Here is a 44,902-nt window from a genome sequence, read left to right on the forward strand (position 1 = left end):
GCACGCCACATCATACCTTGTGTAATACCGGCAATCCACATAGAAGTGAAATACAATACAACACCTAGAGTTTGAATCCAGAATTGAGTATTCATCAATGATTTAGAATAAATCTCACGTTTGAATACACGCGGAGCCATATGGAACAATGCAGCCATGATCATGAATGCAACCCATCCAAGAACACCGTCATGTACGTGACCGACGATCCAGTCAGTAAAGTGAGCCAATGCATTGACCGATTTGATCGCTTGGATCGGACCTTCAAGAGTTGAGAACATATAGAATGTAGAAGCCAAGATCATGAATTTGATCAATGGACTTGCAGCAACTTGTTGCCATTCACCCTTCATGGTCAAAAGCATATTGATCGCAGAACCCCATGATGGGAGAATCAATACAACAGAGAATACAGAACCCATAGTTTGCATCCAGTCAGGTACAGTAGAGAACAACAAGTGGTGTCCGCCGGCCCAAAGGTATACAAACATCAATCCCCAGAACGCAAGCAAAGAGAGTTTATATGAATAAACAGCTTGACCAGACTCTTTTGGAAGGAAGTAATAGATCATCGCAACGATAGGTACTGTGAATCCGAACGCAACCGCGTTGTGTCCATACCACCATTGTACCAACGCATCATTTGTACCTGAGTACATTGAAACAGAGTGATACCATGCACCGATTCCGCCTGATGCGAAATACGTTGGAATTTCCATATTGTTAAATAGATACAACATTGCAATACCCAAGAAAGTAGCAATGTAATACCAAATAGAGATATACAATGATTTTTCACGGCGGATACCGATCAAACCGAATATTGACATACCCCAAATAACCCAAACCACAACAACTGCGATATCGATAGGCCATTCGAATTCAGCATATTCTTTTGATGTTGTAATCCCCAACAACAATGAAACTACAACTGCAACAACTACTAATAAGTAGAGTCCAAAATGTAATTTACCGAGGAACATCAAGAATTTTGATTCAGCCATCGATACTTTTAATACACGTTGACCAACATAATACCATGTTGCCCAGATACCGCTAAGGGTAAATCCAAAAATTACTGCATCGGTGTGCAACGGACGAAGACGGCTGAAGTTAGTGTATTCCGCCAATCCTGATCCCGCAATTGTATTGACTGCAGGAAATGCCATTTCCCACGCCAAAATAACGCCGACAAGCATCCCGACGATTCCGAGTAACACCGTTGTAAGCATAAACATCTTCGCAACCGTGTAATCATACTCCAATGGACGATTCTCCATTTACGACCTCCTTAAAGATTCAAAGCATAAGAGCCTATTAGGGCACCTCTGACTTCGCAAAACTGTGAAATCAAAGATGCCCTTAACACTTTTGTAACAAAAGTAGGCTATTAGACACTCTAATAATAGCAATACGAGCTTTTAATCAATCTTAAATTTTTAAATGTTTTTCGCTATATGAAAACTTAACGAGATATTTAAGTTTATTTACAGAAATAGGGGTAAAAAAGTAACACTGAGCGATAAATTTATCGTCAATTTACCCTCTGGGAATCCCAAAGAGTTTTGTTAGCGTTGAAGAAGTTGAAGAAATTCGTTGAAGATGTATCGGCTCTCTTTAGGACCCGGGCTGGATTCAGGGTGATGCTGAACCGAGAAAACATGTCCACTGTTATAGCGCAGCCCTTCGATCGTATTGTCGAAAAGATTTACATGCGTTACTTCAGCAATCTCGCGTACCGATTCAGGAACATTATAATTATGATTTTGTGCCGTAATCTCTACCATTCCAGTTTTAACATTTTTCACAGGATGGTTTCCGCCGTGATGACCGAATTTTAGTTTGTGGGTATCATATCCGTGGGCAATACTTAAAAGCTGATGTCCCAAACAAATCCCGAACAACGGTATTTTGCGTGCAATGAGTTTTTTGATCTCATCTTGCTCTCGTTTTAGAACCAATGGATCTCCCGGCCCGTTTGAAAGAAAAACACCGTCGATCTCTTTAGCATCATAACGGCCGATAAGCTCGTCTGCACTGAATGAGTTCGGCAAAACTTCGACTTCCAATCCAGCTTCCGTCAATTCATTTAAGATATTGCGTTTGACACCGAAATCGATTGCCGCAATTTTAGCTTTTGGTGCCGGAGCATCGTTATAACGGAAATTAAAAGGATCATAAATTCCATTGGTATGAATATAGGCACTTTTCGTACTTACTTCTTCAATATAGTTAATCTCTTCAATACGAGGCGAACTTTCAAGCAGTTTTTTGAGTTCTTCTTTGTCACTCACTTGTGTCGAAGCAATCATCATCATTGCCCCTTCAGTTCGGAGCATTTTAGTAATATAGCGGGTATCGATGTCACAAATCCCGATGATTCCGTGTTTTTCTAAAAAAGTGTGTAATGCTTCTTGTCCTCGAAAATTGGAAAATTCACGTTGATATTGACGGACAATGACTCCTTTACAATGCGCACTGGAGCTCTCCATATCTTCTTCATTGACACCGACATTTCCGATCTCAGGCATGGTAAACGTCACGAATTGCCCAGCATACGAAGGATCGGTGATAATCTCTTGATAGCCGCTCATAGAGGTATTAAAAACGATTTCGCCTACGGCTGTTGTATCTGCACCGAAACTTTTGGCACTTAGATACGTCCCGTTTTCGAGATAAATCCAAACATCACGCATTACGCCATCCCCCGTCTAACCAATTCATCTTTATAGAGTTTTTCATATACGATCTCATACTCATCCGTTCCCGGAATAAGATCACGTTTGTAGCTTTTAAGTTTTTGATATACTGCGGATTCAATCTCGCTTGAATCGGCGATAGATCCGGTGATCGCATCATAAATGATATTTTTGATACGATTTTCGCTGACATCGTAATTAATCAAATCTTCTTCGTACAATTCATTCAGAATTTGATGTGCAATGTCTGAGTAGCGGTCTTCATACGAAAGGACGACTCCGTATTCCGGCGCTAATTTCTTTTTGATCATAAAAAAGAGTTGTCGCTCATCGGCTAGATAAAAATCGATCTGTTCTTCGTTGGCGTTGACGATCTCTTTGACTTTTTCTTCCAAAGCGATCTCTTTTTTAATGTTGGCAGCCAACACTTTTTCGGCCTCTTTAGCAGTGCTTTCAAGCCCTTTGGTCATAGTAACCAAACCGCTGCGGCTAAGATCGACGGCGATTCGTGTCGCGATGTGGGGTACGTGTGTCAGTGAAACCTTCATTGCCAGCCCTGGAGTGAAATTTTTTGCATTTTACTCTAAAACACCTCTCAAATCGCTTAGAGATACAAATATATGGAACTGATCTGACTCAGTATGAGGCAAGCTTTAGTGCCATAGCGGCAAGCGTAGCCAAAGGGATTTTATTCCTTTGGCGTTCTATTTGATGGCTTCGGGAACTTTTCGCAGTTTATTGGTAATGTCCGATCCTTTTTTCGGATCCATTTTCGCCAATATCTGGCCTACGCCTTTACTATTGAGTGTTGTTAATATCGCAGCCGCATCATCAGCCGACATTTCAGAGAGGATCAATGCCGCTGCAGCAGGTTTCATTTTGGCATAAGCCTGCGAAACTTTATCGGCTTTGAGCTGTTTCATCTCGTCCAACACTTTCTTGTTCTCATCCAGCATTTTTTTAATGGACGCTTCTCTTGTTTTGATTTCATTCAGTTTTTGATCGACTTTCGTATCTTTTCCCTGGACCAATGCCTCTTTTTTACGTAAAAGTTCTTCTGTTGCTTTTTTCAAGGTATCGAGGGATTGGCGTTGTTCATCCAAACGCTCCAGCTGTACCAGAAGTTCATTTTTACGATCTTCAAAAATTTTGGTACATTCATACGATTTTGTACTCTCAGCCCCTTGAAGCCAAACTATGCCTAGCATAAACAGCAATATAAATTTCATAAAACCTCTCTTTTATAGATCATAGTTCCTATTTCATCGAGCATTTTTGCCTCTTGATCTTTGAGCATTTTAATTTGGGCATTCATCTCCTGAACTTCCAGATATTTGAACTTTTCATACTCCATCATCGCCGCTTTGAAATGTTCCCGCATCTGCTGCTGTTTCAGCTGTGCAGCCTCTAGCGCTTGCTGACATTGTTCAATACTTAGATGTTGCGCGTGTATCATAGCGGTTGCTTGGGAAAATTCGCTCACCGTACCTTCCGTCGGGAGTGTCATATGCGAGAGATATTCATAGGCTCGGTTTAATTTATCAGAAGCGGATGAGAGGGCATTATTAGCTCCGATAAGGGCACGTTCGGCATTGTCTAAACTCTTTTTTTTGAGTTTAACCAAAGGCTCGTAACGCGACTTTCCCATAACGGCTCCTCAATAATGATTATAATGTAATCGTGTCGTTTCGATCCGGTGATGTTGAAATCATACCAATTTTAGTTTGTGTTAACTCTTCGATTGCACGAAGATATTCTTGTGCAGTAGCCGGAAGATCTTCAAAACGACGAACTCCCTCGGTTTTATCCCAGCCAGAGAATGTTTTATAGACCGGTTTTACCCCTTCAAGATCAAGCGGCATATAATCGATCACTTCGCTGTTTACTTCATAGGCTACACACACTTTCACTTCATCAAAACCGTCAAGTACGTCCAGTTTCATAATAGAAAGATCATCGCACCCGTTGAGGCGGCTCGCATAACGACATGCTACGGCATCAAACCATCCGCATCGGCGCGGGCGTCCGGTCGTTGTACCGAATTCATGTCCCTGCTTACGGAGACGCTCGCCGATTTCACCGTGATCTTCCGTCGGGAACGGTCCGTTACCGACACGGGTGCAGTACGCTTTTACAATCCCCGTTACTTTTCCGATATCTTTCGGATTTACACCGAGACCGGTACACGCACCCGCTGAAATTGTTGATGAACTGGTAACATACGGATAGGTCCCGTGATCGATGTCAAGCATCGTCCCCTGTGCCCCTTCGAGAAGAATTTTCTTCTCATCATCCATCAAATCCCATGCCATTTTCGTCGTATTGGCCAAAAACGGAACCAAGGCTTCCGCAAATACGTTCAACTCTTTGACCAACTCCTCACGAGACGGCAAAGCAATTTCCAACGCTTCAAAAATCGCTTTGTTTTGAACAAAATATTCCATGACACGGCTTGTCAATGTTTCAACGTCACGCAATTCACCAAGGCGGAATCCGGCACGTGCGATTTTTTCACTATAAGCCGGCCCGATGCCCCGGCCTGTTGTACCGATTGCCTTTTCGCCTCGGAGTTTCTCTTTGGCTTGATCAATCAACGTATGAAACGTCAAAATCATATGTGCCGATTCACTGACAAACAAACGCCCAAGGAGATTGTCAAACTGCTTCATCTCTTTGATAAGTGCTTCGGGGGAGACAACAACACCGTTGCCGATGATATTGATCGCTTTAGGGTTTAAAATTCCGGATGGAATTAGGTGCAATGCATGCGTTTTTCCATCAACAACGATGGTGTGACCTGCATTGTGTCCCCCTTGATATCGGGCAACACAATCATATTTTTGCGCGAGCAAATCAACAATTTTACCTTTTCCTTCATCACCCCATTGAATCCCTACGATTAAATCCGCTTTCATTTCTAAAATTCCTTACGTAATTTTTATTTTACACGCGAATGGAATGCAATCCCATTCTCTACGCTTGCCGCTGTGGCACTGAAGCTTGCCTCGTTCGAGGCAGACAACTCCATCCTTTATGTGTGTAATGCGTCGATTAACGCATCGGTGTAAATGGCGAATCCGACCGAAACGGTCTCATCACTTTTATAACGTCCGCCCATGGCGTACATTTCGTTCCCTTCGATTACGCGGAAAAAGAGCTCATCATAATAGAGCATTTTAGCGTAATAAAGGGGAGCTATAACGACATTCGGATATTCCAGCCCTACACAAAGCTCTTTAATCTTGATCAATTCCGGTTTAATCGTCTCAGGAACAATTGCGGCAACCTCATCGATTTCATGGACATGCTGCATATAGACCAAACGTGTTAGCCAGTCGATTTTCAACGATAAAAACTTCTCGATATTGACATGCCGAAAATCGTCTAAATGCAATCCCAACATCTCAGAAAGGATACGGGGAATATTGATATTTGAAATTTGCAATAACGGAGCAATTTCCAATTCATTTAAAATCCGTGTCGCTTGCGTAAGTGCGTGTGAGAGATTCGGCTCATCAATAATCTCAACACCGATCTGATACTGCTCTTCGGCAGGATAGCGGTATACCGGCTGAATATAGAACCATTTTTTATGTTCGGTATTTCCGCCGAGACGTTTATTGACAATGCGCACTACATCGATTGTCGAATCGGCACGGAGGCTGATCGGATGGTTTTCGCTGTCATTGACACGGATAAGCTCACGCTGATCGCACACGCTCATATGCTGATGATACGAAAACAGCGGAGTTAAAATCTCTTCAAACCCGGCTTCATTCAACAAAGTACTCGCTTTGGTTTCGATAATACGCTTCGTTTTCGCCGCTCCGGCAAAATAGAGCTTGGAACCTTCCGGAATTTCGTGTTCAAATACCATAATATCAGAGTCCGAAATAGACGGTATTAAACACGCGGTTTGCGGTTCCGTCATAAGCACGTCGACCCATTTTTGCCAAGGCCAATTCCACACTGTTAGCTGCCCAACATGCCTCATACGGAGCAATAAGCCCCATATGGTTGATACGGAAAATCGAATCTTTGATATGGTCTTGCCCGCCGGCCACATTCACATCGAATTCTTTAAGGGTTGAACGGATTTTTTTCGCTTCGGCGTCCCCTACCGTCGTCATCGAGTCAGCAGGAGCTGTCGGATAGATAGAGAGGCCTATCGCTTTCATCGCTTCGCGGGTTGCACGAGCACGACGAGCGGTATCCGCATACAATTTCTCCAGCCCACCTTCGGCTTTGATGCGGTTTAAGACAGATTCCAACCCGATCGTGATCGTCGTTGCCGCTGTCCATGCCGTCGTATTTTTACGCTGATTTTTGATCTCGGTTGCGAGGTTAAAGTAATACCCTTTGCCGCTTCCGATTTTCTCAATCGCCGCATTCGATAGACCCATAATCGCGAGCCCCGGAGGAAGCATTAACGCTTTTTGGCTTCCTGAAATCAAACAGTCGATATTCGTTACGTCGATTTTCTCGACACCGACCGCCGTGATACCGTCTGCAATGACCATAATAGACGGGTTGTGTGCTTTTACCGCCGCTGCAATCGCTTCGACACTGTGACGCAATCCGCCTGCACTTTCGCAGATTTGAATTGCGAGTGCATCCACATCCGGGTTTGCACGAAGCGCTTCCATGACTTCCTCAACGGTAGCGGGAGTATCCCATTCGTGCTTAATCTCAACGTTGGCAATCCCGTGAGCCACGGCAATCTTACCGAAACGCTCACCGAATTTTCCGGAATTAATTGAGAGGAGTTTGGAGTGTGCGAGATTGATCACAGCCCCTTCCATTGCACCGGTGCCCGATGAAGCAAGCATTAATACCTCATCCATTCCCAAAAGTTCAAACAACAATGTGCGAGTTCGCTCAAAAATTGCCTCAAATTCGGGAGTTCGGTGGTGTAGCGTTTCACCTGCCATAGCAATACGTACCGACTCAGGTACTGGGGTAGGTCCGGGTGTAAAAAGTAGCATTAAAAAATTCCTTGATGGAAAGTGTCACAAATCCGCGAATTTTACCCTAGTTGAGGTTAGGGGAGGTTTAAGACACTTTCCTATGATACAATTGCGCCAAAAAGAAAGTGGTTAACATGACTTTGTTTGATTCGTTAATTTTAGGTGCTCTTGAAGGGGTAACCGAATTTTTACCTATCTCCTCGACCGGGCACCTGATTTTAGCTTCTCAGTTATTAGGATTACAGCAAACCGCCGCACACAAAGCATTCGAAGTTTCGATTCAGTTAGGAAGTATTTTAGCCGTACTCTTTTTATATGCACAAAGACTTTTGCAGGACAAAACACTCTGGTTTAAAATCGCCATCGCCTTTCTTCCGACCGGAGCACTCGGTTTTTTATTTTATAAACACATCAAAGCACTTTTTGGCGTCGAAACGGTCAGTATCATGCTTGTAGCCGGTGGAGTCGTCTTTCTTATAATCGAGTATTTCCGACGTGATAAAGCGATCGATGAAGGAAAAGATTTGAGTGAACTGACGGTCAAAGAAGCATTTACAATTGGATTTTTCCAAAGTTTTTCGATGGTTCCAGGAACCAGCCGTTCGGGTGCAACCCTCATTGGCGGATTGTTTATGGGATTAAACCGTAAAAGTGCTGCGGAGTTCTCATTTCTATTAGCAATACCGACTATGTTTATCGCTACCGCCTATGATCTGTTCAAACATCGTAACGAACTCGTCGTTGATGATTGGACTATGCTTATCATTGCATTTGTTACCGCATTCATCTTTGCCTTTGCAACCGTCAAAGCGTTTGTCGGTTTTGTCAGCCGCCATACGTTCGTTCCGTTTGCGATTTACCGAATCATCGTAGGGGTTATATTCTTTTATATGGTTACGGAACTACCGGCTTAAGAACGCAATGATTTGATCTGATCGATCAAAATTTTTGCCAGTTCCAGCGCTTTGGAACGGTGGGAAAGACCTTTTTTGACATCGTTGCCCAACTCTCCGAGCGTCTGTTCAAACCCGGCAGGGATAAAAATCGGATCGTATCCGAAACCGTTTTCGCCGCGCAGCTCGGTAATGACATTTCCATGCATCCATCCGTGTACGCAACTCTCCCCCTCACGAGACACCACTGCGATTGCCGCCGTATAGTGAGCAGGTGTAGTATCTAGCCCTTTTTCCTTTAGTGCTTCGACAAGTTTTAAAAGATTATCCCGATCATTTGCACCCTCTCCGGCGTAACGGGCACTGTATATACCCGGAGCACCCTCTAGCACATCCACACTGATACCGCTGTCATCTGCCATTACTATCGCCTCAGGATCACCCAACGCGGCATACACTGCGCGGGCTTTGATCAGCGCATTTTCTTTGAACGTGTCGCCGTCTTCAACGATCTCAAATCCTTCGATCAGATCGGTATACGGAAAAACTTCCCGATCGTGAAGCAGCTCGATGATCTCACGAACTTTCCCCTTATTTGACGTTGCCAAGACGATTTTCATTTCATTCCTTACAGTAGACTTTATCCATCGGTGTTTACCCGATGTTTCATCTAAGGGTGTAATATAATACTGAAAATTTTAACGTATCTAAGGTTGCACGGTGTTTAAAACGGTTCTCCCACTCTCAGCGATTCTGTCGCTCCGCTTTTTCGGTCTCTTTTTAGTTCTTCCGGTCCTTTCTGCCTATGCACTCAGTCTCGAAGGCGCTACCCCGCTTCTCATCGGAGTTATTGTCGGGGGCTATGCGTTGACGCAAGCGATCTTTCAAGTACCTTTCGGTGTACTCAGTGATAAAATCGGCCGTAAACCGACACTGTTACTCGGTCTCGTCATTTTCTTGGTCGGTTCTATCATCTGTGCGGTAAGTACCGATATCTACACGCTTATGATTGGACGTTTTTTACAGGGTGCCGGTGCAATCGGTGCGGTTATCCCTGCTATGATCAGTGATTTGGTCACCGAAGAGAAACGGGGACATGCGATGGCGCTCATGGGAGGAACCATTGCGATCAGTTTTGCTGCGGCAATGGCTTTGGGACCGGTTCTTGCCGCTGGATTCGGATTCTCTTCACTGTTTTGGATCGCGGGAGTTTTGTCGATTTTATCGATGATCGTCCTCTTTACCAACGTTCCGACCCCTCCGCGTATCCGTCATATCTACCATTCGGCAACAACAACCAAAGATATCCTAAAAGACCCGAATCTCCTCAGTATGATTATCACCAACGGGATGCAAAAAGGGCTCATGACCGTTTCGTTCGTCCTAATCCCTATCTTTCTGACCAAACCCGAATATGGCTTTTTATGGGATAAAAAAGATCTTTGGCAGGCATTTATGCCGGCTATGGTTATGGGGCTATTGGCCATGGGGCCTGCTGCCGTTTTCGGAGAAAAATATAATAAACCGCGTGAAATCTTTCTGATTTCCATCGTCCTATTCATCCTTTCCTTTACCCTGATGGGCTTTGCGAACAAAGGATGGGAGTTTATTATAGGGGTTGTGAGCTTTTTCATGGCATTTAATATGATGGAGCCGTTGGTTCAATCCATGATCTCCAAATATGCCAAAGTCCACCAAAAAGGTGCGGCACTCGGTATCGCCAACGGATTCGCCTATTTTATGACATTTATCGGCGGTGCTGCGGCAGGTATCGCACTGCAATACTCAAGCCGTGAAGCGTTTACCATCGCCTTGCTCGTCATTACTACATTATGGCTGTTATGGACGTTCAAAATGCAAAATCCTCATCGATATTCGCATCTGTATATCTCTATGGATCATGTGGATATGGAAAAACTCAATAATCTGGAACATGAGCATATTGCGGAGTGGTTTATCAATGAGACCGAAAATATCGTCGCAGTCAAATACCGCAAATCGCTAATAGAAGAAGAGGCAATTAAAGCGAAAATTGTCAAATAAGCTAATAGTCTGTCATCCTCCAGCGGGATGACATTATCTCCAATCCTTTTCCTCCCTCTTTCAACACATCAAAGGATATAATACTCTTTTCACAAACGGAGCAAAATTATGATCAATAATATGGCCTATTTCGGAGTCGGTTTAATTACATTGATGTTTATCATTTTCGTGATGAACCGAAAAAATAAATCCATTCAAGAATTAGCTCCAAGTATTTTAATCACCACCGGTATTTTTTTTACATTCGTAGGGATCGCTATCGGATTAATCCATTTCAATGCGGATAATGTAGATAAGAGTTTACCCACACTGCTAAACGGGATAAAAACTGCATTTTGGGCATCTGCCACAGGTGTTTTGTTTGCTTTGATAATCAAACTTCTGGATATTTTCGATTTAACGCAGCACAATGATTCCGCCCAGATTGAGGGAATGAGTATCGATGATATCGTCACCTATCAGGCCAAACAAACCGAAGTGCTGGTGGAGATACTCCAAAGTATCAAAAATATGCACACCTCGATCACCGCTCAGGATGAATCTTCCCTTGTGAGCCAAATCACATTATTGAGAAATGAATCAAACCAACAAAGCAACGCATTGCGCCAAGAATTTCGGAATTTTGCTGAAACCATGGCGGAAAACAATTCAAAAGTATTTATCGAAGCACTCAAGGATGTTATCAAAGATTTCAACGACAAAATCACTGAACAGTTTGGGGATAACTTTAAACAGCTGAATCAAGCGGTCGAAAAAACCGTCATCTGGCAGGAAAACTACAGAAATCAAATGACCCAATCCATCGAGACAATGACCCTCATAACAGCTATGTTGGAATCTCAAGCCCATGATTACAGTGTAGTCGTTTCCAACAGTGCCGAATTCGAAGGGCATGTATCGGCGATGGCGCGTTCACTGGAAGAGATAACGTTTCAGAGAGAACATCTCCAAAGCCTTATTCAATCCCTCGTGAACTTTTTGGAGTCCGCATCGGATTCTCTCCCGCTGATCGGACAAAAAGTTGACGATATGACGGAACGTTTGGTCAAAGGGATGAATGAAGCTACCGAAGAAGTTCAAAAACAAGTCACTCTTCTCGATAATGAGCTGGAAATTGCTCTTAAAAGATCATTGGAAGGGTTGGGTCAGCAATTAGCCTCTCTCTCAAACAAATTTGTACAGGACTACACGCCTCTGACCGATAAATTGCGAGAAGTGGTCGCGTTGGCTTCCAAACAACGATGATCGGGTTTACAGTATGAACAATACCCTGCTACCGCGAAAAAAACACCACAGCAAAGAAGATTACTGGATCAGTTTAAGCGATATGATGACCTCGCTGATGATGCTCTTTTTGCTGATCTCCGTTATCTATATGATTAAGGTTCAAGACAGTGTTAAAGTTCCCCAAATCTATAAAGAGACAACCCAAGGGCTTAATCATGCCCTCAAAAAAGAGTTTGATCAAGACCTAAACAAATGGGGTGCTGTCATCGATAAAGATTTAACCGTCCGCTTTCAACAGCCTGATATACTGTTTGCTACCGGGTCATCTGTTCTGACACCAAGATTTAAAGAGATTTTGGATGAATTTTTCACCCGCTATTTGAAAATCATGATGTCCAAACAATTTATCAATAATATCGAAGAGATTCGGATTGAGGGATATACATCCTCTATTTGGGAGGGAGAAAGTGATCGTGAAAAAGCCTATTTTAAAAACATGACTCTTTCCCAAGAACGAACGAGAGCTACACTAGAATACATCATGACCTCCGATAAAATCAATCTGAGCGATGATCAAAAAGAGTGGCTGATGAAATATTTTAGCGCTATCGGGTTTTCTTCAGGTCATCCTCTAAGCAGCAGCGGAAGATGCGTAATCGATGGGGAAAGTGAAGATTGTCGGCTATCTCAGAGGGTAGAGTTTCGAGTCCGCACCAACATTGAGCGCAAAGTCGCTGATATTGTAGAAAAATAATGAATCTCACCGATTTTTTGGAGTTTAAACCGCTTGAAAGTCTCCGAAGTGAAATGAAAGCGCCTTTGGTAAAACCAATCTTTATCCACTCTTTTCAAAATCCAATCATCACTCATAAAAGCGATAGACTAGAGCTCAAATCGCTCAATGAGCTGACAATACATCCCGATGGTACATTGCTGTACAACAACAGTCGGGTTCTTTTGTATATCGTCGATTACAGTTTAACCAATATCTATGATAACCCAATTGTCTCTGAGTTTCATATCAGTTCATGTCCAACACTACAAGAGCTCATTACCAGAGGACGTCGGCTAAGATATTTTGTCACATCCGGAGACGATGAGCTATTTTTAGTTGATCAAATGTTTGAAAGTACCAATCAAATAACACTCGTCCAAAAACTAAGCGTTTGCAAACATTGTCTGGCATTTCTTAATTGGTCGCAATACGAGGATGTAGATGAGATTACTAAACAAAATATATTTAAAAGTTTTACCGTACTTTCATTTTTTGAAAAATATCCGAGAGAGCTTTAATCAGTTTATAGCTTTATCACCCGGACAAGTGTACCCGCTTCCAAATCTCCGTCCTCTTCACCACAGATCATGAGTCCCGCATTTCCGAGCAGATTGGTCAAAATCGCAGAGCTTCCCGTCTTTTTCCCATCGAAATCAACATAGTAACGCCCGTCTTCGAAATTTAGATTACACGCTGTAAATTCACTTTTATTGGAACGTTTGGAAAAAGGGACTTTGAGTATCGCCTCAATAGGTTCATACGGATTCTCACGCCCCATCATTCGTGCAATCAACGGCGCCGCATACAGGATAAAGGTGACAGCGGAAGAATACGCGAAGCCCGGCAAAGAGACGATAAACTTCTCTCCCCGCTGTGCTACCATGACATGCTGACCGGGTTTGATATTGACCCCTTTGAAAATGACCTCGGCACCAAGTTTAGGGACGATATGTTTTACAAAATCATAATCCCCGACACTCACTCCGCCTGTACTGACAACAATATCACTTGCGTGCATTGCCGCTTCAAACCGTTCCATAATGGCATGTTTGTCATCCCCGACGATGCCCATCTGGACGCTCTCTGCCCCCAATGAATCGACCAGCGCTTGCAGCGTATAACTGTTGGAACTTCGGATTTGCCCCGCATGACGAGCCGTTTCTCCGATATCGAGGATCTCGCTTCCTGTCGCGATAATTGCAACACGGGGGCGCTGAGCCACACGTATCATCACCCGATTGACACCGGCCAACACACCGATCTGTGCGAATCCGAGCTGCGTTCCTTTAGGGATCAGGACTTCTCCTTCGCGATAGCTCTCTCCGACCGGACGGACGGCAAAACCGGAGGGAACCTCTTTTTCGATGATGATTTTGTTCCCCTCTACCCGAACGTTTTCGATAGGGATAAGAGTATCGGCACCCTGCGGCATCAATGAGCCGGTAAAGGTTTTTATGCACATTCCGCTCGTCACTCCGGCAACGCTGTCGGCTCCGGCAGGATTATCTCCGAATATCTCCAATGAATCAAATTGTTCTAAATCGCTGTGGACTATGGCATAACCGTCCATGGACGAAGTCGGATGGGTCGGATAATCTTCATCAGCAATAATGTCTTCAGCCAAAATCCGTCCCAAAGAAGCCGTTAAAAAGACCTGCTCATTTCGCTCTTGTCCCATACTTAAAAGACTGATCATATTTCGGGAAGTCTCGTATGAAATCATGCATTGCCCCCTAATATCCCGGCACCGCTGATCGGAGTCGAACGATCACGCGCATAGATACGTTCTCCGTTTTTCAGATCGTACTTCCAGATCGGGGCGGAAGCTTTAAAATCTTCGACAAATTTCTCAATCGTCTCCAAAGCAACACGCCGTTTCGGAGAAAACACCGCGGCGATATAGCTCGATTCATGTACCAGTACATCGCCCCGGCTGTGCGCCATTTTCAGTTTTGCCCCCAATGGTGCCGCTTTTGCTTCCCATGCCTGAAACCATGCATTTAGAATCGGTTCATACACATCGAAACTGAGCCCGTCAATCCCGTCTTCTTCCCGCACCGTTCCGATAAACGGGATATACGCACCGTAGTTGTAATCGGCTTCTTCACTGTACCATCGGGTTATGATTTCCGGAACGTTAAGCGCTCCGTCATAGAGTTCTAACATACTCATCCGCCGCATACCGGAGGAAGCAATGATACTTTATCCCCTGATTTCAGAGGAGTATCGAGGGTTGCGACAAGGGTATCATTGACCGCTACCGCACAGTTTTCAAGCCATTGCGCCATTTCCGTATCTTGTTTCAATACCTCAGCGACATCACGTAAAGATGCCGCTTCCAACGTTAACTGAGCCTTTTGAATCGGTCCTAAGAATTCGATTGTCACCATGACAATTCCCCTTATTGGGTAGTTATATTGGTCTAAATTATAGCGAAAGAGAACTAACAGTGCCTTGTCAGGGATCAATTAGTATAATACCTATCTTATTTTATAAGAGGAGATAGTTTGATTTTCGGAAAAATAGATTTTTTAAATCTCCTCCCCTTTCATGTTTTTATCAAACGCTATGCCCGTACTACACGTTTTCACCAAAGCCTCCATTATCACAAGGGTGTCCCCTCGGCTCTGAACCGTGAGTTCGCCATGCGTCGGATCGATGCGGCATTTGTCTCCAGTATTACCGCACAAAACTGCCGCCATTTCGGAGTCGGAATTGTTGCCCAGCGAGAAGTTCTCAGCGTACTGTCACTCCCCAATGCCGATAAAGACGACAGCGATTCGGCAACGTCCAATCTCCTTGCTCGTATACTTGATATCCACGGAGAGATATTGATCGGGGACAAAGCGCTGCGCTTTTACTACAGCGGCGGCGACCATATCGATTTGGGAGGGACATGGTATGAGCAAACAGGGCTGCCGTTTGTTTTTGCTCTTCTCTCGACGCACAACCACACCGATGAACTTCACCGACTTAGCCGTGCATTTGTCTCAAAAAAGGTCAAAATCCCTTATTATATATTGAAGAAAGCCTCTCTGCAAAGCGGACTTACTCCGGTACAAATCATTCATTATCTAAAATATATCAGTTATAAAGTGGGTGTGAAAGAAATGAAGGGGTATAAACGGTTTGTAAGAGAGGCAAAAAAGAGAGGGATAAACCCCTCTTTGAAAGATATCCGATATTAATGCGCTAAAAGTGCTTCGATACGCGCCAATGTCTCTTCTACTCCGATAATCGCCATAACGCTATCAAGTGCCGGACCTGAGAGTTTCCCCATAAGGGCGATTCTCAGCGGTTGTCCGATTTTCCCGAATCCGATTTCAAGTTTGGTTACCACCTCTTCCATCACATGATGATAATCGCTTGGAAGATGGAGCTCGGATGCATTTTTAAGTGCTTTCGCAAAGCTTTCCAATATCGCTTTACTCTCTTCTTTGTACCCTTTTTTGAGTGCCGCTTCATCAAACGTTTCAGGACGGGTCAACATCTCGGTAATCAAAGCCGCCATTTCCACAAGCGTTTTTGCACGCTCTTTTATCGCGTCGAGGATGATTTCGCGTTTATCATGACTGATCAACACAACGCCGTGAAATTCGAGAAGCTCACACAATTTCTCATTCGGTGTATTTTTGATGTAATGACTGTTAAGCCAGTCAAGTTTCTCGACGTTATACACTGATGCGGAACGGTTGATATCGCTCGGATCGAATAGTTCCAGCATCTCTTTCATCGAGAATATCTCTTGATCTCCGTGGCTCCAGCCCAGACGGACCAAGAAATTGAGAAGCGCTTCAGGGGTATATCCAAGTGTTTTATACGCCATGACATCGGTTGCACCGTCACGTTTGGAAAGTTTTTTACCTTCGTGATTGTGGATCATCGGTACATGGAAAAATTTCGGAATTGGAAATCCGAGTGCTTGATACACAACGATTTGTTTTGGAGTATTGGAGAGATGATCGTCTCCCCGGATGACATCCGTAACTCCCATCAATGCATCATCAACCGCAACTACGAAGTTATACGTCGGTGTACCGTCGGCACGGGCAATGATAAAATCATCCAGGATGTCGGCGACGTTGAAAACAACGTCTCCTTTCACCCCGTCATGTACCGTGATGGAGCCTTCCAGCGGCGCTTTGATACGGATGACCGCTTCGCGTCCCTCAGGCGGAGTCCCTGTAAAATCGCGATATCGATTATCGTATTTCGGACGTTCTTTTCGAGCTGTCTGTTCTTCACGAAGCGCTTCGAGTTCCTCTTTGGACATATAACATTTGTATGCTTTTCCCGCATCGAGCAGTTTTTGGGCATACTCCTGATAAATCGGCAAACGGTTCGATTGGTATTCAATCACTCCGTCATGTTCCAGTCCGACCCATTTGAATGCTTCGACAATCGCTAGAGCTGCGGCTTCATCGTTACGGCTGAAGTCGGTATCTTCGATTCGGAGTAAAAAATTTCCGCCGTTACGACGCGCCCAAAGATAACTCAGCAGCGCAGTACGCAAACCGCCGATATGTAAATACCCCGTCGGGCTTGGGGCAAATCTGGTAACTACCATGTTCTAAATCCTTTTTGGATGCAATTGCGCAATTTTAGTTAAGGCTATGTTAAAAGCGGGTAAAATAGGAGACTTTTACAAGGAGCTTCGATGCGATCGCTAACCCTTTCTGCTTTATTGGCCACATTCTTATGGAGCGCCCCTATCGGGGGTGTCGCCGTATTAGTCAAAAACAGTCCTATTACCCTCTATGAAGTCCAGCAGGAGATGAAACAAAGCGGAACCGATGCACAAACCAGTTCCGATACGCTGATCCGTAAAAAGCTGGAACAACTCGAAGCAGAAGAGAAAAAGATTACCGTCACTTCTGCTGAAGTGCAAGAAGAGCTTGAACGAATGGCCGCTCAAAACAAGCTGACCGTCGATCAATTAATCAGCGCGATGCAAAATGTCCGCGGATTAAACGAAAAAGATCTCAGAGCCAGAGTCGAAGAAAATATCAAAGGGCAAAAACTGTACAGTGCCATCGCCTTTTCTAAAATGGCACAGCCTACCGCTGATGAAGAAGCCGAGTACTATCAGCTCCATTTGGATGAGTTTTCACGACCTGAGAGCTTTGATGTCACCACATACGTAGCAGCCTCACAAGAAGCCCTGTCGGAAAAAATAGCGGACCCGATGCGCAATGTCCAGAATATCAAATCGAAAGAGGAAAATATCCCGTACAAGGGAATCAACCCTCAACTCGCACAGATTCTCAACAAAATCCCTAATGGAAGCTTCGGCCCGATCCTCCCTAACGGTAAAAACGGTTTTATGAGCTTCTATATGCGAGATAAACAAAACGTCGTCACCGAAAATCTAGACTCGGTGCGACCGCAGATTGATAATTCGATCATGGGGGACAAACGCAATCAAGTGTTAAACGATTATTTCACCCGCTTACGCCTCAGTGCCGATATTAAAGTCCTTCGCCTTCCTCAATAAAGAGGAAGAAGGAAGCTACTCTCAGGATTTAACTTTCTTCTTTATCTCTTCTATCTTACCATCTCTGATAAAACAACAAAAAGTTCTTTACTCGCCGCTTCCGCCGCTTTAAAACTTGCGATAATCTCTTTATCATTTGCAACCGAATCTTTTTTCAACAATTCCATCGCTTTTCGAATTTCATCATGCACTTTTTTATGCGGTTCTAACAGTTTCCCGTAAGAAGGCGATTTTTCAAAGACGGTTTTTCCATCACCGTGTTCGTACCAGTGTCCAAGGGCACAGGCATGATGATCGCTAAATGTGCTTCGCTGCTCCGTTTTTCCCTCAAATCCGGCTTCATACGCACGTGCTTTAAATATCATATGATCTATTTTTGCCATATTGGTAAAAATTTCATGGCTGATTGATTGGCTGTCTTCTTTTATTTTTTCAACATTACCGATCAGCTGTGCCATAACGTGCTTGAATTCATCCAATCGGCGAGTCGAATCGACGGCGTATTCTTCAACCCGCTCACTGTTTTCCAGCATACCCACTGAATTTTGTTTCAATACACTGATGTTAGCTTCCACTTCACTCGTCGCTTTCTGCGTCCGTTCCGCCAGTTTGCGTACTTCGTCGGCTACCACGGCAAATCCGCGCCCGTGCTCTCCGGCCCGTGCCGCTTCAATAGCCGCATTGAGAGCCAAAAGGTTCGTTTGATCCGAGATATCTTTAATCAGCGTGATAACATTCGAAATTTCGCTCACATTGTGATTGAGCTGTTCCGAGTTGCTGCGGGAGTCGTTAATCATTTCGGTGATATTGGTCATACTGCTCATGATTTCATCTGTTTGTACATTCACCTGATCGACAACTTTCCCCGTTTCAGCATTTAGATCATTCACTTGATGGAGGTTTTGAATATTACTTTCAAGAGAATTACGTAAATTCCCCGCATTATCAATTGTTCCTCCGATCATTCCATGAGCAAGTGCCAAAGAAATTTCGTTTTTACGATTTTGTTCTTCTGTTTTTGCTTTGGCAGATGATGCTTCTACGGCTTTTTCCTGTGCTTCGAGAGCAATTTTTTCGACCTTGCCGATAAAGATATTAAAACTGTGTGCCGCTTTTCCGATTTCATCTGTGGATGAGATCTGAAGGCGTTTGCTCAAATCAGCATCACCGCTTGCCAATTCTTGTGCAATATGATCAAGATTTTTAATAGGTTCAGTCACTGCGCGACGTACTATTATGATCAACAAAACCAAAATAATAATATCCATAGCAGACATAATCACAACTTGTCGTAACAGTGAATTTTCCGACTGGCTGATCATACCTTCAACCGCATCCAGTTTTTCGCCGACAAAGGCATACCCTACCACGACATTCGAATAATCCTTAATCGCAATAGGGGTAACAAAATAATCTTCAGTTTTAAATGACCCTTTTTGAGGGTCAAATTGAGCTGAGCCCAACTCTTTCAAAAACCCTTTATCGATCGTATCCTCTTTAAGAGCCAATATATACTTCTCACCGACTTTAGGAGCATCTTTTAACTCTTTTGCGACATCCAAATATTTATTGTCGACAGCTACAATCAGATCTGACCCGTAATTTTGTTTCATATCTTTTACAATCGAGTTAAGACCCTGCATAAACTCGACAGAACCTAAATATTCATTCCCTGAGATAATCGGGGCAATCCCTCTGAGTTCCAAACCTGCAACTCCCATTTCAATCGCGACAAGAGGTTTTCGTGTCTCTTTTACAGCAACGATGGTTTTGCGAAAGCCTGAAAGATCATCACCGAATTTTTCAGGTTTCCAGACCCGAATAAAACTGTGCACATTTTTATCATGCACGTGAATTTTAATATTGCCGAATTTGGTATTCTCTTTGTACTCTTTAGAAAGTGATTTCAAACTGTTAAGGGTTGACTCACGATCATTACCGACCAAACCGTTTACAACAGCACTGTTTTTGGAGATACCGATGGCATTCGTAATTCCAACATTCTTTTTTGACTCAACAGCTTCATCAAAAGCTGTTGTCATCTCTTTGGATTGCGCGGTATAGACATCGGTACGTATTTGGTCTACCGAAACCCAATAATTGACTAAAACAATTACAAATCCGATCAAAATCGATGCAATTAGCGGAATATGTACTTTTTGTGCAATACTAAGATTATTCATTGGATCCCTCTTCTTCATGATGTTTGCCCTACAAAGGGAATTCTCTGATACTGTAATATAACGTAAAATCAGTGTAAAAATCAGCTCAGCAACATAAATTACACAATAAATAGAAGATTAGTGTTTATAAGAAATACTTTAAGTAAAATATTGTTAGAAGATGGCTTGTATTCTAAAAAAAGAGGATGAAAGATGAAAATTGCAACGGCAATCAGCCGCTGTAATTTTCGAGATATTTGGTATCGAAGTTATTGTTGATAAAATCAGGATTTTGCATCATTTTTAAATGGAAAGGGATCGTAGTTTTAATACCCGTAATTGTAAATTCACTCAGTGCCCGATGCATTCTGGAAATTGCATCATTGCGATCCGTACCGTAAACGATCAATTTTCCAATCATCGAATCATACGTCGGTGGAACGATATATCCCGCATGAGCATGGGTATCAACACGAACATTTCTACCGCCAGGAGAAATCCATTGGGTGATTTTCCCCGGACACGGTAAAAATTTGATCGGATCTTCAGCCGTAATACGGCACTCGATCGAATGACCGCTCAAAATAACACTCTCTTGCGGCGGAAGAGCTTCCCCTTCTGCTACACGAATCATCATTTCAATCAAATCGAGACCGCTTACCATTTCAGAAACACAGTGTTCTACTTGAAGACGGGTATTCATCTCCATAAAATAAAACTTTTTATCGGCATCAAGCAGATACTCAAACGTTCCCGCACCCTCATATTTAATATATTTGGTCGCACGAACGGCTGAAGCATGCAATTCTGCACGGATTTCAGGTGTCAACGCCACGGCAGGAGATTCTTCGATCAATTTTTGATGACGACGCTGCATCGAGCAGTCACGTTCACCGATATGCAAGACATTCCCGTGAGAATCCGCAATGACCTGTACTTCAATGTGACGAGGATTTTTAATGAATTTCTCCATATAAATCGTACCGTCACCGAACGCACCGATCGCTTCCGCTTCCGCCGCTAAAAAGGCATTTTCAATGTAACTTTCATCTTCAACGACCCGCATTCCGCGTCCGCCGCCGCCGGCAGCCGCTTTGAGAATAACGGGATAACCGACCTCTTTTGCACGTACTTTTGCTTCCGCAATGTCTTTAATCGCACCGTCAGATCCCGGAACAACCGGAACACCCGCCTCGATCATAACCTCTTTGGCTTTGGATTTATCAGACATCATAACCATAACTTCAGGAGTCGGCCCAATAAATTTAATCCCGTGATGGGTACAAATCTCAACAAAATGCTGATTTTCACTCAAAAATCCGTATCCCGGAAATACCGCATCACACCCGCTGATTTCACATGCCGCGATTATAGAGGGGATATTGAGGTAACTTTGAGAACTTGGAGCTGCACCGATACAAATCGCCGCATCGGCAAGCTTAAGATACGATGCATCTTTATCGGCAGTCGAATAAACCGCAACGGCCTCTTTGCCCATTTCCTTAATCGTTCGGATGGCGCGTAGAGCGATTTCGCCCCGATTAGCGACTAAAATACGTTTAATTTCCGCCATAATTAAAGCTTCTCAACCGCAAAAAGTGGCATATCATACTCGACAGCCTGAGAGTCAGAGACAAGAACGCTAAGGATCTTACAATCAAATTCAGCCTCAAGTTCGTTCATGATTTTCATCGCTTCCAATACTGCGATCACCTGCCCTTTTTTAACGCGATCACCCACTTTGACAAACGGAGCCGAATCCGGTGACGGAGCAGCATAAAATGTCCCCACCATCGGAGACAGGATCATATCACCTGAAGGAACCACAGCCGCAGCTGCCGAAGTTTCAGCTGATGCCGTAACCGCAACCGGAGCCGCTACTGATGCTACAGGTGCAGCGACCATTACAGGTGCAGCAACTGCACCGATATTTTTTTCAAGTTCAATCGAAAAAGCATCTTGAGTTATTTTTAATTTTGAAAGAGTACTTGCATCAAACTCTTGCAAAAGAGCTTTAATTTGTTTCATATCCATCGGAAAATGCTCCTAAAAGTAGGGTAATAGATGTGTTATACTACCACAAATAAAATTAACAACGGATATGAAGATGGGTCTCAAAAGTGATGGATGGATACGGGAAAAGGCATTAAATGAGGGAATGATCTCCCCATTTTGTGAAGATCAAGTGGGTGTGGGCGTCGTCAGTTACGGACTTAGTTCTTATGGATATGATATCCGTGTGACGAACGAATTTAAGATTTTTACCAATCTAAACTCCACAGTCGTTGATCCGAAACACTTTGATGACATGAATGTCGTCGATTTTGTCGGTGATGTCTGTATTGTCCCGCCGAACTCCTTTGCATTAGCCCGGACGGTAGAGTATTTCAAAATTCCCCGCGATGTTTTAGCCATCTGTTTGGGCAAATCTACCTATGCACGTTGCGGTATTATCGTCAATGTCACCCCTTTTGAACCCGAGTTTGAAGGACACATTACCATCGAGATTTCAAATACGACTCCGCTCCCGGCAAAAATTTATGCCAACGAAGGGATTGCGCAAGTACTCTTTTTACAAGGTGATGAGATGTGCGAAACCAGCTATAAAGATAAAAGCGGCAAGTATCAAGGACAAGAAGGGATCACGCTTCCACGGATTTTAAATTAACTAGTGGTACAATTCCGGCAAAATTCCACGCAAGGACACCTCAATGTTGCACGAATACCGCGATGTTATCACCCATATGAAACAAAATGATGCGGCAAATGCCCACTTTTTGAAAATTTTTGATCGTCACAATGATCTCGACACCCAAATTGCCAAAGGTGAAAGCGGAGAGCTTCCGATGACGGATCTTGAGCTTGAAAAACTCAAAAAAGAAAAATTGTTACTCAAAGACGAAGCATATGCAATGATCATCGAGTACAAAAAAGAACACAACCTCTAATTTTTCCTTAATCCCCCCCTGGGGGGCTCCCTTCCTCACTTTTTTCAACTGAATTGATTTACTTTTTAGCTTTAAGTGGATACGATTTATGTTTTCCTCGACACTATTCAAGGGGTACTCTATGATAACGTCTTACGCTGCTCTGTCCGAATTTGGACGATCTTTGTTAAAACGCCCGACTCTGAGTGAAGGGCTTCCGATGATCTCAGAATATGCGAAACAAGTCAGCGGAGCGCAGCGATGCTCTATCTTCATTTATAATCCCAATATGCAAATGCTTTGGACGACATTGGCCGATGAGACAGAAAAAATCATGGTACATAAAGACGACGGGATTGTCGGGCATACACTCAAAGAGGCTAAACCGATTCTAGTCAATAATCCGTATGAAGATCCACGATTTTTACACACGATTGACAATAAAACCGGTTTTGTGACCGAAAATATCGCATCAATACCTATTTTTAATTCCGCCCGCCGTATTATAGGAGTATTTCAACTGCTGAATAAACCCGGCGGATTTTCAAATGATGATGTCAAATTTATGATCTTTTTTGCCCACTACATCAGCGGCTACCTCGAACTTGCGATGCTGTTTGATGATGATGCCAAATTACTTGCCAAGGAGACTGAATGAGTCTAGAAATCTATAAACGAATTGCCGATTTTGGAAAACGTCTCTCGGGACTGGATCGCATCGAAGATGCATTGCCGACTATTTCGGAAGAAGCCAAAGCGATCGTGAGTGCCGAACGGTGCTCGATCTTTATTGTCGACCTGCCCGGCAACATGCTTTGGACAAAATTGAGCGACGGAATAGGGAGAATCGCTATTGGGCTTGATTCAGGAATTGTCGGAGAAACGGTTCGTACCAAAACCGTTAAATTGGTCAATAACCCGTATGAAAACGCCCACTTTTTACCAAAGATTGATGAAAAAAGCGGCTTTGTAACCCGAAATATACTGGCCGTACCTATCTTCAACTCCCGTCAAGACGTAATCGGTGTCATCCAGCTGCTCAACAAATACAACGGAGATTTCACCGACAAAGACGAAGGGATCATGAGCTTTTTCGCCAACTATGTCAGCGGAACATTGGAACTTGCTCTACTTATGGAGAAAAAATAAGGCTAAAGTAGTTCTCTGTTCATCCAATGGCTCAATACGTATAATCCCCATACGTGTTGCTTGAAGCGGCCACGGCGGGCCAAATCGAGATACTCTTCTATCACTTCGGGATAAAATAATCCCGTTTTATCATTCACTTCCCGTATCAGGTCCAAACGCCCTGAAGCAATCAACCATTCCATATAGGGGTTCGCAAACCCTTTTTTCTTCCGATCGATAATTTCATCGCTGAGATAGTTTCGGGCAACCTGTTTTAAAAGGGTTTTAGTCTCACCTTCACCGATACGCAGATTCGGGGCAATCGATAAAACCGTTTCGGCCAGCCGATGATCCAAAAATGGGGTGCGTGCTTCAAGAGTATGCGCCATCGAAACCCGATCAAGTTTTGCCAAGAAATGTTCACCCACAAAGAGTTTCAGATCGATCATACTGTACCACATGCTCGGATCACTGTGGGAAGATTGTTCAAATTCTTGTCGATAAGCGTTCAAAAATCGGAGTGATTCGTTGTCCCGAATATTTTGACGAAAAAGTTTGTTTTGCTGCAAATCGGTAAACTTTTCTCCCGAAGTACGAAACAAAAGCGTATCATCAAAAACCCGTTTGTACCACTCCCACTCGCGATTCATCGAAAAGTGGGAATGAAAGTATTTTTTGAGCCAGTTTTTATGGTGTAAAGAGGCCGCTTTTTCGATATCGAGGTACTCAAAATATTGCCGGTATCCCAAGAACAGCTCATCACTTCCCTCACCGCTCAATACGACTTTATATCCATCCATACCGATTTTTTTCATAAGCAAATAGAGCGGTAAAGCCGCAGGATCGTTCAACGGCTCATCCATATGGGTCAGCAGATCGTCCAGATGTTCGTTGAAATCATCCTGTGAAATAATCACTTCCGTATGTTCCAGTCCTAAATAATCAGCCGTAACGGCAGCGTTTGCCCTCTCATCATACGCACCGTACTCATTGTACCCCAACGTATATACAGGAAGTTTTTTCCCCTGACGTGCCGCCATGGCACAGATCATTGCACTGTCCAGGCCACCTGAGAGCAATGCCGCTGTCGGAGCCTCCGTGTCAAGGCGAAAGGCAACCGAGCGATGAAGCTCTTCCTCTATCCGACGCAACGCTTCATCTTTATCCGTAATTACGGAACAAGGGGTCTGCAGAACATCGTAATAACGGTGTTTGGATAGTTTGTTTTTTTCAAAACAGAGCCATTCCCCGCTCTGCACTTTTTCGATACCTTTATAAAATGTATGCGGCGGAGTCGGAGCCAAAAAAGAAAGATACGAATGGAGTGCCTCCTTATTCATATCCACTGAGGCTAAAAAAGGTTTGAGAGCTTTAATCTCCGAAGCAAATACGAAGACTTCCTTTCCCTGATGATAAAAAAGCGGTTTTTTCCCGAAACGGTCTCGGACAAGATAGAGCTTTTCTTCGTCCAACAGCGCAAAAGCAAACATCCCTTCCAAATGATTCACACACTCGATTCCCCACGCCTCATAGGCGGCCAATATGACTTCGGTATCACTCGCGCTCTCCCACTCGCTCAGCTTCAAACGTTTGCGAAGTTCCCTATGATTATAGATCTCTCCGTTAAAGCTGATCACACTCCGACCTCTGCTCATCGGCTGATGAGACCTAGGGTGCGGATCGGTGATAGAGAGACGCTGATGGGCCAAAAATACACCATCGCGTTCTATGATTCCGCAATGATCCCGACCCCTGTGAAGCAACGTCTTTAACGCTTCACGTGCTTTATGTGGCGAATACTCACCGATAATTCCGAATACACCGCACACGTGAAACCTTTTTTTTCGCAATTATACGCTATCATAACTCAACCATAAGTACGCGTGAGTGAGCCCAATTGATGATACCGCTTTCTATATCTCAGAAACAAGTAGTTATGAACTTTTTCGCAGATGATATTAAAATCGTAAAAAAATATTTTAACTCCATCGGTTTTGATTTTGACGAAGAGTTCAGATTTGATGTTTTTAAAGAATTTATCTACTCTGCGGCCGGTATGTTCAAAGATTTGGACACGACCATCTACAATCAAGAACTTGTTACCAAATTCAATACCATCCGCTTTCTCAGCGAACGCTACAGTGATTTTGAGCAGCGTACCAACTATGCTCAAAGAGTCTATACGAAAGACTTCTTGCTCGCACAGGAGGGATATGTTGCCGAAAAACATCAATTTGAACTTCTCAAATCTGAACTTCAAATGCTGATTACAAAAGAACAGAGCCTTACTTCAAGACGAGAAACGATGGAACGTCAGTTTATTGACGAACCTAATCTTATTTCCGATAAAACGGCATTTGAACATGAACTCAAAAAAGTTCGCCGTGAACAAGTAGATACGATCCATATGATCGGAAATCATAAACACGAACTGGATGAACGGTTCATTACCCTTAAAACATTTGAAGATCAGCATCGGGAAGAGTTTCTCAAATACTTCAATGAAATCAAGGATAAACTCACGTATCAATTTACCGAAGCACTTAATTATTTCGGATATGATTTTAACGAGGCACTCTTTCGCAATTCCGAACGTTCAAGTTCCATTCAAAGTTTTAAAAAAGAGGCCGGTATACAGGGGGATATCAACCTGTGCAAATACGTCGAATATTATCTGCGCAACGTTATCCCCGAAGCCCTATCGGATAAAGGGCACAAGGAACGGCTTCTAATCGCTAAAAAATATTGTGATCGTGTAGGGAAAAAATGAGGCTTTTTTTCACAAAGCTTTTTTCAATTCTGACTAGACATGATAAAAAATTTCTTTTTATTTTGTTTTTTATCTCAATCATCGTTTCCCTTATTGAAATGATTGGAGTCAGTGCCATTCTGCCGTTTATCAATATTGCCAGCAACTTTAGCAATATCCATTCTAATACCTATATAGAAAGAATTTACACATATTTCCATTTCAGCAGCAATATCAATTTTGTAGTAGCAATCGGTCTAGCCCTTTTGATTTTCTACTTCTTGCGCTCACTGCTCAATCTCGGATATTTTTATTTATTGGCCAAATTTTCGAAAGGGCGTTACCATCTTATCGCCTACCGACTCTTTGAAAATTATTTGGGGATGAGTTATCGTTCCTTCATTGATAAAAACAGTGCAGACCTTTCTAAAGCTATTGTAAATGAAGCACAAAATATGACAGCACTTATTTCAGGTTTGTTACTAATGCTTAGTGAAATCTTTGTTGTGATTTTTATTTACTCAATTATGCTTTATATCAATTGGAAAATCACCCTCCTTATCAGCACCATTCTCATCGTCAATGCTTTGTTTCTCACCATGACCGTATCACGTGCCATTAAAAAAGCGGGAATTTCCCGTGAAGAACATCAAAAAAAATTTTTCGAGATTATCCAAATAAGTCTAGGAAATTTTAAAATGATGAAACTCACCTCAAATACCGAATCTATTCTCGAAAAATTCGACCATGCCAGCGCCGGTTATGCGTCTGCTAATATTCGAAATGAAACCCTGAGCCATTTCCCAAGAATTTTCTTGGAAGCACTTGGATTTGGGATTATTATTTTTATGATTATTTACCTCGTTCAAAAGTATCAAAGTGATATTTCAGGGGTATTAGCACTGATCTCGATGTTTGTATTGGGATTATATCGTTTAATGCCATCCGCTAACCGTATCCTCTCAGGCTATAATCAAATCCTCTTTTTTAAAAATTCACTCGACATTATACATAATGATCTCATGTACGATGCGGAAGAACTTCAAGACATCCCTGTCAGTTTCAACGAAATCCTCCAACTCGATCATATCCGCTTTGAATATAATGAAGGGAAACCTATATTGAACGACCTTTCCCTGACTATCCATAAGGGTGATAGAATCGCCTTTATCGGTGAAAGCGGTAGCGGAAAATCAACCCTTATTGACCTCATCATCGGACTTTATCGGCCAAAAAGCGGAACAATCAGCGTGGACGGTACACTATTGGATGAATCCAATATCAAAGCTTGGCGAAGTAAAATCGGATATATTCCCCAAAGTATTTATCTCTTCGACGGTACGGTAGCTCAAAATGTCGCTTTCGGGAAACCTATCGACAATGTTCGAATAAAAGAATCTCTTCGTCAAGCCAAAATTTTAGAATTTTTAGAGACCCATCATCAAGGCATAAACACGATCGTCGGCGAGGGTGGAATCAAGCTCAGCGGTGGGCAGCGTCAACGAATCGCAATCGCCCGTGCACTCTATGGACATCCCGAAATTTTAGTCCTTGATGAAGCCACCAGTGCACTCGATAACGAAACTGAAGCAAAAATTATGGAAGAGCTCTATAGAATATGCGAAGATAAAACATTAATTGTTATTGCTCATCGACTCAGTACGATTGAAAAATGTCAAAAAATATATGTATTTACTTCTACACAAAAACTAATAAGGAGAAAATAATAATCTTTTCCTGTTTAGAACAATAAAGACTATATAATTTTCATAGTTAAAAGAGTACAAGATGTCTAAAATAAAAGAGAAAATCTATACCTAGAAATATTATTGGAGCGAAAAATGAATTTCATTAAAAAATTAGTCATCAAAATAATGGAAAAAAATGCATCTATTTTGTCAGATAAACTATCTAAGCGCTTAGAACATATTGAAAATCAGTTGAATGAAATTAAATATAATGATCCAAGAAGACCTGAGTATTTATTTTATAAAGTTTGTGAAGTTGCGCAGAAAAAAACAATAGATTACATTTATGAAAATATGAAAAATGCAATTTGTATTGTTGATTATGATGAATTTCTTTCTTATTGTGTTTCAAAAAGTAGATCCAATGGAGATATTTTTGAATTTGGAGTATTCAGTGGGTATTCTATTAATAAATTTGCCTGCCTATCTGTATCATCCAACATATATGGTTTTGATTCTTTTGAAGGATTACCTGAGGAGTGGCAAGGCTATCATTTTTTCGATTTTAACCGAAATGGAAAATTGCCTAATGTACAATCAAATGTTACTTTGATTAAAGGATGGTTTTCTGACACCCTTCCTGTATTTTTAAAAGTATATAAAGGTGAAGGAATCAAATTATTGCATATTGATTGCGATTTATACTCATCAACAAAAGATGTTTTTAACGAACTTGCGAAGTACATTACCAAAGATATGATAATCATTTTTGATGAGTACTTTAATTATCCCAATTTTGAAAATCATGAGCTTAAAGCTTTTCATGAATTTGTCCAAAAACAACGGATCAATTATGAATATATCGCCTACTGTGGTGAAAGAGTGGCAGTTAAAATACTCTGATTAGATTTAACAACACTAAAGGATAAAACTGAAAGTATGGAAATAAAATGACATCTGTAATAGAATACGAAAAATTAAGATTAAAAGAAATCTATACTTTATTATTCCCTAATGAACATATATTTATTCAGCTAAAACCATCGGAAATACAAGATTTAAAAGGACCGAAAAATATAAAACTAAATATACTCGCTCATGCCATTTTGAATGAGTATCAGATACATATTGGACCAATGCATTTACCAGTTTCACATTCATTTGAAATAACTATTCCATCAAAAAATCAATCACAAGAAAATAATTTTCCTATAAGCAATACTAGAAAAATTAGTTATTTATTATCTTCATATCCATTATTACATGAAACTGTTTTAGAATTGATTTTCAATTATCTTGAGATGAAACAGCATATACATTTTAATAAAAAATATAAAACTTTCCCATGGAAAACCGACTGTACGTCTGAACAAACACCCACAGCTCTAGTAATGATGCATTGGTTAGATGTTGGTGGTGCTGAAAAATTTGCCGTCGAAACATGCTTGATAATGGAAAAAAACAATATAACACCTATTGTTTTATCGTCACGTTCTTCTCGACCATTTTATTTTGAACAACTTAGCCACAAATACTTAATATATGAATTAGATCGTCAAATTCCTCTTGGCAAAAGGCTTAAATTTATACTATTACTCATTAAACATCATAAAATATCCATTATTCATAATCATCATAGCACACATTTTTATCAGGTAATAGCATTGGTCAAAAGTTTTTTTCGATCAATAATAGCCATTGATACTTTACACATTGATGAGAAAAAAAGAAATCGGTTGGGGTTCCCTCGTTTATCAGTTATTTGGACAAATTACATTGATTATCATCATGTCATAAGTAAACGATTAGAAAACTTTTTTTTAACTCATCGTATTGATAAAAGTAAAATTATTTTTGGTCATTTAGGCAAAACTCTCTCATATCCATCCACTTTTAATATTCAAAATAACCTGTTGAATAAAAAGATTAATATTTGTTTTGTGGGGAGAATGGTCACACAAAAACGACCTATTTTAGGAGCTGTTTTACTAATTGATGCTGTAGCATTTTTGATTAAATCTAATTTTGAAACAACTGTAAATATTGTTGGTGATGGGGAACATTTAAAATCTTTTATAAATGCTATCAATAAAAGTGGTTATGCAAAATATTTTAAATTTTTTCCAAGCAATACAAATGTATTAACAATCATGCAACAAAATGATATTTTACTTATAAGTTCAGAAAATGAAGGAATCACTCTAGTAGCTTATGAAGCGCTTGCTCAAGGATGCATAGTAGTTTCGACTGATGTAGGGGCACAAAATGAAATAGTCCCTCAAAATTTATTACTTCCTTCAACAATCTTTAAAGCTAGAAATAGATGGGAAAAAATTTTACTTAACCTCACGACAAATGAAATATTTCGAGAAAATATCTTTATTGAAATAAAAAAGAAAGTAGACGAAATGAAACAAAAACAAAACGCATGGGAAGTATTAGATCAAGTTTATAGGGACATATATGCAAAATTCAATTTCAAATAAACCCACAATCTGTGCCGTAGTAGTTACATATAATAGAAAAGAGTTATTACTTGAATGTTTAAATTCTATCGTTAATCAAAATTATCCCGTAGATAGCATAGTTATTATTGATAACTGCAGTAATGATGGAACTACACAAAAATTAGTTGAAGCTAAATACATAAGTACGGATAAGACAATAGTTATAAAAAATGGGATATCAATCTTTTATAAAAAAACATCAATGAATATTGGTGGAGCCGGTGGATTCAATATTGGTATTAAAGAGGCTTTTTCTCATAAATTTGATTTCATTTGGTTAATGGATGATGATACTATTCCACACAATTCAACACTTTCAGAACTAATAAAAAGCTATAAAATATCGTCTGAAAAGTTAAAATCGCCAATAGGATTTGTTTGTAGTAAAGTTTTACATACTGATCATACCGTCCACATTATGAATATTCCGACAATTCATTCAATTTATAAAAATGATAGCCTTCCTTTTAATACTCTAGATGAAGATGACGTGTTAGTTGCTTATTCATGTTCCTTTGTTTCTGTTTTAATCACATTTGAAGCAATACAATTTAGTGGTTTGCCCTATAAAGAATATTTTATTTGGTATGATGATGTCGAATTTACTTCAAGAATTTCAGACCAAGGTTTTATAGGGATATATTCAATGAATAGTACTGTAGTACACAAAACTCCCTTTAATTACGGAGCAAATATTTTAAGTGCATCAGTTAATGACTTATGGAAATTCAAGTATGGTATCCGTAATTCATTACATGCATTAAAAAGAAAAAATTTTAAATTATTTCTTTTTGTATTAATCAAAAAAGCAATTTTTGACTCCATATTCATATACAAAAATCGAAAAAACCATAATTTTCTATTTGCTAAATCAAACTTTATTAGTGTTTTGTCCTCTCTCTTTTTTAATCCAGAAAAAGAATTTATTTAATACTTCAAACAAAAATATTTTAAATAAATTAGACCATTTCAGATTTAACATATAAAACGATAGAAGAACCATTTATGAAAACTTTTAAGTAGCAAGGAAAAAAATGACGAAAATCGCTATCATCGGCTCAGGCTTCTCCGGTTCTGTCATCGCACGAGAATTAGCAGAAGCAGGATACACTGTAGAACTTCTCGAAGAACGCGAACATATTGGTGGCAACTCATACAGTTATATCGATAAAGAAAGTGGTATCACCGTCCATAAATACGGTCCACATATCTTTCATACCGATAATGACCGGGTGTGGAAATACGTGAATCGATTCGGTGCGATTATGCCTTATGTCAATCGTGTTAAATCAACAGTCAATGGACAAGTCTACTCTCTTCCCATCAACCTACACACCATCAATCAGTTTTTTGTGAAAGCAATGTCGCCGCATGAAGCCAAAGCATTTGTAGCAACACTCTCTGATCCATCGATCGGAGAACCGTGCAATTTCGAAGAACAGGCGTTAAAATTTTTAGGGCGTGGACTCTACGAAGCGTTTTTTAAAGGCTATACGATCAAGCAATGGGGGATTGACCCAAAAACTCTTTCTGCAAACATTCTAAAACGTCTCCCCGTACGATTCAATTACGATGACAATTATTTTGCTCACAAATATCAGGGGATGCCGCGTGATGGCTATACCGCTATAATCGAAGCGATTTTAGATCATCCCTCTATCAGTGTCCATTTAAATACCCGTTTTACCAAAGAAATGGCTTCTGATTATGATCATGTTTTCTATAGCGGTCCTATCGACGCCTACTATAACTATGAATTAGGACGATTAGGCTATCGCACCCTCGATTTCGAAATGCACCGTGACAGTGGAGACTTTCAGGGATGCGCGGTAATGAACTATGGAGACCTCGATACCCCCTATACCCGTATCAGTGAGCACAAACACTTCGCCCCATGGGAAGATCATAAACAAACGCTCTATTTCAAAGAATACAGCAGACAATGCGAACCAAACGATATCCCTTATTATCCGATTCGTCAAACCCAGGAGCAGGAGTTGCTTCGCCGTTATGTCGAAATGGCGAACAAAGAGGAAAAGATCACTTTTGTCGGGCGTTTAGGGACATATCGTTATCTCGATATGGATGTAACAATCAAAGAGGCATTGGAAACAGCTGATCGCTTCAAAGATGAAGGTAAAACACCACCATTTATGATCGATCCGTTAGCTTAAAGGAAACAATTGAAAATCGCATCCGTAATCGTGACATTTAACCGACTGGAAAAACTCAAACTCACTGTACAAAAAACATTAGATGAAGAGATTAACTATTTAATTATTATAAACAATGCTTCGACAGATGAAACCAAAAAATGGCTCGATTCATTACTCGATTATCGTCTTCGAATTATACATTTGGAAACCAATATCGGAGGTGCCGGGGGATTTCATGTTGGCTTTAAAGAAGTAACAGATAATACAGATGCCGATTGGTTGGTCTGTTACGATGATGATGCCTACCCACAGAAAGATTCCATAAAGCTTTTCAAATCGATTGCTTTACCAAAAGAAGCCGGGAGCATCGCAGCTGCCGTCTATTCTCCTAATCATCAGATTGTAAATATGAACCGTCCAGGTATTAATCCATTTTGGCATTGGGATAGAGTTATTTCTTTTTTATTTCACGGTCGAAAATCTATCCATATTCAGGATAATATGTATCATACTGAACAGTATTATGAAATTGATGCTTCATCATTTGTCGGCTATTTTGTGCAAACTGATATTGTCAAAACAGTAGGGTTGCCTCGAAAGGAGTTATTTATCTATGCAGATGATGTACTGTATACCCTCCAAGTCAGAAAAGCTGGGTTTAAACACTATTTTTTTCCTACTCTTAAATTTATTCACGATTGCAATACTATTATACAAGACAATAAAACAATTTCTCCGTTATGGAAAGTCTATTATATTTACCGGAATAATTTAGAGCTATACCGTATGATGGCAGGTATATTTTTTTATCCCTTAGCTTTGGTAAAAATTTTTTCGTGGTGGAGAAAAGAAAAACATTATAATAATCCTGTCCTGTACAAAAAAATACTTTTCACTGCTATTAAAGATGCATTCAAAAAAGACTTTTCGAAATCGCACGTTGAGATATTAACTTTATGTACACCGCTTGATTGTGAAGAAAAATTGTTATGACCTTTGGCTTCCTCTCCCACCTCGATTACAACATTTGGCTTTTCCGTCTGCCGGTCATGCAGGAGTTGGTGCGTCAAGGACATACAGTGTATGCGATATGTCCAGCAGGAGAAATAAGCAACTCCTTTTGCGAACACGGGATTACCCATATCCCGTATAAAATAGAGCGTTCGAGTCTCAACCCGTTTAAAGAACTCAATGCGATCCGACATATCTATACTGCCATCACACCACTCAAACTTGATATTCTCCATACCTTTACAGCCAAACCCAATATTTACGGCACTATCGCAGGGAGATTCGCCCGCGTGCCTCGTATCATCAACCTTGTCGAAGGACTGGGAAGTTTTTATCTCGAAAACGATTTAAAAAGCCGCATTGTCCGCAATCTGATTGAGCTGCTTTATCGTCAAACGTTTAAACTCGCCGATACCGTAATGTTTGTCAATCATGATGACCCGGATTATCTGATCTCTAAAAAAATTGTCTCACCTGCTAAAGTTTTCATTATGAAAGGGGTAGGGATAGATACAAATAAATGGAGACCTTTATCTAAAGAGGATAAATGGATTCGAGTAACAATGGTTGCACGTGCTCTTAAACATAAAGGGGTTTTGGAATTTATTGAAGCTGCTACCATCCTAACAAAAAAATATCCCGAAGTTTCATTCCAATACGTTGGTTCTCCCGATGAAGGAAATCGTTTTAGTGTCACAGAAACATTTATGAAAGAACAGACCGCCATACACTACCTCGGCCACCAAACCAATATTTGTCATATCCTAGCCCAAAGCGATATTTTTGTCCTCCCAAGCTATTATCGAGAGGGGCTCCCCAGAACATCTATGGAAGCTGCAAGTATGGGACTACCAATTGTCACTACCGATGTCGTCGGATGCCGAGAAACCGTGGATGATGGGGTTAACGGATTTCTAGTACCCCCACACAATATAAACGCATTGGCCAATGCAATCGAAAAACTCATTTCTAACCCTGATTTGCGCTCTCAAATGGGACAGGCAGGAAGGGAAAAAGCCTTAAAAGAGTTCGATATCGCTACAATTGTCGACAAACATCTCGAAGTGTACGGACTGCAGCGTGTACGTTAATCTGATCAAACCCTTACTGGATCGTTTCGGAGCATTGATTTTATTGATCCTCTTTTCGCCTTTCATCCTACTCGTCACACTCATGATTGCCGTTCGCATGGGACGTCCCGTTGTTTTCGCCCAACGCCGTCCAGGATTGCATGGAAAGATTTTTACGATCTATAAATTTCGTACCATGACGGATGAAAAAGATTCCCAAGGGAACCTTCTGCCGGATTCAGAGCGATTGAAGGGAATAGGTCGATTCATCCGAAATTTCAGTTTGGATGAGCTCCCCCAACTGCTCAATGTTCTCAAGGGTGAAATGAGTTTTATCGGACCACGCCCTCTCTTGCCGGAATATTTGCCGCTCTATACTCCGCAGCAGGCACGGAGACATGATGTCAAACCCGGCATTACCGGGTGGGCTCAAATAAACGGACGCAATGCGATCAGCTGGGAAGAAAAATTTCGTTATGATGTCGAATACGTCAATAATATATCGTTTGCGCTCGACTTTAAAATCTTTTATCGTACTTTTGCAAAGGTGTTTATCAAAGAAGGGATATCCCAAGCAGGAGAAGCAACCATGGAAAAGTTCACCGGGACTAAGGAAAAAAAATGAAAATATCGTATTATCTTCCTTCCAATATCGAAGATAATCAGACCTTTGAAGCGCTGGGATGGCCCTCTAAAAAAATCTTTGCCAAAACCGGAATACGCCAACGGCATGTCAGTGCTCCGGATGAGACAGCTTTGGATTTGGCGGTCAAAGGATGTGAAAAGCTATTCGCCGACCATGCCATCGACCGAACCACTATTGACTATATTCTCTACTGCACCCAAAGCCCCGATTTCGTCATCCCGGGCAATGCCGGAATTTTACAACACCGCTTGGGTTTGCAAAATGCTATCGGTGCTGTCGATATCAATCAAGGATGTACCGGATATGTCTATGCCCTCTCACTCGCAAAAGGGCTTTTGGCTACCCAACAGGCACACACAATCTTGATCGTTACAACCGACACCTATACCAAATACATTCATCCGCTGGATCGCGCCAACCGCTCTATTTTCGGGGACGGCGCAAGTGCAACTCTCTTGGAACAAACCGATGTGGAGAACATCGGGCAGTTTATATTTGGTACCGACGGCAGCGGTGCACACAACATATGCGTCAAAACCAGCGGTTTGAAATACCCAAAAAGTCCCCAAACCTCCATCGAGCACCAAGACGATTCAGGCAATGTCCGCAGCGAAGACAACCTTTATATGAACGGATCGGAAGTCTTTTCCTTTACTCTCGAACATGTCCCCTCAGCTGTAACAGCCATACTGGCGAAACATAACCTGAGTATGGATGAGATTGAGCACTTCGTTTTCCATCAGGCAAACGGTTTTATGCTGACCCATTTGAGAGATAAAATCGGTATCCCCGAAGAAAAATTTTTAATCTGTATGGAAGATACCGGGAATACCGTCTCATCCACTATTCCCATCGTCCTTTCAGAGCTTATGCGAACCAAAACCGTTAAGGAAAATGATAGAGTGATGCTTGTATCATTTGGGGTCGGATATTCGTGGGCCGCCACCATTTTGACATATAAAACTGCCGAGGATCAAAAATGACTAAACAAGATTTAATAACCGAGATTGAAGATATTCTCCAAGCAGATGAGGGGAGTTTAAATGAAACGACGGCACTTGCCGGTCTTGAAGATTGGGACTCGTTGGCTTTTATCAGTATCATCGCTTTATTTGACAAAAAGCTCAGTAAAAAAGTACCGCTTGATGAACTCAAACAATGCCAAAGTGTTGGAGATATCATAGCTCTATCCGGCATCTAAGTATGACATCCAGAGCGGATTATCATACACAATCAACGCATGATAAAGAGTGCGAAGCGCTCTTTGAACGCTTTTACCACTTTGGAGCGCACCGCTCTGAATTAAACGAACCAAACGATTTTCGACGTATTCAGGCTGGCGGACATGACATTGTTCTCTACAATGACAACGGAAACATCATTGCTTTTGAAAATAGCTGTCCGCACAGAGGCTGTTTGCTTATAACGGAAGAACATGGCTCCAAAGAGCTCGTATGCCCTTATCACGGTTGGCGTTTCGGAGAAGGCAAATGTATCGTTCCCAATCGAAAACTTTTTAATGAAGATGAGATCAACTCCGCTGCTCTGCGTACCTATGCGATCGAGCTGTGCGGAAATTTCATCTTTTTTTCACCGGCTCCTTCCGCGACACTGAGAGAACAGCTCGGTTCTTTTTGGGAACTGCTAGAAACCCTCTCCCACGATATTTCCCGTCTTATCGACGATAACGACGAGCCTTTTTCAGCCAATTGGAAAATTTCGCTCGAAAATGCCCTCGAAAACTATCACGTCTCTTCCGTTCATCCGACTTCGCTTGGGACACTGGAACCGACGGACGGAACAGTGACATTTGATCAAACCAATTCGCTATGGGAATCCCCGCTTGGAAATACAAAAGTGCATACCAAACTGTCAAAACTCCACACCCTTTTTGACAACAAATACCGCAACGAGTGCTATTTCAGCCTTTATCTTTTCCCTTTTTCCATGATTTCTTCAACGTTCGGGTACTCCTACGCTTTTCAGAATTTTTACCCAAAAACACCTACGGAAACGGCATTTTCCAGCCGTACCTATGCAACACAAACTGAGTACACTTCGTTCTTCGACAATGTGGCTCAGCTGAATCGCCAAATTTTTGCCGAAGACGCCCGGATTTGTCAACTGGTCCAGATGGGAACCGCTTTAAGCGCTCCGTACATCTATAACCGCCAAGAAAAACGGATCCTTGCCTTTCACCGCCATTATGAAGCTCTCGTTAAAGAAGAACCCTTATGAAAATCACCTATACCCACGCTGCAATCAGCCGCATTGTGACCGTTATTCCTAACCAAAAAATAAACAATCATGATTTGCCGTTTGATGATAAAACGAAAAAGAAAATAATTAAAATGACAGGGGTTGAAACACGCCACGTTCTCGATGAAAAAACTTCTCTCTTGCCCTTGTATATTCAAGCAGCACAGGAAATTTTCAAGACCATTGATCCACAAAGCATCGATGCTGTTATTGTAGTAAGTCAAACTCCCGAATATCGGCTTCCGACAACAGCAAACGTGCTGCACGGGTTGTTAGATCTCAAAAAAGATGCTTTGGCTTTTGATATCAATCAAGGATGTTCTGGATACATTTACGGTCTTTCTCAAGCGTTTGCCTTGCTCGAAACTGCCTCTGATATCAAACGGATCCTTTTGTTTGACGGAGATGCGATTTCAAAAATCTCTGAACCGGAAAACAAATCAACCGCTTTTCTTTTCGGCGATGCTGCCAGCGTAACGCTATGTGAAAGAACGAATGATTCTAAAAGCTATTTCGTACTTAAATCTGACGGACATGGATATACCAATCTTATCGTCCCTGATGGCGGAATCGCCTCACCCTTGTGTGCAAACTCGTATGAAAAACAGAGTGATGAAACCGGCAATACTACCTCTGCATCAACCCTCTATATGAATGGAACCGAAATTTTCAATTTTACCGTCGAAGAAGTCCCCTCTCTCTTAGAAGAAGTTTATACACTGTCGAATCAAACTCCGGAAATGATCGATGTATTTTGCCTTCATCAGGCAAATCGCTTTATGCTTGATTTTTTAGCGGATAAAATGGGAATTGCACATAAAACTCCGATCAATATTGATCGTTACGGCAACAGCTCTAGTGTCTCTATCCCCCTATTAATCTGCGATATGCCTGAAGTATGTACTCGTTCACATGCTCTTTTAGCAGGCTTCGGCGTAGGATATTCCATGAGTGCCGCACTTCTTGATCTTTCAAACACACAAACTATGTTGAAAGGATTTGAGGCATGATTCAATTCAGTTCTGACGATATTTTTGTGGTTACCGGTGCCTCAAGCGGTCTTGGAAAAGCCATTGCCCTTAAAATTATCGCGCTTGGGGGCTCCGTCATCGCCGTTGCCCGAAATAGTGACAAACTCATTCAAGCACAAACCGAAGCCCTCCATCCGGAACATTTATGGATTGAACCGTTTGATTTGGCAGCCCAACTGGAAGAGATCCCCGATTTTATCAAACACTGTGCAAAAAAATACGGGAAATTAACCGGCCTTGTCCACTCTGCCGGAATCGGCGGTGTCACTCCCCTCAAAGCACTCGATCTTTCCGACGCCAAATCGATGTTCGATATCAACTATTTCAGCGCCCTCATGCTGTCAAAAGGGTTCTGTGACAAACGGGTATGTACCGCAAACGCGTCGATTATACTCCTCTCCTCTATCGCCTCCGTTCAGGGTAACAGCGGTTTAGGCAATTATTCTGCGACCAAAGGGGCAATCAACTCTCTGGTTCAATCGCTCGCCGTCGAAACCGCCAGACAAAACATCCGAGTCAATGCCATTTCACCCGGTTTTATCGTGACCGAAATCGTCCACCATGCGCCGGAAGTTTATAATGATGCGTTCTTTGCAAAAATCAAAGAAGAGTACCCTCTTGGAGAAGGTCATCCCGAGGATGTAGCATCGGCATGTGTCTTTTTACTGAGTGACAGTGCCCGATGGATAACAGGACAAAATATCATTATCGACGGAGGAAGAACATTATTATGAAAAAACGGCTTGCCCTCATCGGAGGTGGCGGATTCGCGAAAGAGATTATTGAAATCGCTCTTTTAAACGGTTTTGAAATTGCCGGTATCTTTGCCGAGCAAAACAACCTCTCGGCATATCCGTATTTGGGGTATCTGGATGAATTGCTCTCAAAACGCGAGATGTATGACTATGTTCACATTGCGTTTGGTGGAATCAATCACGCCGGAATTGCCAACCGAATCAAAATAATCGATTTTTTAGAAGAGCATGATATCCCCTCCGCTACCCTTGTGTCACCCTATGCGCGTATCAGTGTGGATGTTGAGATAGGCGAGGGGAGTTATGTCGCACACAATGCCCTCATTTCATGTGAAGCCAAAATAGGTGCACATGTCATTATCAATACCGCGAGCCTGATCGGTCACGATGCGTACATCGGCAAAAACACTACCGTATCTCCGCAAGTTTTTATCGGCGGGGAGTGTATCATCGGAGAAAACTCTCTGATCGGCGTCGGGACTTTGATTAAACAAGGGTTGAGCGTTGGAGAAAATTGCATTGTCGGAATGGGAACAATCGTTCAACGTTCGCTTCAAAGCAACATGATGATAGTGCACAATCATCCAAAACCGGTCGCACTACATTAACGTTATGGGTTCTAAAAGAACCTTTTTGATACACTAAACGCTTTAATTATGATCCCTAATACAAAACACACCAAAAAGGCAAGAAAGCCATGAATTTTCTAAAGCTTCCCAATGAACACTCCGGAGTCAAACTAACCCTTTTCTTCATTATTGTCGCGTATCTCTTTTCTCTCTCCATGCGCTATATTTGGGTGGCTGATTTTCAGTCTGTTCCACAATTTCATTGGCATAACGAATTGATGATAAACACAAATGACGGATACTTTTTTGCCGAAGGGGCACGTGATATCTTACAAGGCTACCATGAGCCAAACGACCTCTCACCGGTCAACGAGCCCCTCGCCCTTCTAACCGCATGGCTCTCCAAGATAGTCCCAGTAAGCTTTGAAACACTAATTCTCTATATGCCTTCGTTTCTCGGTTCTTTAATTGTCATACCGATTATTTTGATCGGACGGACATTAGGACAAACGTCAATAGGCTTTATTGCAGCACTGATCGCAAGCATAACCAACAGCTATTACAACAGAACAATGACGGGGTATTACGATACCGATATGCTTACTATCGTATTACCGCTGTTTGCCGTGTACTTTATCATTTTTGCTATTATTCATCAACGTAACCGTTTTTTAATTCCTATCACCCTTGCCTTTGCGTTAAATCAATGGTGGTATCCGCAGAGTTATTCACTCAACAGTGCGATTTTGGTTATGACTTTTATCTATGCCATCATCTTTGAACGAAAAAATCACTATTTCTATAAGATTGCACTCTTTATCATCATTGGTGTTTTATCCCTTCCAATTTGGGTCAAACTTGCAATTGCGATAGGAGTTTTTTCCTTTTTCCATTTTCGACCGGCACTCGATCAAAAATGGTTTTGGGTGTTATTCGGGGCAATTATTGTCATCTATTTTGCGACAGGGGGGATTGACCCAATCTGGGCACAGCTAAAAGGGTATCTATTCCGTGAAACTGTCTCAAATGAAGCCGGTGGGCTTCATTTTTACAACGTAGCCCAAACCGTCCGTGAAGCAGGAAATATCCCTTTTACAGTTTTTGCGGAACGGATCAGCGGACATACGGTCACGTTTCTTATTGCCTGTATCGGTTATGCTCTTGCCGTCTTTGCCTATCGTCCGCTCTTAATCACCCTTCCCCTTGTAGGGCTTGGATTTATCGCTATGTCGGCAGGACTACGTTTTACGATTTATGCCGTTGCACCGATAGCAATCGGATTCGCTTATTTTATCGTCCTCATTAGCCGCCCGATCGAAAAAGGATGGCTGAAATATATTGTCTTGTCCGTTTTTACCGCTGTTGCTCTCTATCCTAACTATTTACATATTAAAGAGTATAAGACTCCAACCGTGTTCACTGCCGGAGAGGTCTCTATTCTCGAACAGCTCGGAAAAATTGCAGGACACGAAGACTATGTTGTCTCTTGGTGGGATTACGGCTATCCTATACGCTTTTACAGCGATGTCAAAACGCTCATAGACGGTGGAAAACACAGTGGGGATGTCAATTATCCCGTAAGCTATATTCTAACCCAGCCTCAGCAAAATGCAGCCGCAATGGCACGATTAAGTGTTGAATATACGGAACGCAGATTTGAAACCAATAACCCAGACGATATTACAAAAATGATGTTCAAAGCATATAAAGCCGATTCGGTTGACGATCTAATGGTCACTATTCAGCTCAATCCCGCTTCATTGCCGAAACCGACACGAAATATTTATTTCTATCTGCCACTGCGGATGATGGACATTTTTCCGACGGTAACACTCTTTAGTAATCTGGATCTTAAAAATCCGAATGATCATCCTCAACAGCCTTTCTTCTATATGACTCAAGAGGCTAAAGATACTGGAAAAACCATTGATCTTGGAAGTGGGATTTCCATCCTAAAAGAAAAAAACAGCCTAAAAATCGATAATCAGGAAGTACCGATCAAAGGCTTTTACCAAGTCGGTTACGACAAAGCTCAAAAACTTTCTGTCAATGAACAGCACTTTGCATCAGACGGTCTCAACGTTATCTTCATGGCAAGCTATGGACGGTTTTTAATCGTGGACGATTTTTATTTTAACTCTTCCTATATCCAAATGTTTGTTTTTGATCATTATGACCCAAAATTGTTTACGCCCGTCATTCTTGACCCGATGAGCAAAGTTTATAAATTGAAAGTATGAGCATGCATACCCAACGCCTATTTCTTTCCCCTCCGCATATGAGCGGAAGAGAACAAACCTATATTGCCGAAGCGTTTGAGAGCAACTATATCGCACCGCTGGGGCCGATGGTTGAACGATTTGAGCAAAGTATCCGCGATCTCACCTCTACCCCGCATGCTCTCGCACTTAGCAGTGCTACAGCGGCACTGCATTTAGCTTTGCGCGTTCTGGGAATAGGTGCGGGAGATATCGTTTTAACCTCATCCTTTACATTTATCGGCGGGGTTGCACCGATTCTCTACCAAAATGCAACTCCGGTTTTTATCGACAGCAACACCGTGAGTTGGAACCTCGATCCCTCTCTTCTTGAAAAGGCCATCATCGAATCACCCGTAAAACCTAAAGCGCTCATCCTTGCCCATCTCTACGGACAATGTGCCGATCTGGAAACAATCATTGCACTGTGCACCCATTATGACATTCCCATCATCGAAGATGCTGCCGAAAGCCTTGGAGCCACCTACAATAATCAGCAAACCGGAACCTTTGGAACCTTCGGGGTCTACAGTTTTAACGGAAACAAAATACTCACGACCTCCGGGGGAGGAATGCTGATCTCTAAAAATAAAGCGCTCATCGACAAAGCCCGTTTTTATTCGACCCAAGCACGTGACGATGCACCCCATTATGAGCATACCGACTACGGGTACAATTATCGCATGAGTAATATTCTAGCCGCTATCGGAGTAGCGCAGATGGAAGTTTTGCAAGAGCGGATAGCAGCCAGACGACAGATTTTCGAGTGGTACCGCGAAGTGTTGAACGATATCGAAGAGATAACCTTTATGCCGGAACTCTCACAGGCAAAAGGCAACCGGTGGCTGACCACACTCACGTTCGAGCACTCCGATCCGACCCGCATCCGTCTTGCCCTCGAAGAAGAGAACATTGAAAGCCGTCCTCTTTGGAAACCGATGCACATGCAACCGCTTTTCAAAGAGGCTCTTTGTTTCCAAAACGGAACATCCCAAAGCCTTTTTGAAAAAGGGCTGTGTCTCCCCAGCGGAACCCAGATGAATCGAAACGACGTCGATCGTGTCTGTAGTATTCTTAAAAAGGTCCTACGATGATCGGATGGCTACGTCCGAGCAATGTTAAACGGATCGCTTTTTTTCTTTTTTCCGATATCTTTTTATCTCTCTCGACACTGTATGTCTCTTATCTTCTACGGTTCAACTTTGATATACCGGATCCGTTTTTGGTTCCGTTTTTATGGGTTGCCGCAGCCTTAATTTCGATTAAATTGTTTTTCATACACTGGTTTAAAAACTACACGATTATTTGGCGTTTTTACGGCTTACAAGAAGCCAAAAATCTCTTTTTTGCCCATCTCATAACCTATGGGATTTTTGCACTGATCCATACTTCATCCCCTGCCTTATTTTTCCCTTTTCCCAGAAGTGTCATCATTATCGATTTTTTATTTTCCTTCATCTTTTTAGGAGGGCTTCGTCTCTTAAAACGTTCCATCATCGAAATCGGTGCACCTCGTGCCGATCGTAAACCTACTCTGCTTATCGGAGTCTCTTCCAACAGTGCCAATCTGATTAAAAATATGCTGAAAGAGTCCAATGAATACTATCCGCTAGGAATTATCGTACTTCAAGAAAAAAATCACAATATGATCGGTTCTTATCTCAACAACATAAAAATATTCGGGATTGACGATGTCCCTTCCCTCATCACATCGAAATCGATCACTGCCGCGATTATTGACGGTTCATTGCCAAACGACTCTTTGCGCAAAGCCTATCAAGTCCTCAGTGATGCAGGGGTACATGAAATCAAGCGCTCACGCCTATTGGATGATGCCCATAACCGTATCGAAACACTCTCGATCGAAGAGCTTCTCGCCCGCCATCCA

At 42.0% G+C, this 44,902-nt stretch carries 45 protein-coding genes and 1 pseudogene; 29 read left to right on the forward strand and 17 right to left on the reverse strand.

Annotated elements, in window-relative coordinates; translation table 11 throughout:
• From ccoN to PHE37_RS11755, 8 genes are all read right to left on the reverse strand, one after another.
• The coding region (ccoN, locus tag PHE37_RS11720; protein ID WP_299997946.1) for a cytochrome-c oxidase, cbb3-type subunit I at positions 1-1,280 on the reverse strand (1,280 nt) is incomplete at its 3' end.
• A 288-nt stretch (positions 1,281-1,568) separates the two neighbouring features.
• Positions 1,569-2,696, reverse strand: coding sequence for a glutamine-hydrolyzing carbamoyl-phosphate synthase small subunit (carA, locus tag PHE37_RS11725; RefSeq protein WP_299997949.1), 1,128 nt, complete (start codon positions 2,694-2,696; stop codon positions 1,569-1,571).
• On the reverse strand, positions 2,696-3,247 hold the full coding sequence (locus PHE37_RS11730) for a DUF507 family protein (RefSeq protein ID WP_300008658.1): 552 nt from the start codon (positions 3,245-3,247) through the stop codon (positions 2,696-2,698). Before PHE37_RS11730 ends, carA begins: the two co-directional genes overlap by 1 nt.
• 156 nt (positions 3,248-3,403) lie before the next feature.
• On the reverse strand, positions 3,404-3,928 hold the full coding sequence (locus PHE37_RS11735) for a PDP protein (protein WP_299996169.1): 525 nt from the start codon (positions 3,926-3,928) through the stop codon (positions 3,404-3,406).
• Positions 3,925-4,347 carry a flagellar export protein FliJ gene (locus PHE37_RS11740; protein ID WP_299996166.1) on the reverse strand — a complete coding sequence of 141 codons (423 nt, stop codon included), beginning with the start codon at positions 4,345-4,347 and terminating at the stop codon, positions 3,925-3,927. Before PHE37_RS11740 ends, PHE37_RS11735 begins: the two co-directional genes overlap by 4 nt.
• Positions 4,348-4,366: 19 nt before the next feature.
• On the reverse strand, positions 4,367-5,614 hold the full coding sequence (locus PHE37_RS11745; protein WP_299996163.1) for an adenylosuccinate synthase: 1,248 nt from the start codon (positions 5,612-5,614) through the stop codon (positions 4,367-4,369).
• A 116-nt stretch (positions 5,615-5,730) separates the two neighbouring features.
• Entirely contained in the window at positions 5,731-6,576 is an 846-nt protein-coding gene (locus PHE37_RS11750) for an ATP phosphoribosyltransferase regulatory subunit (RefSeq protein WP_299996160.1), read from the reverse strand.
• Between the two features lie 4 nt (positions 6,577-6,580).
• Complete coding sequence (locus PHE37_RS11755; protein ID WP_299996156.1) at positions 6,581-7,684, reverse strand: aminotransferase class V-fold PLP-dependent enzyme; 1,104 nt, start codon at positions 7,682-7,684, stop codon at positions 6,581-6,583.
• A gap of 116 nt (positions 7,685-7,800) precedes the next feature.
• On the opposite strand from PHE37_RS11755, the gene PHE37_RS11760 reads away from it, so the two are divergent.
• On the forward strand, positions 7,801-8,580 hold the full coding sequence (locus tag PHE37_RS11760) for an undecaprenyl-diphosphate phosphatase (protein WP_299996153.1): 780 nt from the start codon (positions 7,801-7,803) through the stop codon (positions 8,578-8,580).
• Here the strand turns inward: PHE37_RS11760 and rdgB are convergent.
• The gene (rdgB, locus tag PHE37_RS11765; RefSeq protein ID WP_299996150.1) at positions 8,577-9,179 is read right to left on the reverse strand and encodes an RdgB/HAM1 family non-canonical purine NTP pyrophosphatase; all 603 of its coding nucleotides are present in this window, start codon (positions 9,177-9,179) and stop codon (positions 8,577-8,579) included. The genes PHE37_RS11760 and rdgB overlap by 4 nt on opposite strands.
• Before the next feature lie 100 nt (positions 9,180-9,279).
• Between rdgB and PHE37_RS11770 the strand changes: the two genes are divergently transcribed.
• The 4 genes from PHE37_RS11770 (at position 9,280) to PHE37_RS11785 (ending at position 13,122) form a co-directional block, all read left to right on the forward strand.
• A complete protein-coding gene (locus PHE37_RS11770) occupies positions 9,280-10,602 on the forward strand; it encodes an MFS transporter (RefSeq protein ID WP_299996147.1) in 1,323 nt (440 codons plus the stop codon).
• A 108-nt stretch (positions 10,603-10,710) separates the two neighbouring features.
• Positions 10,711-11,847 (forward strand): hypothetical protein, encoded by a 1,137-nt coding sequence (locus PHE37_RS11775; protein WP_299996144.1) that lies wholly within the window; start codon positions 10,711-10,713, stop codon positions 11,845-11,847.
• Between the two features lie 13 nt (positions 11,848-11,860).
• On the forward strand, positions 11,861-12,583 hold the full coding sequence (locus tag PHE37_RS11780; RefSeq protein WP_299996142.1) for a flagellar motor protein MotB: 723 nt from the start codon (positions 11,861-11,863) through the stop codon (positions 12,581-12,583).
• A complete protein-coding gene (locus PHE37_RS11785) occupies positions 12,583-13,122 on the forward strand; it encodes a hypothetical protein (protein ID WP_299996139.1) in 540 nt (179 codons plus the stop codon). Before PHE37_RS11780 ends, PHE37_RS11785 begins: the two co-directional genes overlap by 1 nt.
• A gap of 5 nt (positions 13,123-13,127) precedes the next feature.
• Here PHE37_RS11785 and glp read toward each other — a convergent pair whose 3' ends face one another.
• The 3 genes from glp to PHE37_RS11800 are packed head-to-tail and all read right to left on the reverse strand — an operon-like array spanning position 13,128 to position 14,994.
• Positions 13,128-14,327 (reverse strand): gephyrin-like molybdotransferase Glp, encoded by a 1,200-nt coding sequence (gene glp / locus PHE37_RS11790; protein WP_299996136.1) that lies wholly within the window; start codon positions 14,325-14,327, stop codon positions 13,128-13,130.
• Positions 14,324-14,770, reverse strand: coding sequence for a molybdenum cofactor biosynthesis protein MoaE (locus PHE37_RS11795; protein ID WP_299996133.1), 447 nt, complete (start codon positions 14,768-14,770; stop codon positions 14,324-14,326). Before PHE37_RS11795 ends, glp begins: the two co-directional genes overlap by 4 nt.
• Positions 14,771-14,772: 2 nt before the next feature.
• Positions 14,773-14,994, reverse strand: coding sequence for a MoaD/ThiS family protein (locus tag PHE37_RS11800; RefSeq protein ID WP_299996131.1), 222 nt, complete (start codon positions 14,992-14,994; stop codon positions 14,773-14,775).
• Positions 14,995-15,111: 117 nt separating this feature from the next.
• On the opposite strand from PHE37_RS11800, the gene PHE37_RS11805 reads away from it, so the two are divergent.
• On the forward strand, positions 15,112-15,792 hold the full coding sequence (locus PHE37_RS11805; protein ID WP_299996128.1) for an MqnA/MqnD/SBP family protein: 681 nt from the start codon (positions 15,112-15,114) through the stop codon (positions 15,790-15,792).
• Here PHE37_RS11805 and gltX read toward each other — a convergent pair.
• A complete protein-coding gene (gltX, locus tag PHE37_RS11810; RefSeq protein WP_299996125.1) occupies positions 15,789-17,171 on the reverse strand; it encodes a glutamate--tRNA ligase in 1,383 nt (460 codons plus the stop codon). The two genes, PHE37_RS11805 and gltX, sit on opposite strands and share 4 nt — an antisense overlap.
• Positions 17,172-17,261: 90 nt before the next feature.
• Between gltX and PHE37_RS11815 the strand changes: the two genes are divergently transcribed.
• On the forward strand, positions 17,262-18,098 hold the full coding sequence (locus PHE37_RS11815; protein WP_299997978.1) for a peptidylprolyl isomerase: 837 nt from the start codon (positions 17,262-17,264) through the stop codon (positions 18,096-18,098).
• A 50-nt stretch (positions 18,099-18,148) separates the two neighbouring features.
• Here PHE37_RS11815 and PHE37_RS11820 read toward each other — a convergent pair whose 3' ends face one another.
• From PHE37_RS11820 to accB, 3 genes are all read right to left on the reverse strand, one after another.
• The gene (locus PHE37_RS11820; protein WP_300008661.1) at positions 18,149-20,281 is read right to left on the reverse strand and encodes a methyl-accepting chemotaxis protein; all 2,133 of its coding nucleotides are present in this window, start codon (positions 20,279-20,281) and stop codon (positions 18,149-18,151) included.
• Between the two features lie 211 nt (positions 20,282-20,492).
• Positions 20,493-21,833: an acetyl-CoA carboxylase biotin carboxylase subunit gene (locus PHE37_RS11825; RefSeq protein WP_300008662.1), complete on the reverse strand. Its 1,341-nt coding sequence runs from the start codon at positions 21,831-21,833 to the stop codon at positions 20,493-20,495.
• Between the two features lie 2 nt (positions 21,834-21,835).
• The gene (gene accB, locus PHE37_RS11830) at positions 21,836-22,294 is read right to left on the reverse strand and encodes an acetyl-CoA carboxylase biotin carboxyl carrier protein (protein WP_300008664.1); all 459 of its coding nucleotides are present in this window, start codon (positions 22,292-22,294) and stop codon (positions 21,836-21,838) included.
• A gap of 73 nt (positions 22,295-22,367) precedes the next feature.
• On the opposite strand from accB, the gene dcd reads away from it, so the two are divergent.
• From dcd to PHE37_RS11850, 4 genes are all read left to right on the forward strand, one after another.
• Positions 22,368-22,928: a dCTP deaminase gene (gene dcd / locus PHE37_RS11835; protein WP_299924157.1), complete on the forward strand. Its 561-nt coding sequence runs from the start codon at positions 22,368-22,370 to the stop codon at positions 22,926-22,928.
• A gap of 43 nt (positions 22,929-22,971) precedes the next feature.
• The gene (locus PHE37_RS11840; RefSeq protein WP_299994699.1) at positions 22,972-23,208 is read left to right on the forward strand and encodes a DUF465 domain-containing protein; all 237 of its coding nucleotides are present in this window, start codon (positions 22,972-22,974) and stop codon (positions 23,206-23,208) included.
• A gap of 121 nt (positions 23,209-23,329) precedes the next feature.
• Positions 23,330-23,845: a GAF domain-containing protein gene (locus tag PHE37_RS11845; RefSeq protein WP_299994701.1), complete on the forward strand. Its 516-nt coding sequence runs from the start codon at positions 23,330-23,332 to the stop codon at positions 23,843-23,845.
• Positions 23,842-24,336, forward strand: coding sequence for a GAF domain-containing protein (locus PHE37_RS11850; protein ID WP_299994702.1), 495 nt, complete (start codon positions 23,842-23,844; stop codon positions 24,334-24,336). The genes PHE37_RS11845 and PHE37_RS11850 overlap by 4 nt, the downstream gene beginning before the upstream one ends.
• Positions 24,337-24,338: 2 nt before the next feature.
• On the opposite strand, the gene asnB is transcribed toward PHE37_RS11850, so the two are convergent.
• A complete protein-coding gene (gene asnB, locus PHE37_RS11855; protein ID WP_299994705.1) occupies positions 24,339-26,144 on the reverse strand; it encodes an asparagine synthase (glutamine-hydrolyzing) in 1,806 nt (601 codons plus the stop codon).
• Between the two features lie 107 nt (positions 26,145-26,251).
• Here asnB and PHE37_RS11860 point away from each other — a divergent pair, with 107 nt between their 5' ends.
• The 18 genes and pseudogenes from PHE37_RS11860 to PHE37_RS11945 all read left to right on the forward strand — a co-directional run.
• The gene (locus PHE37_RS11860; RefSeq protein ID WP_299994707.1) at positions 26,252-27,085 is read left to right on the forward strand and encodes a hypothetical protein; all 834 of its coding nucleotides are present in this window, start codon (positions 26,252-26,254) and stop codon (positions 27,083-27,085) included.
• Positions 27,082-28,791 (forward strand): ABC transporter ATP-binding protein, encoded by a 1,710-nt coding sequence (locus tag PHE37_RS11865; RefSeq protein ID WP_299994709.1) that lies wholly within the window; start codon positions 27,082-27,084, stop codon positions 28,789-28,791. The genes PHE37_RS11860 and PHE37_RS11865 overlap by 4 nt, the downstream gene beginning before the upstream one ends.
• Before the next feature lie 114 nt (positions 28,792-28,905).
• Positions 28,906-29,655, forward strand: a complete 750-nt coding sequence (locus tag PHE37_RS11870) for a TylF/MycF/NovP-related O-methyltransferase (protein ID WP_299994711.1) — start codon at positions 28,906-28,908, stop codon at positions 29,653-29,655.
• Between the two features lie 47 nt (positions 29,656-29,702).
• Positions 29,703-31,238, forward strand: coding sequence for a glycosyltransferase family 4 protein (locus PHE37_RS11875; RefSeq protein ID WP_299994712.1), 1,536 nt, complete (start codon positions 29,703-29,705; stop codon positions 31,236-31,238).
• Positions 31,216-32,190 (forward strand): glycosyltransferase, encoded by a 975-nt coding sequence (locus PHE37_RS11880; protein ID WP_299994714.1) that lies wholly within the window; start codon positions 31,216-31,218, stop codon positions 32,188-32,190. The genes PHE37_RS11875 and PHE37_RS11880 overlap by 23 nt, the downstream gene beginning before the upstream one ends.
• Positions 32,191-32,293: 103 nt before the next feature.
• The gene (gene glf, locus PHE37_RS11885; RefSeq protein WP_299994716.1) at positions 32,294-33,433 is read left to right on the forward strand and encodes a UDP-galactopyranose mutase; all 1,140 of its coding nucleotides are present in this window, start codon (positions 32,294-32,296) and stop codon (positions 33,431-33,433) included.
• Positions 33,434-33,442: 9 nt separating this feature from the next.
• Positions 33,443-34,408, forward strand: a complete 966-nt coding sequence (locus PHE37_RS11890) for a glycosyltransferase (RefSeq protein WP_299994717.1) — start codon at positions 33,443-33,445, stop codon at positions 34,406-34,408.
• On the forward strand, positions 34,405-35,517 hold the full coding sequence (locus PHE37_RS11895; protein ID WP_299994718.1) for a glycosyltransferase family 4 protein: 1,113 nt from the start codon (positions 34,405-34,407) through the stop codon (positions 35,515-35,517). The genes PHE37_RS11890 and PHE37_RS11895 overlap by 4 nt, the downstream gene beginning before the upstream one ends.
• On the forward strand, positions 35,507-36,121 hold the full coding sequence (locus tag PHE37_RS11900) for a sugar transferase (RefSeq protein ID WP_299994720.1): 615 nt from the start codon (positions 35,507-35,509) through the stop codon (positions 36,119-36,121). Before PHE37_RS11895 ends, PHE37_RS11900 begins: the two co-directional genes overlap by 11 nt.
• The gene (locus PHE37_RS11905) at positions 36,118-37,125 is read left to right on the forward strand and encodes a 3-oxoacyl-ACP synthase III family protein (RefSeq protein WP_300008666.1); all 1,008 of its coding nucleotides are present in this window, start codon (positions 36,118-36,120) and stop codon (positions 37,123-37,125) included. The genes PHE37_RS11900 and PHE37_RS11905 overlap by 4 nt, the downstream gene beginning before the upstream one ends.
• Positions 37,122-37,343 (forward strand): acyl carrier protein, encoded by a 222-nt coding sequence (locus tag PHE37_RS11910; RefSeq protein WP_299994723.1) that lies wholly within the window; start codon positions 37,122-37,124, stop codon positions 37,341-37,343. Before PHE37_RS11905 ends, PHE37_RS11910 begins: the two co-directional genes overlap by 4 nt.
• Before the next feature lie 2 nt (positions 37,344-37,345).
• Positions 37,346-38,380: an aromatic ring-hydroxylating dioxygenase subunit alpha gene (locus PHE37_RS11915; RefSeq protein ID WP_299994725.1), complete on the forward strand. Its 1,035-nt coding sequence runs from the start codon at positions 37,346-37,348 to the stop codon at positions 38,378-38,380.
• Positions 38,377-39,411 (forward strand): 3-oxoacyl-ACP synthase III family protein, encoded by a 1,035-nt coding sequence (locus PHE37_RS11920; protein ID WP_299994726.1) that lies wholly within the window; start codon positions 38,377-38,379, stop codon positions 39,409-39,411. Before PHE37_RS11915 ends, PHE37_RS11920 begins: the two co-directional genes overlap by 4 nt.
• The gene (locus tag PHE37_RS11925) at positions 39,408-40,166 is read left to right on the forward strand and encodes an SDR family oxidoreductase (RefSeq protein WP_299994728.1); all 759 of its coding nucleotides are present in this window, start codon (positions 39,408-39,410) and stop codon (positions 40,164-40,166) included. The genes PHE37_RS11920 and PHE37_RS11925 overlap by 4 nt, the downstream gene beginning before the upstream one ends.
• Positions 40,163-40,795: a NeuD/PglB/VioB family sugar acetyltransferase gene (locus PHE37_RS11930; protein ID WP_299994729.1), complete on the forward strand. Its 633-nt coding sequence runs from the start codon at positions 40,163-40,165 to the stop codon at positions 40,793-40,795. The genes PHE37_RS11925 and PHE37_RS11930 overlap by 4 nt, the downstream gene beginning before the upstream one ends.
• An 89-nt stretch (positions 40,796-40,884) precedes the next feature.
• The gene (locus PHE37_RS11935; protein WP_299994731.1) at positions 40,885-42,996 is read left to right on the forward strand and encodes an STT3 domain-containing protein; all 2,112 of its coding nucleotides are present in this window, start codon (positions 40,885-40,887) and stop codon (positions 42,994-42,996) included.
• A gap of 2 nt (positions 42,997-42,998) precedes the next feature.
• On the forward strand, positions 42,999-44,108 hold the full coding sequence (pglE, locus tag PHE37_RS11940) for a UDP-N-acetylbacillosamine transaminase (protein ID WP_299994733.1): 1,110 nt from the start codon (positions 42,999-43,001) through the stop codon (positions 44,106-44,108).
• Positions 44,105-44,902, forward strand: a pseudogene (locus PHE37_RS11945) (UDP-N-acetylglucosamine 4,6-dehydratase); the annotation flags it as partial. The gene pglE and the pseudogene PHE37_RS11945, both read left to right, overlap by 4 nt.

It is taken from the genome of Sulfuricurvum sp., assembly GCF_028681615.1.
Lineage (GTDB): Bacteria > Campylobacterota > Campylobacteria > Campylobacterales > Sulfurimonadaceae > Sulfuricurvum.

Excerpts from the sequence above, each read along its gene's own strand:
- carA (WP_299997949.1), bottom strand. The coding sequence starts at position 2,696 with ATGCGTGATGTTTGGATTTATCTCGAAAACGGGACGTATCTAAGTGCC.
- PHE37_RS11730 (WP_300008658.1), bottom strand. The coding sequence starts at position 3,247 with ATGAAGGTTTCACTGACACACGTACCCCACATCGCGACACGAATCGCC.
- PHE37_RS11735 (WP_299996169.1), bottom strand. The coding sequence starts at position 3,928 with ATGAAATTTATATTGCTGTTTATGCTAGGCATAGTTTGGCTTCAAGGG.
- PHE37_RS11740 (WP_299996166.1), bottom strand. The coding sequence starts at position 4,347 with ATGGGAAAGTCGCGTTACGAGCCTTTGGTTAAACTCAAAAAAAAGAGT.
- PHE37_RS11745 (WP_299996163.1), bottom strand. The coding sequence starts at position 5,614 with ATGAAAGCGGATTTAATCGTAGGGATTCAATGGGGTGATGAAGGAAAA.
- PHE37_RS11750 (WP_299996160.1), bottom strand. The coding sequence starts at position 6,576 with ATGGTATTTGAACACGAAATTCCGGAAGGTTCCAAGCTCTATTTTGCC.
- PHE37_RS11755 (WP_299996156.1), bottom strand. The coding sequence starts at position 7,684 with ATGCTACTTTTTACACCCGGACCTACCCCAGTACCTGAGTCGGTACGT.
- PHE37_RS11760 (WP_299996153.1), top strand. The coding sequence starts at position 7,801 with ATGACTTTGTTTGATTCGTTAATTTTAGGTGCTCTTGAAGGGGTAACC.
- rdgB (WP_299996150.1), bottom strand. The coding sequence starts at position 9,179 with ATGAAAATCGTCTTGGCAACGTCAAATAAGGGGAAAGTTCGTGAGATC.
- PHE37_RS11775 (WP_299996144.1), top strand. The coding sequence starts at position 10,711 with ATGATCAATAATATGGCCTATTTCGGAGTCGGTTTAATTACATTGATG.
- PHE37_RS11780 (WP_299996142.1), top strand. The coding sequence starts at position 11,861 with ATGAACAATACCCTGCTACCGCGAAAAAAACACCACAGCAAAGAAGAT.
- PHE37_RS11785 (WP_299996139.1), top strand. The coding sequence starts at position 12,583 with ATGAATCTCACCGATTTTTTGGAGTTTAAACCGCTTGAAAGTCTCCGA.
- glp (WP_299996136.1), bottom strand. The coding sequence starts at position 14,327 with ATGATTTCATACGAGACTTCCCGAAATATGATCAGTCTTTTAAGTATG.
- PHE37_RS11795 (WP_299996133.1), bottom strand. The coding sequence starts at position 14,770 with ATGTTAGAACTCTATGACGGAGCGCTTAACGTTCCGGAAATCATAACC.
- PHE37_RS11800 (WP_299996131.1), bottom strand. The coding sequence starts at position 14,994 with ATGGTGACAATCGAATTCTTAGGACCGATTCAAAAGGCTCAGTTAACG.
- gltX (WP_299996125.1), bottom strand. The coding sequence starts at position 17,171 with ATGGTAGTTACCAGATTTGCCCCAAGCCCGACGGGGTATTTACATATC.
- PHE37_RS11815 (WP_299997978.1), top strand. The coding sequence starts at position 17,262 with ATGCGATCGCTAACCCTTTCTGCTTTATTGGCCACATTCTTATGGAGC.
- PHE37_RS11820 (WP_300008661.1), bottom strand. The coding sequence starts at position 20,281 with ATGAATAATCTTAGTATTGCACAAAAAGTACATATTCCGCTAATTGCA.
- PHE37_RS11825 (WP_300008662.1), bottom strand. The coding sequence starts at position 21,833 with ATGGCGGAAATTAAACGTATTTTAGTCGCTAATCGGGGCGAAATCGCT.
- accB (WP_300008664.1), bottom strand. The coding sequence starts at position 22,294 with ATGGATATGAAACAAATTAAAGCTCTTTTGCAAGAGTTTGATGCAAGT.
- dcd (WP_299924157.1), top strand. The coding sequence starts at position 22,368 with ATGGGTCTCAAAAGTGATGGATGGATACGGGAAAAGGCATTAAATGAG.
- PHE37_RS11840 (WP_299994699.1), top strand. The coding sequence starts at position 22,972 with ATGTTGCACGAATACCGCGATGTTATCACCCATATGAAACAAAATGAT.
- PHE37_RS11845 (WP_299994701.1), top strand. The coding sequence starts at position 23,330 with ATGATAACGTCTTACGCTGCTCTGTCCGAATTTGGACGATCTTTGTTA.
- PHE37_RS11850 (WP_299994702.1), top strand. The coding sequence starts at position 23,842 with ATGAGTCTAGAAATCTATAAACGAATTGCCGATTTTGGAAAACGTCTC.
- PHE37_RS11860 (WP_299994707.1), top strand. The coding sequence starts at position 26,252 with ATGAACTTTTTCGCAGATGATATTAAAATCGTAAAAAAATATTTTAAC.
- PHE37_RS11865 (WP_299994709.1), top strand. The coding sequence starts at position 27,082 with ATGAGGCTTTTTTTCACAAAGCTTTTTTCAATTCTGACTAGACATGAT.
- PHE37_RS11870 (WP_299994711.1), top strand. The coding sequence starts at position 28,906 with ATGAATTTCATTAAAAAATTAGTCATCAAAATAATGGAAAAAAATGCA.
- PHE37_RS11875 (WP_299994712.1), top strand. The coding sequence starts at position 29,703 with ATGACATCTGTAATAGAATACGAAAAATTAAGATTAAAAGAAATCTAT.
- PHE37_RS11880 (WP_299994714.1), top strand. The coding sequence starts at position 31,216 with ATGCAAAATTCAATTTCAAATAAACCCACAATCTGTGCCGTAGTAGTT.
- glf (WP_299994716.1), top strand. The coding sequence starts at position 32,294 with ATGACGAAAATCGCTATCATCGGCTCAGGCTTCTCCGGTTCTGTCATC.
- PHE37_RS11895 (WP_299994718.1), top strand. The coding sequence starts at position 34,405 with ATGACCTTTGGCTTCCTCTCCCACCTCGATTACAACATTTGGCTTTTC.
- PHE37_RS11905 (WP_300008666.1), top strand. The coding sequence starts at position 36,118 with ATGAAAATATCGTATTATCTTCCTTCCAATATCGAAGATAATCAGACC.
- PHE37_RS11910 (WP_299994723.1), top strand. The coding sequence starts at position 37,122 with ATGACTAAACAAGATTTAATAACCGAGATTGAAGATATTCTCCAAGCA.
- PHE37_RS11915 (WP_299994725.1), top strand. The coding sequence starts at position 37,346 with ATGACATCCAGAGCGGATTATCATACACAATCAACGCATGATAAAGAG.
- PHE37_RS11920 (WP_299994726.1), top strand. The coding sequence starts at position 38,377 with ATGAAAATCACCTATACCCACGCTGCAATCAGCCGCATTGTGACCGTT.
- PHE37_RS11925 (WP_299994728.1), top strand. The coding sequence starts at position 39,408 with ATGATTCAATTCAGTTCTGACGATATTTTTGTGGTTACCGGTGCCTCA.
- PHE37_RS11930 (WP_299994729.1), top strand. The coding sequence starts at position 40,163 with ATGAAAAAACGGCTTGCCCTCATCGGAGGTGGCGGATTCGCGAAAGAG.
- PHE37_RS11935 (WP_299994731.1), top strand. The coding sequence starts at position 40,885 with ATGAATTTTCTAAAGCTTCCCAATGAACACTCCGGAGTCAAACTAACC.
- pglE (WP_299994733.1), top strand. The coding sequence starts at position 42,999 with ATGCATACCCAACGCCTATTTCTTTCCCCTCCGCATATGAGCGGAAGA.